Consider the following 54,704-nt stretch of genomic DNA (forward strand, 5'->3'; position numbering starts at 1 on the left):
TGATCCCGCAAAAATCCACTCAACAACTCACGACCCTCAACCGTACCTACAACAGCACGACCGTTCACAGTCATCGAGACCTGTGGCATGAGACCCTCCCTTTTTGATTGTCTTCCCTGCGCCGAGTTAAACACGGCAAATTCCGTTTGAGAACAAAAATATCGCGATGACCGGCCTTGCAGCAGTGCCACCCTGCGGCACGAAATCAGGCATTCCGCCCGGCACGCGGCTGCGGCCGGGTCGGGATTTCCTTGAGCAGTCCGCCGACCCCCATACAGGCGATATCGCGGCCTGATACCGGTATGCCACAGGCCACCCGGGACAGCACCCAATCCGCCCCGTTCAAGGCCGGAGACCGGGCGCAACCGGGCAGGCCGATGACCGGCCGATCCCCGAGTGTGCCCAGAAACAGGAGGTTGCCCGGGTCAACGGGCATGCCGAACCGTTCGACCTGTCCGCCCGCAAGGCGGAGTGCGGACGGCGCCACGTCCTCGGGATCCGAAGTGGCCGATCCAGTGAGGATCATCACAAGGTCTCCGCCTATGCCTGGCAGCACGGCGGCAAGTTCCGCCTGGTGATGCGCAACCGTGCGCACCTCGACCAGCGTCATGCCCAGCGCCTCGACCCGCCCCCGGATCGACGCGATACCCTTGTCATTGCTGGGCCCCCCGGGGATATCGGTGACGACAAGGCTTGCAGTCCTGTATACCGGCGCTGCAACGCGGATCGCCGCATGAGCGGCTGCGGCGGCCCGGTCGACATCCACCTGCGGAACTGCATAGGAAATGACCTTGATCGTCGCCACCATGCCGCCCGGCCCAACCTGCTGATATTGCGGCACCGTCGCCACGGTGATCATCGGATGCACCATGTTGAACCGTTCGATCGCATCGACATCCAGCATCACAACGCCCGGCCCGTCAGCCAGCAGGTTGACACGGCCAGTAAACGCATCGGTCACGCGCAGACCCATCGCTGCCGGGTCAGGCGCCAAGGCCGCCGCCAGTTGGCGCGCCGCCGCGTCTTCGTGGCAATCGTCCTGATCGAGGCGGGCGGCGATCACATCCGTAATGCCAGCCGCATTCAACTGCGCCAGATGCGCCGTTTCCAGCCTGAGCCCCTTGCGCAGTTTTTTGTCCCCGGCCTTGACGGAATGTGCCAGGATCGCCCCTTCGGCATCAGCTATGGCCAAGGGACCAAACTTCATGCCCTGCCCCGCAACACGGCCGTCATCTGGGCCAGGATGGCAACCGCGATCTCTGCCGGGCCAGCGGCGCCGATATCCAGCCCGATGGGGCCGTGAATCCGCGCGATCTGCGCCTCGGTAAAGCCCGCCTGCCGCATACGCTCCACGCGTTTTGAATGCGTGCGTGTCGAGCCAAGCGCGCCGATATAGAACACATCTGCGGCCAAGGCCGCTTCCAGCGCCGGATCGTCCAGCTTGGGGTCATGGGTCAACAGCACCAGCGCCGTGCGCGGATCAAGCCCCAGTTGGGCCACCGCCTCGTCCGGCCAGTCATGCAGGATGGTCTCGCCCGGAAACCTGTTCTCGCTGGCAAAAGCTTCGCGCGGGTCGATGATCACCGGGTCATATCCCGCGATCCGGGCCATCGGCACCAGCGCCTGCGCGATATGCACCGCCCCCACAACGATCAGCCGCAGCGGCGGGTTGTGGACCAGCACGAATGTTTGGCCATCTTCCTCGAAACCCGAACGGTCCATCCGCATCCGGTCGGGATAGGCGCCGCGCTTCAACGCGCGGTGGCCGGTTGTCAGGTTCACCTCATAGGCCAGCGCCTCGCGGCGGCCGCGGGCGGTAACCAGTTCTGCCAGCATCTCTTCCGAAAGGATCTTGCCGACCGGTTCAACCAGTACCCTGATCGTGCCGCCACAGGCCAGGCCGACAGCAAACGCGTCTTCGTCGCTGACCCCGAATTCCAGCAACCGGGCCTCGCCCTCGTCCAACGCTTCCAGGGCCTCGACGATCACCGCGCCTTCGACACAGCCGCCGGAAACCGATCCCTGAATGCGACCATCGCCCCCGATCACCAATTGCGAACCGGTTCGGCGCGGGGCGCTTCCCCAGGTCTCGACCACGGTGGCCAAGGCCGCACCCAGCCCTTGCCGGTGCCATTCCAGAGCTATCTCCGGACTGTTGTCAAATCGTTCCATGCCTGCCTCCCCCCTGTAAGTATGGTGAGGAAGGCGACCAATTCAATGGTGCGAAAGTCGGCCTTGCCGTCTGTCGCAAGACCGGCCCGGCGAAAGTGATCTTCGCCAGGCCGGAATCTGCGGTGATCGGGCTATGGCCCGCGCGGGAGCGCCAGACATAACCAACCCCCTTGGCAGATCATTCAGCCGGGGCGGGCTGTGTCGCCTCCCGGCGCACAAGCCGTTCCGGCAGCGCAAAGGCGAGCGCCACGAAACCGAGGCCCAGCACCAGCCCCAGGATATCGCCCGGAAGCGCTGTCAGACCTTCGTACTTGGAGCCGGGCACGGTTCCCAGCGTCACCGCCCCGCCTGCGATCTTGTCCAGCAAACCCGAAGCCTTCCACGCCGGATAGGTCACCATATAGGCGGCCGCGCCGAGCAATCCGCCAGCGACAAAGAACAGCGCGTCCTTGCGCCCCGCGGCCACCGCCACGACACCGGTACCCGGGCAATAGCCCGAGGCGGCCCAACCGGCCCCCAGCATCAGCCCACCTAGGAACACGCCTACATAAGCTGTCTTGACCGACATATGGCCGACCTCGACCAGGCCCAGCATCTGACCCCCGAACATCAGCGCCGACCCGGTGCCGATGGCCAACAGAATCGACTTGGCCAAGCGCAGATCGGTCAGGTTCAGCATACGGTTGATCGCGTTGGGGTTAGAGGCGCCAACCCGGTCCAACACGGCACCAAAGGCAGCCCCAATAACAACAGCGAGTAGAATCGAGGACATGGCTCAAGCCTCCTTGCGAAACATCAGGATGGAAACGGGAATCGCGGCGGCAAAGGCTCCGGCGGCAAAGATGTAGCCGCTCAGCGCGGTCTGCATCATTCCCGACATCATATGCCCCGAGGTACAGCCCCCCGCCAGCCGTGCGCCATAGAGCACGACGAACCCGCCCAGAAACGAAACCGCATATCGCTTGAACGTACTGTCCCCGAAATTGGCGCGCCACACCTCGGGAATGCTCCGTTCGCTTTGGCCAACCCCGCCGCGCGCCATCGCCGACAGGAACCCGCCCAGCATCATCGCCAGCACGAAGATGAAGGAATAGTTGAGCGGATCGGCTACCGACTTTGCATATTTGCCACCCGATTTCGCAAGATACGCGTTGGTCGAAGTAATGCCGTCATCGGTCTGGCTCACCAGATCCGGGTTCACCAGATCGCCAATGATCCCATCGACGATGACAAACTGTGTCGATACCCCGATCGGCTTGACCAGCAGGACGGCGGCAAAGAACACCAGCCCCAGCAGCAAGCCCCCCGCCTTCCAGTTCAAAGACATGTCTCTCTCCTCAAATCGCTTACATTCCAAATTTCGTATATCTTAATTATTCAAATATTTGCATGACATAGATCAAATAGACGGATCGCTGGCGCTATGACATAAATCAAATACACTGTTTCAATCCGTCCCTATTGAGGGTCTTCACATTTACGTGAGAGAACCTGTTCGATCGCCAGAAAGGACCGAACAAATGAGGCCAGAATCCAGCCCAGCCACACCTCATACGCCGGCGAAACGCGACGAGCGTCGCGCCTTCATTGCCCTCGCGGTCTTTCTGGCGCCCGCCCTTGCGGTTGCCATTGTCGGAGGATTGGGCTTCATCATCTGGATGTCGCAATTGATCTACGGACCGCCTGCGGGCTGAACCCATGTCTGCTGCGCGTTTTGCAACATCCAGCCGCCGTTCCGTTCTGACCGGTCGCGGCGCCGTCATTCGCCCCCCCTGGAGCACCGAAGCCTCGGTCATGGAAAAGTGCACCAGTTGCGGGGACTGTGTCGCCGCCTGCCCCGAAGCAATCCTGGTGCCCGGCCCCGGACGGACACCTGTGGTCGATTTCAGACAGGGCGAGTGTACGTTCTGTGGTCGATGCGCCGAAACCTGCGCCGAGGCGGTCTTTACCGACGTCAGTGAACGGCCCTGGACATTGGTCGCGTCCATTGATCCCGGCTGCATGATGACCTCGGGCATCAGTTGCCAATTGTGCCGGGACAGCTGCGAGGAACAGGCCCTGCGACTTGACTTTACTCAACGCCCCGTGGGCCGCATCGTCATAAAGGCAGAAGCATGCACAGGCTGCGGCGCCTGTCTGGCCACCTGCCCGGTGGACGCCATCACCCTGAGCCCGAACGAGACCGCCAATGTCTGACGTCACCCACATTTCCAGCCTCTTGCTGACCGCCGAACCGTCGCGCATCGCGTCTGTCGTTGCCGAGATCGAAACCTGCGCCGCGGTCGAAGTGGCGCTGACCGATCCGTCAGGCAAGATCATCGTCACGCTTGAGACACCCAGCGAAGCCGAGATTGTTGGCGAGCTCAACAGGCTCAGCCTGATCGACGGCGTTGTCAGCGCCGCCCTTGTCTATCACCAGTCCGAAAGCGGACTGTCCCCAATCGGTCAATAGCCGGACCCCGAGGAGGTATCCATGCCAAACCTGACCCGAAGAGATGTCATCAAGGCCCAGGCGGTTGCTGCCGCGGCCGCAGCCGCTGGCCTGCCGATACCGGCAGCCGCCCAGAACCTGGTGACCGATGCCCAGTTGACCGATCTGAAATGGTCCAAGGCGCCTTGCCGCTTCTGCGGCACAGGCTGCTCGATCATGGTCGCGACCAAGGCCGGCCGTGTGGTCGCCACTCATGGCGACGCCGAGGCCGAGGTGAACCGCGGCCTGAACTGCGTCAAAGGCTATTTCCTGTCCAAGATTATGTATGGACAGGACCGTCTGACGCAGCCGCTGCTACGCAAGTCGAACGGCGTCTACGACAAGAACGGCGACTTCGAACCGGTTTCGTGGGACGAAGCTTTCGACATTATGGCCGAGAAGTGGAAAGCCACGCTCAAGGCCAAGGGACCGCAAGGGATCGGCATGTTCGGCTCGGGCCAGTGGACGGTCTGGGAAGGTTACGCCGCCTCGAAACTGATGAAGGCGGGCTTCCGCTCGAACAACATCGACCCCAACGCGCGCCATTGCATGGCCTCGGCCGTGGTCGGTTTCATCCGCACCTTCGGCATCGACGAGCCAATGGGCTGCTATGACGACTTCGAACACGCCGACGCCTTTGTGCTCTGGGGTTCGAACATGGCCGAGATGCACCCGATCCTGTGGACCCGCATCGCCGACCGCCGGTTCAGCCACCCGCATGTCAAGGTCGCGGTCCTGTCCACGTTCCAGCATCGCAGCTTTGACCTGGCGGATATCCCCGCCGTGTTCACCCCGCACACCGATCTGGTGATCCTGAACTACATCGCAAATTACATCATCCAGAACGGCGCGGTGAACCAGGATTTCGTGGCCAAGCACGTGAACTTTGCCCGTGGCGCCACCGATATCGGCTATGGCCTGCGCGACAACCATCCGTTGCAACAGGCCGCTGCGAACCCGAACTCGGGCAAATCCGAACCGATGAGCTTTGACGAGTTCGCGGAGTTCGTCTCGGAATACACCCTGGAAAAAGCTGCCGAGATGTCGGGCGTTCCTGCCGAGACGCTGGAGAAGATCGCCGCTCTCTACGCCGATCCCGACACCAAGGTCATGTCGCTCTGGACCATGGGCGTGAACCAGCACACCCGGGGTGTGTGGGTCAACAACATGATCTACAACATCCACCTGCTGACCGGAAAGATCTCGCAACCCGGAAACTCGCCCTTCTCGCTGACCGGCCAACCCTCGGCCTGCGGCACCGCGCGCGAGGTCGGCACCTTTGCCCACCGTCTGCCCGCCGATCTGCTGGTCGCCAAGCCCGAGCACCGGGCGTATGCGGAAAAGATCTGGAAACTGCCCGCCGGTACCGTGCCGGAATGGGTGGGGGCACACGCCGTCTTGCAGAACCGCAAGCTCAAGGATGGCGAAATCAACTGCTACTGGGTGCAGGTCAACAACAACATGCAGGCAGCCCCGAACATGATGGAGGAAGGGCTGCCGGGCTACCGCAACCCCGACAACTTCATCGTGGTCTCGGACGCCTATCCCACCGTCACGGCCGAAGCCGCCGACCTGATCCTGCCCACCGCGATGTGGGTCGAAAAGGAAGGCGCCTATGGCAACGCCGAACGCCGCACCCAGTTCTGGTACCAGTTGGTCAATGCCCCGGGCGAGTCCAAGTCGGACATGTGGCAACTCGTCGAATTCTCCAAGCGCTTCACCACAGACGAGGTATGGCCAGCAGAAATTCTGGACGCAAACCCCGACTACAAGGGCAAGACCCTGTTCGAGGTGCTGTTTGCCAACGGCCAGGTCGACAAGTTCGAAATGACCGAGAAAGCCAAGGAATACGGCAACCACGAAAGCGAGGATTTTGGCTTCTACATCCAGAAGGGGCTGTTCGAGGAATATGCCGAATTCGGACGCGGACATGCGCATGACCTGGCCCCGTTCGACACCTATCACGAGGTGCGCGGCCTGCGTTGGCCGGTGGTCGATGGCAAGGAAACCAAGTGGCGGTTCAAGGAAGGGTCCGATCCCTATGTAAAACCCGGCTCGGATTTCGATTTCTACGGCAAGCCCGACGGCAAGGCGGTGATCTTTGCTCTGCCCTATGAACCGCCCGCAGAAAGCCCCGATGCGGACTATCCGCTCTGGCTCAGCACCGGCCGGGTTCTGGAGCATTGGCACTCGGGCTCGATGACACAGCGCGTGCCCGAACTGCACAAGGCCGTGCCCGACGCGCTGGTCTATATGCACCCCGACGACGCCGAGGCGATGGGCGTGCGGCGCGGCTCCGCCGTCAAGGTGGAATCCCGGCGCGGACACATCATCAGCCGGGTCGAGACCCGGGGCCGTAACAAGCCGCCCAAGGGGCTGGTCTTTGTGCCCTGGTTCGATGCGCGGCAGTTGATCAACAAGGTGACGCTCGACGCCACCGATCCGCTGTCGAAACAGACAGATTTCAAGAAATGCGCCGTGCGCGTCGTGCCGGTGGGAGTGTGACCATGAAACGCAAACTGTCCCTCGTTGCCGCTCTTGTTCTGGCCGTTGCCGGTTCAGCCATGGCACAAACCTCGATCGCGACCCTGCGCGGCGGCACACCGCTAAACACCGAAAGCGAACCGCCGGCAATGGCAAAGGAGATCAACTCGGATCTGCGCCAGGTGCGCAACTATCCCGAGCAGCCGCCGCTGATCCCACACAAGATCGACGGCTACCAGATAGACCTTAACGCCAACAAATGCCTGTCCTGCCACAGCCGCGCGGCGGTTGAGATCAGCCAGGCGCCGATGATCTCGATCACCCATTTCATGAACCGGGACAACCAGTTCCTCGCCTCGGTCACACCACGCCGGTACTTCTGCAACCAGTGCCACGTGGTGCAGACAGACGCCCGGCCGCTGGTCGAGAACGGGTTTGTCGATATCGACCAGGTGCTGGACTATGTGAAGAACAACCAGGGGAGCTCTGACTGATGCTGGGGTTCCTGAAACGGCTCTGGGCCACGATACGGCGGCCAAGTGTCCATTATTCCTTGGGTTTTCTGACCATGGGCGGGTTCGTGATGGGCATCGTGTTCTGGGGCGGGTTCAACACCGCGCTGGAACTGACCAACACCGAGACCTTCTGCACCTCGTGTCACGAGATGCGCGACAACGTCTATGCCGAGCTGAAGACGACGATCCACTATACCAACCGCTCGGGCGTGCGGGCGACCTGCCCGGACTGCCATGTGCCGCATGACTGGACCAACAAGATCGCGCGCAAGATGCAGGCCAGCAAGGAGGTCTGGGGCAAGATCTTTGGCACCATCAGCACGCGGGAGAAGTTCCTCGACAAGCGGTTGGAGCTGGCGCAGCACGAATGGGCGCGGCTGGAGGCCAATGACTCGCTGGAATGCCGCAACTGCCATTCCGACGAGTCGATGGACATCACCCGCCAGAGCGCGCGGGCGGCGGACTTCCACCAGCGGCTGCTGTTCACCGGCGAGAAGACCTGTATCGACTGTCACAAGGGGATCGCCCACCAGCTGCCCGACATGGGCCAGGCGAGCCTGCTGATCGGCGCCGGATCGGCCCAGGAGGTAAGCAGCTATCTGGACCGTTGAGGTCGCTTGCCGGGCCAGCACCGGCGGGTTAGCATGAAACCGACACGGGCGGCCTCTGTGCCGCCCGTTTCCTTGTAATGCTTTGTTTTATAGGAGAAATAAAATGTACAAAAAGAGGTTCGCAGCTCTTGCGATGGTCGGAACGAGTTTTGCCGCCACAATCGCCCTGGCGCAAGAATTCCAACCCTACGGCAGCGTCGAAGGCTGGAATGTCTTTGTCGACACGGCCAAGAAATCCTGCCTGATCGAGAGCGTGGATGCGGCCGAGAACGTGGTGCAGATGGGGCTGACCAAGGACCGGGGCGTCGCCTATATCGGTGTCTTCACCAAGGCCGAAACCGGCATCAAGAAGGGCGAAGCCGAACCCATCGCGATCCTGCTGGGCGAAAAGCTTTTCATTGGCGAGGCCACGGGGATGCGCGGCAATATTACCAAAGGATATTCAGGGGGTTACGTGTTGACCGACGATCCGTCGGTGGTCGAGGCGGTGGCCAAGGAATACGAGATGATCGTATTTCCGGAAAAGGCCTATACCTTTGCTGTGAACCTCACGGGCACCTACAAGGCCATCGAGATGGCGCGCGAGTGCAACGCCAAGCAACTGGAGTGAATGACCCCGTTTTGACCGTTTTGTACCGGCTCCAGACGGGCGATTGACCGTTTTGTACAGCGCGGAACACACCCGTATTTACCCGCCCTGGATACTCGGCTCTGAAACCCGGAGCCGAGAACAGGGGTCTCGTCAAATGGCGGGGGCCAACCGGACCCGCCACTTGCACCGACCAAAACGGCGACCGGTTTGCAGGTATGTCGAACTCGCCTCGCGCCTATTCGGGTTTGCGACAAATGATCTGAACCGGTTGTGTCCTTCGCTCCTCGATATTCCGTGCGGCGTTCTTCACGATCTGCGGCGCGAGTTCACCCAAAAGAATATGTGTGCCGAAAACCGGCGCTTCACCCTTGGCCGCGAGCGCCATGGCGGCCTTGTATCCTTGCAGGTATTTCTCCCCGGTATCCGTAACCTCGACATTCCTGAAACCGGTTTCCTTGAGGATATCCACCGTGTCCGACGGGCGCATCAGATAGGCCCCGCAGCCGTCTTCGGACCAAGGCACCGGATGGTGCGGTTCGCCCACCGGGCCCAGCCCGTGTTCGGTGAGCGCAAAAAAGGCGCCGGGCTTCAGGACCCGAAAGGCCTCGGCGAAAAAGGTGGTCCGGTCCGGCACATTCATCAGGACGTGCTGGCTGTATCCGCCGTCGAAGGTCTCGTCCTTGTAAGGGAGGTTCTGACCATCGCCATGTTGGCATCTCACGGCGTCCTGCATCGCGACCAATGCGCTTAGCTTGTTAGCGGCGTCGATGAAGGGCGCGGTGATGTCTATCCCCTCGACGCGACAGTTGAAACGCTTGGCCAGGTACCGGGCGGGGCCGCCAATGCCGCAGCCGATATCGACAAGGGTGTCGCCCTCTCGGATGGGTAAGGCATCTGCAAGCTCGACGGTGGCCGGGAACCCCCGCGCATGGAAATGGTCCACCGGTGCGAGTTGTTCGATGGTCAGAGTATTGGGATCAATCCCGGCCAGTTCCATCGTTTCCAGGATACGGGAATAGACATCTCCCTTGCCCCAATGATCGGAAATCTCTTGTGCTTTGGTCATTTGCCCCCCTCTTTGCAAAGTCACGATACCACAGTTTCGGAGGTCTTTGCAGGTCCGCACCTGAGCCGTTGCCCGGCGGCCAAACGGCATCAACCCGGCGGTATGGTGACTTTGGCGTTAACCCTCGCGGATTGCCGCCATCAGCCGCGCCTTTTCGCCCACGTCGTCGGGGCGCGAGATGACTTCGGCCAGTTCTTCGAGCGAGGCGATGGAATGGCCCGCGCGGAAGCTGTCGACATGGGGCAGCATGGCGCGGATGCCGCGCGCCTTGGGGGCAAACTCGGACCAGCGCAGGAGCGGGTTCAGCCAGATCAGGCGCCGCGAGGACAGGTGCAGGCGCTCCATCTCGGCGGCAAGCGCGCCCGGGTCGTCGCGGTCGAGCCCGTCGGTGATCAGCAGCACCACTGCGCCCTGCCCCATCACCCGGCGCGACCAGTCGCGGTTGAAGGCGTGCAGGCAGGCGCCGATGCGGGTTCCGCCCTCCCAATCCTGGGCCTCGGCCCCGGCGGATTTCAGCGCGGCGTCGACATCTCGGGTCTTCAGATGCCGGGTGACATTGGTCAATCGCGTGCCAAAGGTGAAGGCATGCACCTTGGCCCAGCCCTGCCCCTTGGCGTTGGATACGGCGTGGAGAAAATGCAGGATGATCCGGCTATATTGACTCATCGAGCCGGAAATATCGCAAAGCACCACGAGGTTTGGCCAGCGCGGGCGCGGTTCGGCCCGGGCGATGCTGTGCATCTCGCCACCCTGGCGCATGGCGGCGCGCAGGGTGCGGGCGCGGTCGATGCGGGGACCGAGAACTGCCGCCTGTTTGCGGCGCGAAGGGATCGGTTTTACCGGCAGGCTCAGGCGGGCCAGCATGCGTTTGGCGCGGGCGACCTCCTCGGTGCTCATCTGCTCGAAATCGAGTGTCTTGAGCTTTTCCTCGTCGGACATGGTGAGCGAGGCATCAACCTCGATCAGGGTTTCCTCGCCCTCCTTCTCGGGTTCGGGTTCGGGCAATTCGGGCTGGATGCCGTCAAGCAGCGCTTCGGCGGCGCGTTTCTCGGCCGCCTGGGCGCTACGTTCCTCCTGCACGCCGCGAATGGCGGGCAGCATCATCGACATCATGTGTTCGAGATAGCGCGGGTCGCGCCAGTAGAGGCGGAAGACCTGGGCAAAGACGGTGCGGTGTTCGGGGCGGTTCACGAAACAGGCGTGCAGCGTCCAGTAGAAATCGCGTTTCTCGGTAAACCCCGCCGCCTCGACCGCGCGTACCGCGTCGATGACGCGGCCCGGCCCGATGGGCAGGCCCGCCTTGCGCAAGGCCCGGGCGAAATGGATGATGTTCTGCGCCAGACGCGGATTTTCCGGCAGGGCAAGCGGGGCGTATTCAGGCATGCGGCCTTCGCGGGGGCTCTGCCCCCGCACCCCCGGAGTATTTCGGACCAGAAAGAAGCATCAGGCGGGTTCCAAGGAGGCCTTGGCCTGGTCGAGGATGCGCTTGGCTTCGGAGCCTTGCAGTTTCTGGATATCGTCCTGGTATTTCAGGATCGCGCCCAGTGTGTCGGCAATGACCTCGGGCGAGAGGTCGATCACATCGAGTGCGAGGAGGCACTTGGCCCAGTCGATGGTCTCGGCCACGCCGGGTTTCTTGAACAGGTCCTCGGTGCGCAGGGTCTGGACGAAAGCCACCACCTGGCGGGAGAGGGTTTCGGCGGCCTCGGGCGCGCGGGCGTGCAGGATTTCGACCTCGCGGTCGAAATCGGGGTAGTCGACCCAGTGATAGAGGCAGCGGCGTTTCAGGGCATCGTGCACCTCGCGCGTGCGGTTCGAAGTGAGGATGACGATGGGCGGCTCGGGCGCCTTGATGGTGCCAAGCTCGGGGATGGTGACCTGGAAATCCGACAGCGCCTCCAACAGGAAGGCCTCGAAGGGTTCGTCTGTGCGATCAAGCTCGTCGATGAGCAGCACCGGCGCGCCCGCCGGGTCGGGGCGCATGGCTTGCAGAAGCGGGCGTTCGATCAGGAACTCGTCCGAGAACAGCTCGGTCTGGAGCGCCGCGCGGTCGGCGCCGCCTGCGGCCTCGGCGGTTCGGATGGCGACCATCTGGGCGGGGAAGTTCCAGTCGTAGACGGCCGAGGCGGCATCGAGCCCCTCGTAGCATTGCAGACGGATCAGGCGGCGGCCCAGAGCGGCGGCGATGGCCTTGGCGATCTCGGTCTTGCCGACGCCCGCCTCGCCCTCGAGAAACAGCGGCCGGCCGAGGCGCAGCGACAGAAACACGACCGTGGCCAGCGCCCGGCCGCAGACATAGCCCTGTTCGTCCAGCATCTGCTGGACGTCGTCGATGGATTGGCCTTTGGTCATCTGCTGCCTCCGCTCGGGTTTCCCGCTCTGGCCCAATGGGGCATCACCCCGGCGCCGCCGTCAAGCGGCAGTGTCCCGGTTTTGCCCCTGTCGGGATGCGACATAAGTCGAATGCTTAGGCGAATGTTGACGGTTGGCCGCTCAAATGGCATCACTTTGGAAACAACGAGGGGGCGGAAAAACCGTCCGCGACAGGCGATGACAGTGAGACTTGTATCAGTGACCCGCGGGTACGGGGCCGGTCCATGCGGATAACGGCCGTCACCTGTGTCAAGAACGAGGGGCCGTTCCTGCTGGAATGGATCGCCTTCAACCGGCTCTTGGGCGTGACCGATTTCCTGTTCTATTCCAACGATTGCAGCGATGGTACCGACCGGCTGCTGGACGCGCTGGCGGCGCGCGAGGATCTGGAGGCGCTGGCGGGACGGGTGGTGCATCTGCCGAACCCCGCCGAGGGGCGCAATTACCAGATGGAGGCGCTGAAGGATGCCGCCCATCAGCAGGTGGTGAAGCGCGCCGACTGGGTCTGGATCGCGGACGTGGACGAGTTCCTGAACATCCATGTGGGCGATCACACCATTCCGGCGCTGATCGAGGCCTGTGGCGATCCGGCGGCGATCTCGGTGCATTTCCAGTTCTTCGCCAATGACGGCATCGACGCGTTCGAGGACCGGCCGGTGATTGCGCAATTCACCCGCAGCCATAACCCCGACATCTGGTGTGGCGAGACCGCGATCGAGGTCAAGTCACTGACGCGCAAGGATTTCCCCTTGCAGTATTTTGGCGCCCACCGGCCGTTTTTCAGCGAGCGCAAGGGCGACAAGAAGACCCTGGCCTGGACCGACGGATCGGGGCGCAAGGTGCCGCACCGGTTTCTGGTGGCTGCCAATCCGCGCCGCATCCGCAAGTTTCCCGCCAAGGGCGCACGCGATTTTGCAACGCTGAACCATTACGCGCTGCGCTCGCTGGACAGCTACCTGGTCAAGAACGACCGGGGCGACGTGAACCGCGAGAACCGGGCGTTTGACGATACATACTGGCGCGAGCGCAACGATCCGGCCTGGCAGGATACCAGCATCGCGCGCTATCTGCCCGCGCTGGAGGCGGCGCTGGAGGCGCTGAAGGCCGATACCGAGATCGGCGCGCTGCATGCCGAGGCAGTGCGGCTCCATCGCGAGAAGCGCGATGCGCTGCTGGCGCGGCCCGCCTATATGCAGATGCAGGAGCAGCTGCGCCGGGCGCGCGCCCTGCCACCCGACGAAGAGGCGATGCTGCTAGAGATGGGGATGCTCTGACATGGTGCGCCTGAGGGTCATCAACCTGGGCCTGCCCAAGTCCGGCACCACGACGCTGGGCGTGGCCCTGCGCGCCTCGGGGCTGAAGGTGGCGGACTGGAAGGTGCGCAAGTTTCAGTCGGCCAACCCGCAGGTGGCGCGGCATTTCCTGGGTGACCTGATGTATCGCGGCTATTTCGAGACCGGCGATCCGCTGCACCTGCTGGATGAGTTCGACGCGCTGAGCGAGATCAACGTGGTGGGCGGCGATCTGAACCGCTGGCCGCAAACCGACTGGGGCCTGTTGTCGGCGATCATCGAACGGCATCCGGGGGCGAAGTTCATCCTGTCCTATCGCGATGCCGAGGCGCAGGCCGACAGCATGATCCGCTGGACCAACCTGGGCCGCAAGCGGTTGAAGATGTTCGATGTTCCGGGGCTGCCGGGAACATATGGGCGCGAACCGGGGGATCTGGTGCGCTGGATCGACGGGCACAACCGGTTCTGCCGTCAGGTGTTTGCGGGCAATCCGAATTTTCTGGAATACGACATTCTGGACGAGGAAGCGCCGCAGAAGATCGGCGCATTTCTGGGCCTGCCGATCCGGTGGTGGGGCAAGGTCAACGACAATCCGGCGGACGAGGCGGCGGAACCCGCCCCGGCCGCGGGCGACAGTCAGGACGAGTGATGCGGATCATCCTTCATATCGGGCCCGAGGTGGCAGGTGCGGCGCGGATACAGGGCATTCTGGATGCCAAACGCGATGTGCTGCGCGCACAGGGCGCGCTGTTTGCGCGCAGCCCCGGCACCCGCAATCACATGCGGCTGGCGATGGCGGTCAGCGATCCGGGCCATGTGGACCTGTTCCGCTATAACCGGGGCTTCACCGCGCCTGAGGCGCAGGAGAAGCTGCGTGAGGGCGTGATTGAGGCGCTGACGCGCGAGATGGAGGAGGCAAAGCCCGAGACGCTGATCCTGTCAGCGGCGCAGATGGCGACCTCGCTGCACCGCCCATCGGAGATCGCACGGCTGCGCGACCTGCTGGCGCCCTTGTCCGAGGATGTTCAGGTGGTGGCGGTGGTGGGCGATCCCGCCCGGCTGTTGCTGGCGCATTACGCCGCCCAGGTGTCCGAGGGGCGGGCCACACCGCTGGACCAGGAGCTGGCGCTGGCGGCATCGCCCGACTGGTGGAACACGGCGCTGGCGGGCATGCCCGCGATCGACCCGCTGAAAGGCCAGTTCGAGGAGACGCAAGGCCCGGCCTTCTGGCTGGATTTCACCGCGTTGCAAGCGCTCTGGGAAGAGGGGTTCGGACCGGGTTCGGTCCGGTTCTTGCCCTTTGACCCGAAGGTTCTGGCCGGGCATGGGGCCACGGATTTCGTGCGCGCCATGTTCGGGATCGAGCGCAACATAGGGCGTGCGGCTGTGGCCGAGATGCCCGCCGTGCCGCCGGCGGCGACGCTGACGCGGCAGCGGCAGTTCAACGAGATCCTGCTGCGCTATATCGCCAGTGGCGACAAGGTGGTGACCCGGCAATTGTGGCGCGCGCTGCTGGATGAGGTTGCGACCGACGGCCCACCGCCCGACGCCGGCGGGCTGGCGGCCCTGTCGGCGCGGTTCCGGGCGGCCAACGCGGCGCTGACGGCGCGGCATCCGGCCCTGACCGAGGCCTGTTTCGCACCGCCCTCCGCGCCCGTGGCCTGGGTCGAGGCGGACCCCGAACGCGGCTATCGCGCCTCGCAATACCTGCTGGCGGCGCGCTGGCGGATCGACAAGACGACCGAGGAGCATCTGAGCGCGCGGGCCGAACAGATTACCGCCGCCCCCCTGCCCGAGCCGCTGGTGCGGGCCGAGGAGGTGGTTGCGGAAGACGCGCCCGGGGACAATGCGCTGAGCCCGGCGGCGCGGCGGCTGATGCCGCCGGCGGCGGTGGAGAATTTCGAGAAGCTGCGCACATCCTCTTATGCACCGCATAACCGGATCGGCGCGGTGGACGAGGAACAGCTGGCCGCCGCGTTCAAGCCCGCCAAGCCGCGCAAGCTGGCCAAGGGCAAGACCGGCAACCTGATCGTGGGCTGCATGAAGAACGAGGCGCCCTATATCATCGAATGGGTGGCCTATCACCGGGCCATCGGGGTGGATAATTTCCTGATCTACACCAACGACTGTTCCGACGGCACCGACGAGATCCTGCAAAGGTTGCAGGAATTGGGCGTTTTACAGCATCGCAACAACGACAAGTGGAAGGGCAACTCGCCCCAGCAATACGCGCTGAACCAGGCGTTGAAGGAACCGGTGCTGAAGAACAGCGACTGGATTATTCATATCGACGTGGACGAGTTCATCAATATCCGCTGCGGTAATGGCACGCTGGATGATTTCTTTGCCGCCGCGCCGGATGCCACCAACGTGGCGATGACCTGGCGGCTGTTTGGCCATAATGGCGTGACCGGGCTGAAGGACGAGTTCGTCATCGACCAGTTCGACGCCTGCGCGCCGAAATACTGCCCCAAGCCGCACACGGTCTGGGGGTTCAAGACCATGTTCCGCAATATCGGCGCCTATGAGAAGATCAGCTGCCACCGGCCCAACAAGCTGGACGAGGAGTTCAGCGACAAGGTGAAATGGGTCAATGGCTCGGGTCAGGACATGACCGGAGAGGTGCTGAAATCGGGTTGGCGGAACTCGAAGAAATCCATTGGGTATGATCTGCTCCAGCTCAATCATTACGCGCTGCGCAGCGCCGAGAGTTTCCTGGTCAAGCGCCAGCGCGGGCGGGCACTGCATGTGGATCGCTCGATCGGGCTGAACTACTGGATCCGGATGGACTGGAACGACCACCGCGATGTCACGATAAAGCGCAACCTGCCGCGACTGCGCGAGGAATACGACCGGCTGATGGCCGACGACACGCTGCGCGCGTTGCATCAGGCCGGGCTGGACTGGCACCGCGCCAAGGCAGAGGAGTTGCACGCGATGCCCGAGTTCGAGGAGCTTTACGAACAGGCGCTGGAGGTGCGGTTGAGCGGAACGGAACGTGTCGCCTATGCGCTGGCGCTGGATGTGGAGAGCTGAGAAATGGCGGACGGCACCCGAACCGACGACGGCAAATTCATCATCTCGCGCGGGATGCGGTTTCCGCTGGAGGGCGACATCCTGCCGAAACGGGTGCGGGTGCTGCTGCGCACCGATGGCTATGAGGCCAAGGAGGCGCGCGCGGCCTATCGGCTGGTGCAGGAGGGCGACGTGGTGATGGAGCTGGGCGCCGGCATCGGGTTCATGTCGACGCTGGTGGGAACCAAGACAAAGGCCGCCGAGGTGCATTGTTTCGAGGCCAACCCGCGCCTGATCCCCTATATCGAGGCGGTGCATGCCGCCAATGGCGTCACCAACGCGCATATCCATCATGCCCTGCTGGGGCCGAAGCCGGGGCGGCGGGCGTTTTACCAGCGTGCTTCGATCCTCGACAGCTCGCTGGAGGTGCTGCCCGAGGATGACGACACGGTGGAAAAGGTGCAGGTGCCGGTGATGGACGGCGCCAAGGCGCTGGCGCGGATCAAGCCCAGCGTGCTGATCTGCGATATCGAGGGGGCCGAGGCCGATTTGTTGCCCGAGCTCGACCTGAGCTGCCTGCGCGCGGTGCTGATCGAGCTGCACCCGCAATGGATCGGCAAGGCGGGGATCGCCCGGGTGTTCGAGGCGATGAGCCGCGCCGGTCTGGTCTTTTTCCCGCGATGGTCGCAGGGTAAGGTTGCGGTATTCCGCAGCGATTGGTGAGGGCGCATGCGTATTCTGGCCGTTCTGACCGTGCGTAACGAGGCGGCGTTTCTACTGGAATGGCTGGCCCATCACAGGGCGGTTGGCTTTACCGATTTCCTGGTGTTTTCGAACGACTGCCAGGATGGCACCGACGCGATGTTGGACCGGCTGGCGGAAATGGGCCAGCTGACGCACCTGCGCAACGATGGCCCTTATGACAAGGGCGGTATCCAGTTCACCGCGCTGAAATCCGCCTCCAGGCACAAGCTGGTGAAACAGGCCGACTGGATCCTGCCGCTGGACGTGGACGAGTTCGTCAATATCCACGCAGGCGATGGTACGGTGCCCGACCTGCTGGCCGCCCTGCCCGAAGCCAGCGCGATCACCCTGACCTGGCGACTGTTCGGCAATGGGGATGTGACGCGCTTTGCCGATGAACCGGTGACGGGTCAGTTCACCCGCTGCGCGCCGGAAATCCTGTTCTGGCCCTGGCGGGCATCTATGTTCAAGACGCTTTACCGCAACGATGGCATCTATCGGAAGCTGGGCGTACACCGGCCGCGCAATCCGGTGCCCGAGCGGCTGGACGAAGCGCGCTGGTTCGACAGCCACGGGCGCGAGCTGGATGCGCAATTTCGCGAAAGCCGCATCTTTTCCAGCTATGGCCGACCGAATTACGGGCTGGCGCAACTGAACCATTACCCGCTGGGTGCGATGGAAAGCTATGTGCTGAAGGCCGACCGGGGCCGCGCGGTGCATTCCGACCACATGCTGGATGTCGATTACTGGGTCGAGCGGAATTTCAACACCGATACGGATACCTCGATTACCCGGATGGCGGCGCGGTCCGAGCCGATCCGGCGGGAGTTGATGGCTGATGCCAAACTGGCGCGGCTGCACAAGCGCGCCGTGGCCTGGCGCCAGAAACGCTTTACCGAGCTGATGAAACAGGAGCCATACCGGGCGCTTTTCGCGCGGTTGCTGATGACGCCGCCATCGCGGCTGATCAACGCGGCATCCGCGCGGACGCTGGTGGGGTTTGCCAATCTGGGCCGGATGGAGGCCGCCGAGAGCGGCCCGGAAAACGGCCCGAAACCGGCCTGAGATTTGCCCATTTTGGCCTCAATTCGCCGATAATTATTGATCCCGTAACCGGTCCGTCGCGAGGCCGGAGGTTTGAGGATCAGTTATGCAGGACGCACAGACAAGCATCGACGACTCCATCGCCGGGTTTCGCCGCGAAGTCTGGAAGCAGAAGCTTCTGGAACAGGCCGAGGCCGAGGGCATGGCCCAGGATCTGGGCGATCGCCATTTCGCGACTTTCATCGACCGGGACGCCACGCTGATCGTGACCTTCGAGACCGCCGAAGGCATCCGCGCCATGTCGGAGACGCACCAGCCGTTTGGGTTCGAGCTGGTCAAGTCCAAGGGCTGGTCGCATCTGTGCATCATTTCCGAGGGGGACACATGGTTTCGCGACCCCAAGGTCTATGGCTTTTTCGACCGGCTGATCGACGACGGGTTCTTTGAGGATTTCAGCCGGGTTGTGTTCTATGGCGCCGGTCCCTGCGGCTATGCGGCGGCGGCCTTTTCCGTGGCCTCGCCGGGCGCCACCGTGGTGGCGGTGCAGCCGCAGGCGACGCTGGATGCGCGCATGACCGAATGGGACGACCGGTTCACCGAGATGCGCCGGGTGTCGTTCACCGACCGCTATGGCTATGCCCCTGATATGCTGGATGCGGCAGAGCACGCCTTTATCCTCTATGACCCGGTCGAAACGCTGGATGCGATGCATGCCACGCTGTTCCAGCGTTCGAACGTGACCCGGTTGCGGATGCGATACATGGGCGGCGAGTTGCAGGCGCGGCTTTTGGATATGAGCCTGCTCTATCGCATCCTGACCCTGGCGGGATCCGGCAAGCTGAATGCGCGCAGCTTCTTTCAGCTCTATCGCGCGCGCCGCTCTTATCCGCGATACCTCAAGGGTTTGGTGGCCGTTCTTGACCGGCAGAACCGGCCCTATCTGAACATGGTCGTCTGCCGCAACGTGATTGCGCGGATGCCGGCACGCCGATTCCGCCGACGTCTGGAAGAGTTGGAAGAGGACGCGCGCGCCGGAAAGTTCACGCCGCCCCCCGGTCAGGTCTGAGATTTCAGCAGACGCTTGCGGATGTGATGCCGCCAGCGATGCGTGATCCGCAACCAGAACAGAATCAGCGGCGCCATCGGGCCTGCGGCCTCGATCTCGATCCGGTCGATCAGGCGGGCGCGGCCGCCCTGCGGCTGCACCTCCAACTCGTGTACCATGCGGCGCATGCCATGGCCGATCTCCTCGGATGTCATCCGCCGCGCCACCGGGTCGAACAGGGTCACCTCCATCCGGTAGGGTTGCGACGGGAACAGGCCGAGCAGCGACAGGTCGACATCGATGATCTGCCCCTGACGGACCTGGCCCGAGGGCAGATGATCCAGCCGCATCCACGGCTGGATCACCGCATCCAGCGTGTCGAGATCCGTCACCAGCCGGAACAGCCGGTCTGGATCGGTGTCATAGGTATGTTCCAGTGTCAGCCTGCGGCGCATCACGTCCCCCTGCCGGGCCAGACTGCCGCGCCCGCGGGCACCTGAGAACCGCGCAAATTGCCTCGCCCCCTTTCCCGGATGCCGCACCTGTGCTAGCGGGGCGGCATGACCCAGAGCCTCACGATCCGCCGCCCCGACGACTGGCACCTGCATCTGCGCGACGGCGCCATGCTGGCCGCCGTTCTGCCCGAAACCGCGCGCCATTTCGCCCGCGCCATCATCATGCCGAACCTGGTGCCGCCGGTGGTGACCGGGGCGCAGGCGGCCGCGTATCGCGGCCGGATCCTGGCGGCGTTGCCCGAGGGCATGACCTTCGAACCGCTGATGACGCTCTACCTGACCGAGCAGACCGATCCCGACGATCTGGCGGCGGCGCACGCCAGAGGGCTGATCACCTCGGTCAAGCTCTACCCGGCGGGTGCCACCACCAATTCCGCGAGCGGCGTCAAGGATTTTGACAAGGTGCGCCCGGTGCTCGAACGTATGGCCGAAATCGGCTGCCCGCTCTGCGTGCATGGCGAGGTCACGGATCGCGAGATCGACATTTTCGATCGCGAGGCGGTGTTCATCGACCGGGTGCTTGACCCGATCCGCCGCGCGACACCGGGGCTGCGCGTGATCATGGAGCACATCACCACAAAGGACGGGGTCGACTATGTGGCATCGCACTCCGAGGGTCTGGGGGCGACGATCACTGTCCAGCACCTGATGTTCGACCGCAATGACATGCTGGTGGGCGGCATGCGCCCGCATTACTACTGCCTGCCGATCCTCAAGCGCCGCCAACACCGCGAGGCGCTGGTCGCTGCCGCCACGTCGGGCGATGCGCGCTATTTCCTTGGCACCGACAGCGCACCCCATCCGACCCACGCCAAGGAGGCCGAATGCTGCGCCGCGGGCTGTTTCACCGCGCCCATCGCGCTCTCCTGCCTGGCACATGTGTTCGAGGAAGCGGGCGCATTGGACAAGCTGGAAGGCTTTACCTCGCTGCACGGTCCCGCCTTTTATGGCCTGCCTGTCAATGCCGACACGATCACACTCAGCAAACTTGACCCGCTCGACATCCCCAAGACCCTGCCCGTCGGGGAGCACACCGTCACCGTCTTCGATCCCGGCTTCCCGCTGCATTGGAGGGTGACCGGGTAACAAATTCTTCGACGAAGAATTTGTCCCAGAATTTTCCTTAAAATTCTGGTCCCGCCCTTGAAAAACGGAACCTGACCATGATCCCTGCTTCTTACCCCACCCGCGAAGAGATCGCCCGCCTGACCGCCCGCATGCTGCTGGAGATCGGCGCGGTGAATTTCAACACCGAAGAACCTTATATCCTGGCCTCGGGCCTGCCCTCGCCCAGCTATATCGACTGCCGCAAGCTGATCTCCTTTCCGCGCATCCGTTCGACGCTGATGGATTTCCTGACCGTCACCGTGATGCGCAACGCAGGGTTCGAGGCCTTCGACAATATCGCTGGCGGCGAGACGGCCGGCATCCCCTTTGCCGCGCTGGTGGCCGAACGGATGGCGCTGCCGATGACCTATGTGCGCAAGAAGCCAAAGGGCTATGGCCGCAACGCCCGCATCGAGGGCGCGATGAGCGAGGGGCAGCGGGTGCTGCTGGTCGAGGATCTGACCACCGATGGCGGCTCGAAACTGTCTTTCGTCGATGCGATCCGCGAGACCGGCGCAAGCTGTGGGCATACGGCGGTGATCTTTTACTACGACATCTTCCCCGAGACGGAAAAGACGCTGGGCGATCACGGGGTTGCGCTGCATTACCTGTGCACCTGGTGGGATGTGCTGGCCGAGGCGCGCATCCAGGGCGCGTTTGACGCAACGACGCTGAACGGGGTCGAAGCGTTTCTCAAGGATCCGCGCGCCTGGCAGGCGGCCCACAAGAGCTGAGCCCGGACGTAAGGGAAACCGGGCGCCGCCTTGCCGGTTGGCGCCCGCATTCTACCATATGTTGACGCGCACCCACCTTTTCCGCCAAGATAAGGGGGTTCGGAGATATACACAGCATATCCCCAGAAAACATACATCTTGGCCGACTCGCGACGCTCGGCTATGACCTCTGACCCAAGAGGCGGTAGAGCAGCAATGAACGAAATCACCACAATCGGACAGACGTCCGCCGAGGTTCAGAACCCCGATACCATGCCGCATTCGGTCGAGGCCGAACAGCAGCTGTTGGGCGCGATCCTGACCAACAACGACCTTTACGACCGGGTCGCCAACATCATCGGGTCCGAGCATTTCTATGACCCGGTGCATGCCCGCATCTGGGAGGTGGCCGCGGCGCGGATCGCCAAGAACGCGCTGGCCTCGCCGGTAACGCTGAAATCCTTCATGGCCGAGGATGCGGGACTGGCGGAACTGGGTGGCGCGGCCTATCTGGTCAACCTTGCCGGCGCCTCGATCAGCGCCTTTGCCGTGCGCGACTATGCGCAGATGATCTATGACCTGGCGATCCGGCGCGAACTGATCCGGCTGGGCCGCGACATCTCGGACAAGGCCGCGCGCGTCGATGTGGCAAGCGAGCCCAAGGAGCAGATCGTCGAGGCCGAACAGAAGCTTTACAAGCTTTCCGAGCAGGGCCAGACCGACAGCGGTTTCAAGAGCTTTCTCAAGGCGGTGACCGAAGCGGTCAATGTTACCAACCAGGCCTATCAGCGCGGCGGCGGCATGGCCGGAATCTCGACCGGGCTGGTCGATCTGGACAAGCAGCTGGGCGGGTTGCACCCGTCCGACCTGATCATCCTGGCCGGGCGTCCGTCGATGGGCAAAACCTCGCTGGCAACCAATATCGCGTTCAACGTGGCCAAGGCCTATAAGCGCGGATTGCGCCATGACGGCACCGAGGGCGCGGTGGATGGCGGCGTGGTGGGCTTCTTCAGCCTGGAAATGAGCGCCGAGCAGCTGGCGGGCCGGGTTCTGGCCGAGGCTTCGGAAATCTCCAGCCACAAGATCCGTCAGGGCGACATGACCGAGGGCGAGTTCCGCCGCTTCGTCAACGCCGCCAAGGATCTGGAGGCCTGTCCGCTGTTCATCGACGACACGCCCGCTCTGCCGATCAGCCAGCTTGCCGCCCGGGCGCGGCGGCTGAAGCGGACGCATGGGCTGGACCTGTTGGTGATCGATTATCTCCAGCTGTGCCGGGGCATGGCCGAGAACCGGGTGAACGAGATCGCCGAAATCTCGATGGGGATGAAGGCCATCGCCAAGGAGCTGAACATCCCGGTCATCGCCCTGTCGCAGCTCTCGCGTCAGGTAGAAAACCGCGACGACAAGCGGCCGCAGCTCAGCGACCTGCGGGAATCGGGCTCGATCGAACAGGACGCCGACGTGGTGATGTTCGTGTTCCGCGAGGAATACTATAAGGAACGCGAGAAGCCCGGCGATCACGAGCTGGACAAGATGGAAGAGTGGAAGACCGCGATGGAGCGGCTGCATGGCAAGGCCGAGGTGATCGTGGGCAAGCAGCGTCACGGCCCGATTGGCACGGTCGAACTGTCGTTCGAGGCGCAGTTCACCCGCTTTGGCAACCTGGTAAAGCCCTGGCAGCAGGGCGGCGAGATCGAAGGGTACTGATCTGTCGCGCGTCGGCCGCTGTAGGGTGGGCAGTTCTGCCCACCGCACGCGCGGAGATTTCCCGGGAACTGGCAATGGTGGGCAAGACTGCCCACCCTACGGGTCTGCTACTCAACTCCGGCGCAGAACTGACCAGGCGACCGCCCCGCCAAGCGCTATAAATACCATTCCAAAACAGGCAGTTATGGCGCGTTTTGCACGCGAAAATACGCGCATTGCCTGACCGGTGGAGAACACCGTGGCGGTAATCGAATGCAGGCAGATCGCCAGCGCACCACAGAAGGCGACGATCAGAACCAGGAACCAGCCGGGCGCACCTGCCGGGACCGCCGTGGTCATCACCGAGCCCCAGAACAGCGCCGCCTTGGGGTTGGTCAGACTGACGATCAGACCCTGGCGCAGACCGCGACCGGGGGCGGGTTCTGCCGCCACCACCACCTCTTGCCGCCGGGCGGCGGCGGCAAGGGATTTGCAGCCCAGCCAGATCAGATAACCGGCACCGACAAGTTTCAGCATCAGCATCGCGCGCGGGAACAGGTCGAACATGGTTGCCGCCCCGGCCACGGCCAGCCCGGCCCAGAGCGTTGCCCCGATCGACAGACCCAGCGCCAGTTTCAGCCCTTGCGCGCGCCCGTGGGAGAGCGACGCACTCATCACCGCCAGCATGTTCGGCCCCGGCGTGATCCAGCCCAGGAGGTTGACGATCAGGATGACACCGATGGTGTTGAGATATTCCATGCGCGGGCTCCGATCCGTGCGTCAGGTCAGGATCGCAGGAAATAGAACAGGGTCAACAGGATACCAAAGCCAATGACCGCGCCCCGCAACAGGCTCTGCGGGATGTGCCGGGCCAGAGTGCCGCCACCATACCCGCCCAGCGTGGCGCCCGCCATCATCACCAGCGCCTCGGGCCAGGCGACGGCGGCGCTGAGGCCGTAGATTGCCACCGCCAGCACGCTGATCCAGCCGATGACGGCGTTCTTGACCGCGTTGGCCAGGTGGAAATCCTCGTATCCGGCAAGGATCAGCGCGGCGAGCATGATCTGCCCCAGTCCGGCGCCGAAATAACCGCCATAGACCGAGAACAGAAACAGCATCGCCCAGACGGCCCCCTGTCCCAGCGACCGGGCGGCGAGCCAGCGGCGCAGGCGCGGGGCAAAAGCAAAGAGCGCGGTGGCGCTGGCCATCAGCCAAGGCACAAGACGCTCGAAGAGGCCCCCGCCCAACCCCACCAGCAACAGCGCGCCCAGCACCCCGCCCGCGCCGCAGACCGCCAGAAGCGGCCCGAGCGCGCGGCCGATGGCGCGCAGTTCGGCCCGATAGGCGGGCAGCGCGGCAAGGTTTCCGGGGACCAGCGCCACGAAATTGGTGGCATTGGCGACCATCGGCGGCAGGCCCACCGCCATCAGCGCCGGAAAGGTGAAAAAGGTGGCGCCCCCCGCCACGGCATTCAGCGCCCCGGCCAGCAGGGCCACGGCAAACAGCGCACCGGCAATGATCGGGTCAGGCAGGGCCATCCACCGCATCTGAGCGCTAAGCCCGCGCGCTGGCAAGGGGCTTGACGCGAACCCGACCGCTTGTCACTGATCGACATATGATGTTGCGTCTTTCCCCCTTGCCGCGCCGGGTGATCCTGGCCCGGCATTTCGGCCACCGCCGCAAGCGCTTTGCCGGTTAGCGACGGGTCTCGCACGCCCGTCCCCCCTGACCAGCAAAGAGAGAAAGACATGACCGAATTCACCGAAATCCCTGTCATCCGGCTGGGCCAGCGCCCTGACGCCGAGATCGCCGCCGATTTCCGCACCGCCTATGGCACCACCGGCTTTGGCTATATCACCGAGCATGGCATCGACCCTGACCTGATCGCGGCGCTGTTCGACGCCTCGCGCCGGTTTCACGCGCTGCCGATGGAGCGGAAAATGGCGGTGGCCGTGGACCGCAGCCATCGCGGCTATATCCCGATCAACACCTCGACCGATGTGAACTCGACCCTCGCCACGGTGACCAAGCCGAACCAGTCGGCCAGCTTCATGATGATGCGCGAAGACAAGGTCGCCCAGCCAGAGGAATACCTGTCCGGCCCGAACCGCTGGCCCGAGCTGGAGGGGTTCCGCGAGGTGCTGGAAGCCTATGCCGGGGCGATGACAGCCCTTGGCTATCGGTTGATGAAGATCGCCCTGCAAGCTGCTGAAGTCACGGATATAAGCGTGATGCGCGCCTTTGACACCCCGACCATCTGGTTGCGCCTGCTGCACTATCCGCCCCAGCCTGCGGCCAGCCCCGAGGACCTTTACGGTTCGGCGCCGCATACCGATTTCGGCTGCCTGACCCTGTTGGTGCAGGACGATGTCGGCGGCTTGCAGGTCAAGACACCTGCTGGCAACTGGGTGGATGTGCCACGCCTGCCGGGGAGCATCGTGGTCAATGTCGGCGACATGTTGCACCGGATGTCGAACGGGCGGCTCTTGTCGACGCCGCACCGGGTGATCAACCGATCGGGCCGCGAAAGGTACAGTTGCCCGTTTTTCTACGATCCGCATGTGAACACGGTGATTGAACCGCTGCCCGGAACCGGAGCGCCAAAGTTTCCGCCGCTGAAATTCGCCGATTTCCTGCGATCGGAACTGGAAGCGGCCTATGATGCGCATAAACCCGCCAGCGGTCAGGGCGTTTCCCCTTGACCTCTGGCCTTGCCATGGCATGAACGGAACATGAGCACCGCACATCTGACCATTGACCTCGACGCGCTTGCCGACAATTGGCGGGCGCTGGACGCACGCACCAAGTCCGAGACCGCCGCAGTGGTCAAGGCAAACGGCTATGGGCTGGGGGCGGGACGCGTCGCGGCCCATCTGGCCAAGGCGGGCGCGCGCAGCTTCTTTGTCGCCGCCGCCGAGGAAGGCGTGGCCGTACGCAAGGCGGTTGGCCCCGGCCCGATGATCGGCGTCTTTTCCGGCCATATGGAAGGCGATGCCGCCACCCTGCGTGCCAATGCGCTGACCCCGATGATCAACTCGGTCGACCAGATGCTGCGCCATGTCGAGCGTCTGCCCGGGCACAGGTTCGGCATCCAGCTTGATACCGGGATGAACCGGCTGGGGCTGGAACCGGACGACTGGGCACAGCTGCGCGAGATCGCATTGGGCCAGAACCCGGTTCTGATCATGTCGCATCTGGCCTGCGCCGATGAGCCGGGACATGAGATGAACCAGAAACAGCTTCGTCTTTTCAAGGAGATGACGAACGGAATTGATGTTCGTCGCTCGCTGGCGGCCACCGGTGGCATCCTGCTGGGGTCTGAGTATCACTTTGACATGTGTCGCCCGGGCGTGGGACTTTATGGCGGTGAGCCGTTTGACGAGGCCAAGGCGGTGGTGACGCTGGATCTGCCGGTGATCCAGGTACGCGACGTGGCCAAGGGCGAAACCGTGGGCTATTCCAACACCTGGACCGCCTCCCGGCCCAGCCGTATCGCGACCGTTGCCGCAGGCTATGCCGACGGGCTGCACCGGGCGCTCGGGCGCGGGATCGAGCTTTATGCCGGCAAGACCGCCTGCCCGGTCGTCGGGCGCGTCTCGATGGACCTGATCACCGTCGACATTACCGATCTGGATCACGAACCCGACGCGCTGCAAATGCTCAACCGGCTGCAAACCGTCGATGACCTGGCCGAGGCGGCCGGCACCATCGGATATGAGATTCTGACCTCGATGGGACAGCGGTACCGGCGGACCTATGTGTCACGGTCCGAGGTGGTCGAGCGCGCGGTCGAATCGATCCGTGACAAGCTGCGGCGCGTCAAACCGGGCCTGATCTCGGAAAGCGCCGCGGAATGAACCCACTAGACCTGTTGGCACGGCTGGGGCGGCTGGTGATGTCCGTCATGGCCAGTTTCGGGCGCGTGACGCTCTTTACCCTGGATGCGGCCAGCCACATCCTGCGCCCGCCCTATTATCCGCGCGAACTGGGCATTGCGCTGCTCAACATCGGCTGGCTGTCGCTGCCGGTGGTGGGTTTGACCGCGATCTTTACCGGTGGCGCGCTGGCCTTGCAGATCTATGCCGGTGGTGCCCGTTTCAACGCCGAGGCCGTGGTGCCGCAGATCGTTGCCATCGGCATGGTGCGGGAACTGGGGCCGGTGCTGGTCGGGCTGATGATCGCGGCGCGCGTGACCTCGTCAATCGCGGCCGAGATCGCCACCATGAAGGTGACCGAGCAGATCGACGCGCTGGTGACATTGTCGACCCATCCGATGAAATACCTGACCGCGCCCCGGGTGCTGGCGGCGCTGATCACAGTGCCGATGCTGGTCGGCATCGGCGATATCATCGGCATCATGGGCGGTTACACGGTGGCGGTGCAGAATCTGGGCTTTAACGCCGCTGCCTATCTGCAAAACACCGTCGATTTCCTGGAAACCCGCGACGTGGTCTCGTCACTGGTCAAGGGCGCGGTTTTCGGCGTCATCGCGGCGGTCATGGGCTGTTACTATGGCATGAACTCGGGCCGTGGCGCCCAGGGCGTGGGCCGCGCCACCAAGGGTTCGGTCGAGGCGGCGGCGGTACTGATCCTGGCCGCCAACTTTGTACTCACGGGGGTGTTCTTCTCGATATGATCCGGATGGAGAATGTCCACAAGGCGTTTGGCGACAACCGCGTTTTGCAGGGAATGACCTTGGAGGTGCCGCGCGGCACCTCGACGGTGATCATCGGCGGGTCGGGCACCGGCAAGTCGGTGGCGCTGAAATGTGTGCTAGGGCTGATCAAGCCCGACAGCGGCAAGATCTATGTCGATGGCAAGGACGCCGCAGACACCGGTGACCGCGACGCCTTTCTCGCCCGTTTCGGCATGCTGTTTCAGGGCGGCGCGCTGTTCGATTCGCTGCCCGTGTGGCAGAACGTGGCCTTTCGCCTGCTGCGCGGTTCGCTGAAACGCCCGGTGGACGAGGCCCGCGCCATCGCCATCGAGAAATTGCGCCGCGTCGGGCTGAAACCGGACGTGGCCGACCGGCTGCCCGCCGAGCTCTCGGGCGGCATGCAGAAACGCGTGGGCCTGGCCCGCGCCATCGCCGCCGAACCCGAGATCATCTTCTTTGACGAACCGACAACGGGCCTCGACCCGATCATGGCCGGCGTGATCAACGAGCTGATCCGAGAGATCGTGACCGAGATGGGCGCCACCGCGATGACCATCACCCATGACATGACCAGCGTGCGCGCGATTGCCGACAACGTGGCGATGCTGCATGGCGGCGTGATTCAATGGACCGGTCCGGTGGCGCAGATGGACGACAGCGGCGACCCTTACCTGGACCAGTTCATCCATGGCCGTGCAGAAGGGCCGATCGAGGCGGTGCGCTGACGCTGCAAGACGCGCTAAACCCCCGGCATGCCGGTAAACCCCTCCTCCACCCATTCCAACGCCTTGCCGCGCACCTCCTCGGGCAGGGTTTCGGCGCGCCGGGTTTCGAGGTTGAGCAGCACGCATTTGAACAGCGTGTGAAACGCCTCTTTTCCATCGGCCGCCCGGAACAGCCGATGCCGGAAGGTCAGGGACTTGCCGCCGAAATCGACCACGCTGGTGCGCATGAATATCGCGTCTCCGGCGGCCAGTTCGGCCAGGAAGTTGCTGTCGGCATGGACCACCGCAAAGGACAGGCGCCGGCCGCTACGCATGTCATCGGCGGTCAGCCCCATTTCCGACTGGGCCGCAAAAACCGCATCCGAACAGGCCGCGAAATAGCGCGAGACATTCATATGTCCCAGAAAATCGCAGTCCGACGGATCGACCACCGACCGAAACGACACAAAATCTGACATGTCCGCCTCCCATTTTCCCCGTTCATCATAGCAGGTTTCAACCCGCCCGAGGCTTGTGACGATGTGCACGGCTGATTAGGTCGGTCATCGCAAACAACGAGACATCCAGATGATCCTCCGCCTCGCCACCCTCTCGCTGCTGATCCTCTATCCCATCGCCTGGTTCGCGCCGCTGATGCGCGCGGGTCTGCTGCCGATCTTCGGCCTTTCCGAGATCAGCGTGATCACCGGGCTGCAAAGCCTCTGGGCCTCGGACGTGGCGCTGGCGCTGATCGTCACCGCATTCGCGCTCTTCGCCCCCTATCTCAAGACCATCGGCACGGCGCTGATCCAGTGGGATCTGCTCGATCCGCGTGCCCAACCCGCCCTGCACGTGCTGGGCAAGCTCGCCATGGCCGATATCTTCCTCATCGCGCTCTACATCACCCTGGCCAAGGGCATTTCCTATGCCACCATCGAACCCGCCTGGGGCCTCTACCTGTTCACCGGCTGTATCCTCGCATCTATCACGCTGGGCCTTCTCACCGAACGCCAGCGGCGCAAGGCGCCCTGACCCCTTCCTCTTGCCCCAAATATCCCGGAGCGCGAGGCAGAGCCTCGCAAGAAACCGCCGCGACAGCGGCGCCCGGCCCAACGCCCGCAGGCGGCCCGCCAGGGGCGCCCGAGGGGGGCGGGAGCGCTTGCGCCCTTGAGGTGGGACACAAGACAGGGCACTAAGCGCATATGGCAAAACCCTCTTTCTCCTGCTCCGCCTGCGGGGCGTCCTTCACCAAATGGTCGGGCCGTTGCGAAGGCTGCGGTGAATGGAACACCATCAGTCAGGATGCGGGCCTGTCGGTCGGTCCGGCCAAGACATCGCTGGGCGCAAGGCGGGGCCGGGCCGTCGTGCTGAGCGATCTTGCCTCGGATGAGACCCCGCCGCCGCGCGCGTGTTCGGGGATAGACGAGCTTGACCGGGTGCTGGGCGGCGGGCTGGTGCCCGCCTCGGCGATCCTGGTGGGCGGCGATCCGGGCATTGGCAAATCGACGCTGTTGTTGCAGGCCGCCGCCGCCTTTGCCCGTGCGGGGCTTAAAACCCTCTATGTCTCGGGCGAAGAGGCCAGCGCCCAGGTGCGTATGCGCGCCCGCCGGCTGGGGTTGGCGGATGCGCCGGTGCAACTGGCAGCCGAAACCAACCTGCGCGACATCCTCACCACGCTCGAGGCCGAGAAACCCGGACTGGTGATCATCGATTCGATCCAGACCATGTGGGCCGACAATGTGGACAGCGCGCCGGGCAGCGTGTCCCAGGTGCGCGCCTCGGCGCATGAGCTGACCACGTTTGCCAAGCGCACCGGCGTCTCGGTCATCATGGTGGGCCATGTCACCAAGGACGGCCAGATCGCCGGCCCCCGCGTGGTCGAACACATGGTCGATACCGTGCTTTATTTCGAAGGCGAGCGTGGCCATCAGTTCCGCATTCTGCGCAGCGTCAAGAACCGCTTTGGCGCCGCCGACGAGATCGGCGTCTTCGAGATGACCGGCGCGGGGCTCTCTGAGGTCACAAACCCCTCTGCCCTGTTCCTCAGCGAGCGCGGCACGCCCAGCCCCGGATCGGTGGTCTTTGCCGGGATCGAAGGCACCAGGCCCGTGCTGGTCGAGTTGCAGGCCCTTGTCGCCCCCTCGCCCCACAGCCAGCCGCGCCGCACCGTGGTGGGCTGGGATGGCGGGCGGCTGGCGATGATCCTCGCCGTGCTCGAGGCGCGCTGCGGCATCCCCTTTGCCGGGCTCGACGTCTATCTGAACGTGGCGGGCGGGCTGAAGATCTCGGAACCCGCCGCCGATCTGGCGGTGGCGGCAGCACTTCTCAGTGCGCGCGAGGATCAGGCGCTGCCCGCCGATACGGTGGTTTTCGGCGAAATTTCCCTCTCTGGCGCCCTGCGTCCGGCCAGCCAGACCGAAAACAGGTTGAAAGAAGCGCAAAAACTTGGTTTCACCTCTGCCATCGCCCCGGCGGGTGGCAAGACCGCCGTCGGGACGGATATCGCGCTGAAACGGCTGTCGGATCTGGTGGGATTCGTTGGCGAGTTTTTCGGGGCGGGATAGAATCGCCCGCAGCGGGCACCAAGGAGCAAACAGGCGAGGGCCATGGAAGGTTTCACCATCATCGACGGGGTCGTGGCCCTGATCATCGTGCTGTCGGCTCTGCTGGCCTATGCGCGTGGGTTCATGCGCGAGGCGATGGCCATTGCGGGCTGGGTCGCGGCGGCGATTCTGGCATTTCTGTTCGCGCCCAAGGCAATGCCGCTGATCCGGGAACTGCCGGTGGTGGGCGAATTCCTGACCGACAGTTGCGAATTGTCGGTCATTGCCGCCTTTGCCGCGGTTTTTGCGGTGGCGCTTGTGGTGGTGAGTTTCTTCACCCCGCTGTTCTCGTCGCTTGTGCAACGCTCGGCGCTTGGCGGGCTGGACCAGGCGCTGGGGTTCATCTTTGGCGTGGCACGCGGCATCCTGTTGGTTGCGATCGCCTTCTTCGTCTATGACACCGTCATGACCGGGCAGAGCTTCACCATCGTCGACGAGAGCCGCTCGGCTCAGGTCTTTGCCCGGATGACCGGCAAGATCGAGGAACAGAACCCCGAGCAGGCCCTGGGCTGGATCACCCAGCAGTACGAGAACCTGGTGGGCACCTGCGCCAAGTAATCCGCGCCTCGGACCAATCGATTCGACCCGCGCAATGGCTTGCGCGGGTTTTTTCTTGGTTAACAGAACCTTGCCCCGTGTTCGCTGATGTCCGGGAATACCCGTTCGGGCGCGGGCTCTGTCCGCAAAGGGGAAACGGTACTTTGATTTGGCCGCAATCATGTCGAAAATTCGGCGGAATTGCGCAGCCATCCTTGGGGCAGTCCAGAACAGACGTCAGCGACAGGAGGACCCCCAGATGCTGCTTTCCCACCAAACCGCTTTCGCCGAATTCACCCGGGTTGACGCACCGCTTGCCGGGATGACCAGCGGCACCCTGATTGAAACCACCCAAGGCTGGGTGCCGGTTGAACAACTGCGGTCCGGAGACCGCGTTGCCACGGGTGATGGCGGTTTTCGCGCCGTGCTGGCCGTGGAAAGCCGCGATCACGAGGACGCGCCGCTGTGGCGGGTTCCGGGCGGCACATTTGGTGCCTGTTCCGACCTGACCCTGACCGAAGGCCAGTATCTGGCGCTGAACGGGCGGGACTGCCGGCGGCTGTTCGGATTGCCAACGGTGCTGGTTCCGGCGGGCGCATTGGCCGGTTTTCAGGGCGCGCACCGCCTCGCGCCCTTCCCCGCCCGCACCTATGTGCCGCGCTTTGCGACCGAGGAACTGGTCTGGGCGCAGACCGGCGTGCGTGTCCTGTGCCCCGGTACGGATGGCGAGTCCCACTACAAGCGGCTGAACTACGGGCAGGCCCGGGCGCTGCTGCTGATGATGAGCGGCGGCACGCTGGGGGCCGACCTGGCGGCGTGAAAGATGCAGGTGCGGCAAAAGAATTCATGATCCTTTCGTGACAGTCGGGGTTTGAGGCATTATGTGGTGGCCTGACCTGAAACGGAATCGGAGCTGCCCCCGTGCAAAGCCCGCAGACGCCCGCCCCGCGCTTTCCCATTGCCCATCCCTTTGACGACGACAAGCTGCGCGAGGAATGCGGGATATTCGGGGTGATCGGTGTCCAGGACGCCGCCAGTTTTGTGGCCCTGGGCCTGCACGCCCTGCAACACCGGGGACAAGAGGCGGGCGGTATCGTCACCCATGACCCGGTGCAGGGGTTCAACTCGACCCGCCGCTTTGGCTATGTGCGCGACAACTTCACCTCGGCCACGGTGATGGAGACCCTGCCCGGCCCGCTGGGCATCGGCCATGTGCGCTATTCCACCGCCGGGTCCAAGGGGCAGACCCAGATTCGTGACGTGCAGCCGTTCTTTGGCGAGTTCGCCATGGGCGGCGCGGCGATTGCCCATAACGGCAACATCACCAATGCCAATGCCTTGCGGCGCGAACTGATCGAGCGTGGCTCGATCTTTCAATCCTCGTCGGACAGCGAATGCATCATCCACCTGATGGCCCGCTCGTTACAGCGCAACATCCCCGAGCGGATGGAGGATGCGCTGCGCCGGGTCGAAGGCGCCTTTTCGGTGGTGGCGATGACGCGCACCAAGCTCATTGGCGTGCGCGACCCGCTGGGCGTGCGGCCGCTGGTGCTGGGCCGGATCGGCGACGGCTGGGTGCTGTCCTCGGAGACCTGCGCGCTGGATATCATCGGGGCCGAGTTCATCCGCGAGATCGAACCGGGCGAGATGGTGGTGATCACCGCCGAGGACGGGGTACAGAGCCATTTCCCCTTCCGCCCGCAGCCGTCCAAGTTCTGCATCTTCGAACATGTCTATTTCTCGCGCCCCGATTCGATCCTGGGCGGTCGCAGCGTTTATGAGACGCGCGAGGCGATTGGTCGTGAACTGGCCAAGGAAAGCCCGGTCGAGGCCGATCTGGTCTGCCCGGTGCCCGACAGCGGCACCCCGGCGGCGATCGGCTTCTCGCTGGAAAGCGGCATTCCCTATGCGATGGGGATCATCCGCAACCAGTATATGGGACGCACCTTTATCGAACCGACCGAGCAGATCCGCAACATGGGCGTGCGGCTGAAGCTGAACGTGAACCGGGCGCTGATCCGGGGCAAGCGGGTGATCCTGGTTGACGATTCGGTGGTGCGCGGTACCACCAGCCGCAAGATCAAGGACATGATCCTGGACGCTGGCGCCAAGGAGGTACATTTCCGCATCGCCAGCCCGCCCACCGCCTGGCCCTGTTTCTATGGCGTCGACACGCCCGAACGCGAAAAACTGCTGGCCGCCACCATGACCGAGGACGAGATGCGCGTGCATCTGGGGGTCGACAGCCTGAAATTCATCTCGCTCGACGGGCTTTACCGCGCCGTGGGTGAGAGCAAGGGCCGCGACAAGGCTTGCCCGCAATATTGCGACGCCTGCTTCTCGGGCGAATACCCGGTCACGCCGTCCGACATGATCGACAAGGGTTTCGAACTCAAAGCCGCCGAGTAGCCCTCAGGGCGCGGCGGCTTCCTGCTCATAAGAGGGTTGCCTCTGGCCCCTGCCCGCCCTGCCTGTTAGGCGCCGGGGCAAAGCAGACAAACAGGCGAATCGATGGCGAACAGCAAGGTCAGTTCGGCGGCAACACAGGCCGCCGATATTCAGAAGAACGCGTTGACGGTCCTGGGCATCTTTGGCCCCACCGACGACATGCGCGCCCTGGTGCGCCTGCCAGGCGGCAAGGTCGAGCAGGTGGCGCCCGGCGACAAGCTGCGCGCGGGCGAGATCCTCGCCATTGATGACGAGGGTCTGATGCTGCGGCATGGTGGCCAGACCCGTCGGCTTGCCATCCCCGGCAGCTGAACGCTCTTGACGGGCGGGCGCGGCGCGGTCAAACCGCGCGCATGACACAAGATACCAAACTGGCCCTGATCACCGGCGCCTCGCGCGGTCTGGGCGCCGCGCTGGCCGAAGCGCTGGCACCCACCCATCATATCGTGGCGGTGGCCCGCACCACCGGCGCGCTGGAAGAACTGGACGACCGTATTCGCGCGCGGGGCGGCAGTGCAACGCTGGCGCCGATGGACGTCACTGACCCGGCCGCGATGGCGACGCTGTGCCGGGGCATCCACGACCGTTGGGGGCGGCTGGATCTGTGGCTGCACACGGCCATCCATGCCGCGCCATTGAGCCCTGCGAATTTTGTCGATGCCAAGGACTGGACCAAATCGATCGCAGTGAATGCGACCGCCGCGTCGGTTCTGATCCCCTATGTCGCGCCCCTGTTGGGAGAGACCGGCCAGGCGGTGTTTTTCGACGATCCGCGCGCGGGCCAGAAGTTCTTTGGCGCTTATGGCGCCACCAAGGCGGCGCAGATGGCGCTGGCCCGCAGCTGGGCCGCCGAGACCGAGCGGACCGGGCCAAGAGTTCGGATCGTCGAGCCCGCGCCAATGCCAACCGCGCTGCGCGCCCGTTTCTTTCCCGGTGAGAACCGCGAGTCCCTGACTCCCTGCGCGGACGAGGCCGGACGGATCGTTTCAGTGTTGTAATTGACCCTGCTGTCCGGCGCGGTATCGCAACCCTAGCGGCAGATTGGCAGGCCGACCGACAACGACCCGTCCGACCCGTAGAGGGTCCCGTATTTCGGACGGCAGGTCGGTGCACCGGATTTGACCGCGGGTTTTGGCGGCGTTGGGTCGGGCGCCGCTTGTTGGACCGTCGCCGTTGACGTGGTCGACGGTTTGCGCGCCGTTGTCGTTTTCCGCGCCGGTTTTGGCGTCGGCTGGGCCGCGGCACAGATCACCTCTTCGCTCTGCTCGACTTCTTCCAGTACCGCAGCGAACACTTCGGCGTCGGCGTTGCTGTCAAGGTGCAGGTCGGTTCCGGCCGCCTCGTTGAACCGGACCAGCGCGGCCAGCGAGCCACGCCCCCAGATGCCGTCCACCGAACTGCGATAACAGCCGCGATCCTTCAGCGCCGCTTGCACGGCGCGCTTCAGCTCGTCCCGGCTCAGCGCCGGAGCCTGCGGCTGGGGCGCGGGTTGCGGTTCGGGCACAGGAATGGCCGGGATCTGGACTGCGGCTTGTTGCTGTTCGCCCGCAGGCGGGGCAACGGAAGTAGTCACCGGTGCGGGGTCTGTGGCACGCTCGGCGGTTCCGGTCTGTGGTGGCAGTGCCGCAATTTTCTGGCCCGCCAATTGGGCGCGCGTGCGCTGCGCCAGCAGATACAGCAGTTGCGAAGACTGCGCGGCATGGGTTTCAAGGAACGCGTCCCAGGTCTCGACCGAGCCCGAAAATTCCGCCATGGCGTAGTCGCGCAGCATCTGCTCCTCGTCATGAACCACGGGTTTTTCCGTGGTCACCGGCACAGGTGGTTCAGGTTTTGTCGAGTTGGGATTGATCACCACCTGTTCGGCGCCAAGCGAGGAATAGACAAACGGCACCGCGCCGGGGACGGTACGGTTCAGCTCGTCCCGCACTGCACCAAGCAGGATGCGCACATCTGCCGGTGGCAGATCCAGCGCCTTGAGAAAGGCCGAGGTAAAAGGCGAATTATGGCCCGCGGGACCATCGGGGGTCACCTCGCCTGCGGCGGCGGCATAGGCGATGAGGGTGGCGGCCTCGGCGTTGGAGACGATGGCCAGTCCCTGGCCTATGTTGCGGCCGCGGTTTTCGCGCTGCATCTTTTGTACAAACGGATTGTCGCGGCAGGCGTCCAGCACCACCATCTTGAGCTTCTTCGCCCCCGAGAGCTGCCGCAGGACCACGTCCATGCCGATCATTTCAAGGTCGGCATCGCGCTCGTCCGAGAGGCGTGCATCGACCGGGATCAGGAAGTTCTGGCCGCCCACCTCGATACCGTGACCGGCATAATAGACCATGGCGACATCGGCGCGGTCGGCCCTGTCGCGGAACTCGCGCAGGGTGTTGTAGAGCGCGCTGCGGGTCAGGTCGGTGGCCTTGACCACGTCGAACCCCTGCTTGCTCAGCGCCGCCGAGACAGCCTCGGCATCGCGGCCGGGATTGGCCAGCGGAGTCACATTCTGGTAGCGCTCGTTGCCGATGACCAGGGCCACCTTCTCTGCCCAAAGAACGGCGGGCAACAGGCTGAAAAACAGGGCAAAGACAAGTCTGAGCATCAATTCCCTCCCCCCCTCAAGAGAGGTTCGGTTCAGTCTGCCACAGTGTCCGTTACCGATCAACCGGAGCCGGTCAGATCGCCACGCCCTGCCGTCCGGCCAGATCGACGAAGAACTGCCAGGCAACGCGACCGGACCGGGCGCCGCGCGTCGCCTGCCATTCGATGGCTTCGGCGCGCAGGGTCTCGGGCGCGACGGATACACCATATGCAGCGCAATAGCGGTCTATCATCGCAAGATATTCGTCCTGATCGCAGGGATGGAAGCCAAGCCAGAGACCGAAGCGGTCGGAGAGCGAAACCTTTTCCTCGACCGCCTCAGAGGGGTTGATGGCGCTGGAGCGTTCATTTTCGATCATGTCGCGGGGCATCAGATGGCGGCGGTTGGAGGTGGCATAGAACACCACATTCTCGGGCCTCCCCTCGATCCCGCCGTCCAGAACCGCCTTGAGCGACTTGTAATGCTGGTCGTCATGGCTGAACGAAAGATCGTCGCAGAACAGGATGAAACGTTGCGATGCGCTGCGCAGGTGGTTCAGCAGGCGCGCGACCGAGGGCAGGTCCTCGCGCTGAAGCTCGACCAGTTTCAGATCCGGGAATTCAGGCTGAAGTGTGCCGTGCACCGCCTTGACCAGGCTCGATTTTCCCATGCCACGCGCGCCCCACAAAAGGGCATTGTTGGCCTTGAACCCGGCAGCGAAACGGCGGGTGTTGTCCAAGAGCGTATCGCGCGAGCGGTTGATGCCCACCAGCAGGTCAAGATCGACCCGGCTGACATCGCGCACCGGTTCCAGCCGTTCCGGCCCGACATGCCAGACAAAGGCCGGCGCGCTGGCGAAATCGGGGGCGCGCAGGGGGGCGGGCGCCATGCGTTCGAGGGCTTCGGCAATGCGGTTGAGCGCGTCGTTGTCCATGTCTCTCCTCCCTGCGGTCGGGCACAGAAACCATGTTCGCGGCGGCGCGGCAAGGGCCGGATTGACCGTTTTGTACCTGTTCTAGAGGGGGAATTGACCGTTTTGTACAGCCTCAGACAAGGCGCGTGACGGCTTGATCCGCGCGGACCCCACTGACACTCTGCAAGTCCGGGGCAAGCGGAGGGCATGATGCTGGGGTTCCTGACATTGATACTGGTGTGCCAACTGGCCGGGGAACTGGCGGTGGGCGCGCTGCACTTGCCGGTGCCTGGGCCGGTTCTGGGCATGCTGGTGCTGTTCGCGCTCCTGATGATCCGAGGCGAGGTGCCCGAGGCGCTGGAGCAGACGGCGGGCGGATTGCTGCGGGCGATGTCGCTGCTGTTCGTGCCGGCGGGGACCGGGGTGATGCTGCATTTTCGCCTCCTGGGCGAGGCGCTGGTGCCGCTGGGCGTGGCGGTTGTCGTCAGCACGCTGGCCACCATCGCGGTGACCGGCCTGTTGATGCGCTGGCTGGGCCGGAGAGCGCCGAGCGATGGATAGTCTGGCCGAAACCTGGGTCTATCTCAGCGCCTCGCCGCTGTTTCACCTGACGCTGACGCTGGTCGCCTTTCAGGCGGCAAGCTGGCTGTTCGAGCGGGGGGGCCGCAGCCCGTTCCTGAACCCGGTGCTGGGCGCAGTGCTGATCGTGGTGGCGGTGCTGGTTCTGACGGGGACGGATTACGGCACCTATTTCCAGGGCGCGCAATTCGTGCATTTCCTGCTGGGTCCCGCGACCGTGGCGCTTGCCGTGCCGCTCTATCGTCAATGGCACCGGGTCCGGCGCTCGGCGCTCGCGATCACGGTCAGCCTCTTGTGCGGGTCTCTGACCGCGATCCTGACGGCAGTCGCGGTGACCCGTCTGATGGGAGGATCGGGGGCGCTGCTGGCCTCGGTCGCGCCCAAATCGGTGACGGCGCCGGTGGCGATGGCCATTGCCGAGGAACTGGGCGGGCTGCCCTCGCTGACGGCGGTGCTGGTGATCGTGACCGGGATCTTCGGGGCCATGTTCGGGCCAATGCTGCTGAACCTGCTGGGCATCCGCGACTGGCAGGCGCGCGGCTTGGCGATGGGCACGGCCAGCCACGGAATCGGCACCGCGCGGGCCTTGCAGGTGAACGAGACGGCGGGCGCGTTTTCGGGGCTGGCCATGGGGCTGAACGCGGTCGCCACCGCGCTGCTGCTGCCGCTGCTCTGGGCGCTCTTTGTGCGGTTCGGTCTGGTCTGACGCGGCCCGTGCGCCTCTTGGGACTTGTGGTTTGGACGTTGCAGGCGGGCAAGATCGGGAAAGCCATTTGGCCTTGCGTGTTTGCCCCAGACGTTTGTCTCAGCTCTGCCGGTGTGATTAGTTGAAGTGGCAGGGCTTTGGGGAGGCGGACGTTGCCGCAATCACCAGATCACCACGCGGACGAGACGACACCCCGGCCGAACATCCTGGTTCGTTCGATTGCCGGTCTGTCGGTTTCGATCCGGCTGAAGCTGCTGTCGGCCTTTCTGGGTGTCACTTTGTTGATGGCCGGGCTGGCCTGGATCGGGTTGGAGACACTGCGGCAGGCGAACGACAGAACCGAGAGATTGTTGCGCGATCAGGCGCGCATCGCGTTTTTCAACGATCAATACCTGTATCTGAGCGATCTGGTGACCCTGGCCACGGCGATAGCCATCGACCCAAACGATGTGCAGCGGCAGAACGCCAGCGGGTTCTTTATCAACACCTCTTTTCTCCTCATCGAAGGCACCAACAACCTCGTCCTACACACTGGTCAGGGACTCAGGACGATCGGGCGCGCCGGGCTGCCGGACAATGCGGAAATCTCGGCGCAGCGGGCAAGTGCAAAGCGGTTGCAGGAGATTGCCCGGCGCGCAGGCTCCTTGCGCGAGAGCAAGGATTACAAGTCCGCAGGCGCGATCGCACGCCAAACCTTTTTGCCCATCGCGCTGCGGATGCAGCGGGGCGCCTATTCCAAGGTTCAGGACATCGAAGCGGAAATGGCCGAAACGGCGAAATCGACGGCACTGGCCTATGAGGCCTCGCGCGAGATGGTCATCGCCTCGGCCCTGGTCGCGATTGGTTTGGCGTTTCTGCTTGGCTATGCGATTTCCGGGTCGCTGATCTGGCCGGTCCGGCGGATTGGCCGGACCCTGAACGCCATCGCGGGCGGCCGGTTCGATGTGCGGGTCACGGTTCCCAACCGGGACGAGTTGGGGGATCTGGCCCGCAATGTGAACGCGACCAGCCAGCGGCTGGGGGAGCTTTATGCAAAGGTCGAGGCACAACGGGCGGAGCTGGCCACCGAACACGCGCGGTCCGAGAGGTTGCTGCGCAACCTCCTGCCCGAGCAGATCGCCGCCCGGCTCAAGGACGATCCGACAAGGACAATCGCGGACAGCCTGCCGCTGGTGGCGATCCTGTTTGCCGATATCGCGGGCTTTACCCCGCGGGCCGCAAAGATGACGCCGGAGGAGATCGTCAATTTTCTCAACGGCATCTTTTCGGCATTCGACGAACTGGCCGAACGGCACGGGCTGGAAAAGATCAAGACGATCGGCGATTCCTATATGGTTGCGGCGGGCGCGCCGGTGGCGTGTGACGATCCGGTGCACAGGGTTGCGGAAATGGCGCTGGACATGCTGGATGTCGCCCAGACCTTTGCCGGAGGCGTGGACATCCGGATCGGCCTGCATGCCGGGCCGGCGGTGGCCGGTGTGATAGGCCACCAGAAGCTCTTCTATGACGTCTGGGGCGAAACGGTGAACATCGCAAGCCGCATGGAAAGCCATGGTGAACCGGGGCGGATACAGGCGACAAAGCCAGTGCGGGACCAACTGGCAGGACGCTATGGGTTCGTGCCACGGGGGCAAGTCCAAGTCGATGGGGTCGGACCGATGCAGACCTGGTGGCTGACGGGGCGCTTGGGGGACACCGGACCGCAGGCAGAGGCGCCCTCCAGACCCCGGACGTAAAAGGGCGCGCCGATATCGGCGCGCCCTTTGGTCATCTCCAGACGCCTGGCGCCTACTTGCTCTCTTCCTCGTCGAACTCGGCCATCAGCGGATCGTCGAATTCCTGTTCGTCGTCATAATAGCCGTCGGCGCGCAACTGAGCCTCGCGTTTCTTTTCGACCCGGGCCACCAGAAAGATCGAGATCTCGTAAAGCCCGTAGACCACCACGAAGAGGATGAGCTGGGTCACCACGTCCGGCGGGGTCACCAGGGCCGCCAGCACCAGGATCGCCACGACGGCGTATTTGCGCACGCTGCCCAGCCCCTCGGCGCTGACCAGACCGGCCTTGCCCATCAGGGTCAGAAGAACCGGAAGCTGGAAGCAGAGACCAAAGGCCATGATGAACTTGAGCGTGATGTCGAGCGATTCGTTGACCTTGCCGAAGAAGGTGATCCTGACCCCATCGGAGGTTTCGGGAACCACCGCCACATCCGCGGGCACATCCCCCGCCGCCCCCGACAACAGGTTGGCGAAGATCGAGCTGACATCGGCAAAGCCCAGGAAGAACTGCATCGCCAGCGGCGTGACCACGAATTGCGCGAAGGCCGCACCCAGAAGGAACATGAAGGGCGAGGCGATCAGGAAGGGCAGGAACGCGCCCTTTTCCGAGCGGTAGAGCCCGGGCGCGACAAAGCGCCAGAGCTGGTAGCCGATCACCGGGAAGGAGAGCGCAAACCCGAACACCATCGAGATGCGGAACAAGGTGAACAGGTATTCCTGCGGCGAGGTGTATTGCAGCGTCGGCGACGGGTCGCCCAACTCGCGCAGCGTCGCCTCGATCGGCGCCAGCAGGAACTGGAGGATCGGCTCGGCCACGACAAAGGCCAGCACGATCCCCACGATAAAGGCCATCACCGCGCGGATCAGGCGGGTGCGCAGTTCGGCCAGGTGTTCGATCAGCGGGGCGGACGTGTCGTCGATCTCGTCTGTCTTGCTCATGTCTCGGTTCCGGGTTTCAGCGCGGCCTCGGCTTCCTGAGCCTTTTCAAGCTCGGCCGTGGCCTCGCGCAGGCGCCGTTCCGCGGCGGCGCGGGCGGTGGCGGCCTGGATCTTCTTGGCCTGCGCGGCCCGCTCGGTCGCCAGTTTGCCGGTCTCGGTGCCGGGGTCGTATTTGGTCGGGTCCACGCCCTTGCGCAGGTCGCTGGCGGCCTTGCGCACCCCGTCCAGGGCCGAATCCACCGGGTTGGTGGCGGCCTTGAGCCCCTTGGAGATCTCCTTGACCCCGGCCTCGTCGGCGGCATCGTTCATCGCCCGGCTGAATTCACGCGCCAGCCCGCGGGCCTTGCCGACCCAGCGACCGACGTTGCGAAACAGCACGGGCAGGTCCTTGGGCCCCACGACGATCAGCGCCACGACGCCAATCACCAGAAGCTCGCTCCAGCCCAGATCGAACATATGCGGTTACGCCTTGTCCTTGTCGGTCTCGGGCGAGACGTCCTTGGCGGTCTGGGCCACGTCTTCCTCAAGCTCCTTGGTGCCGTCGCTGACACCCTTCTTGAAGGCGGTGATGCCCTTGCCGACCTCGCCCATGAGCGAGCTGATCTTGCCGCGGCCAAACAGCACGAGGACCACGACGGCGATGAGCAGAAGGCCGGGAAGGCCGATATTGTTGAGCATGGATCGTCTCCTTTGTCGTCATCGGACGCGCGGGCGCGCCTCCGGGCATGTCTCTGATCCCGGGTCTAGCGCGGGCGCGGGTGACGGCAAAGAGGGCGCGGAGCCGCGCGTGCCGCGATCAGGGCGAAATTTGCGATTTTGCCGGGGGGGCTTGATCCTCCTGACAGGTTTATGTCAGTTGAGGGTGGATATCACGGGAGCATCGCAACATGGACAGAAGGATATCCCATGACCGAGACCGTCGAGATCGTCACCTTCGCGCTGAACCCCGATGTCAGCGCCGCGCGTTTTGTGGAGCTGAGCCGGCAGACCGAAGACTTTGTGCGCGCCCTGCCCGGCTTTCTTCACCGCAGGCTGAGCCAGGGCGCCGACGGTCGCTGGACCGATTGCGTGGTCTGGACCGATGCGGCGGCGGCCGAGGCGGCCGCGCGCGCCTTCGAGAGCGCGGACTGCGCGGCGGCGCTGATGGCCGCCATTGCCCCCGACAGCCTGCGCATGCGGCACGAGGCGGTGCACTGGCAGATGTAACGCAGAGCTGCGGAGGGGCGGGTCATGCGTCGTAGTGACCGCCTGTTCGACATCATCGGCATCCTGCGCGACGGCAAGCTGCACCGCGCGCAGGATATCGCGGACCGGCTGGAAGTGTCGGTCCGCACCATCTATCGCGACATGGACACGCTGGCCGCCTCGGGCATCCCGGTCGAGGGCGAGCGCGGCGTCGGTTACATGGTGCGCGAGCAGATCACCCTGCCGCCGCTGAACCTGACCCCGACCGAGCTGGAGGCGCTGAACCTCGGCATGGCGATCGTGGCCGAGGCGGCGGACCCGGAGCTGAAGGCGGCGGCGCTGACGCTCGCCGACAAGATCGACGCGGTGCTGCCCATCCGCACCATTGCCGAGGCCGATGCCTGGAAATTCGCCGTCTACCCCTTTGCCGATGCCGCGCGCGGCCTGGCGCATATGCCGCCGATCCGGGCCGCGATCAAGGCACGGCAGAAGCTGCGGCTCAGCTATCGGCGCATCGACGGGGAACTGACCGAGCGCGTGGTGCGGCCGCTGCATATGGAATACTGGGGACGAGTCTGGACCCTGACCGCCTGGTGCGAGCTGCGCGAGGGGTTCCGGGTGTTCCGCATCGACCTGATCGAGGCGGTGGCCCCATTGCCGGAACTCTTCCGCGACGAGCCCGGCAAGACCCTGGCCGATTACCAGCCCTGAGCGGGGTGTGGGGGCGCTGCCCCCGTCCTGCGGACTCCCCCGGAGTATTTCCGGCGAGATGAAGACGCGGGCGCGCTTGCGCTTCTTTCTGGTCGAAAATACTCCCGCCGGAGGCACGGGCCGCAAGGCCCGTACACTCACTTGAGATAAGGTTCGGGGTCGAAACTGTCGAAACCCTTGCGCACCTCGAAATGCACATAGGCGTTGTCGCCGTCGCGCAGGCGGGCGATTTTCTGACCGCGTTTCACGGTGTCGCCCTTGTTCACCTCGATGCCGTCGACATTGGCATAGACGGTCAGCAGGTTGTCGGCATGGCGGATCACCACGATCGGCACCTGATCGGCATCCGCCGTGATCGCGGCCACGGTGCCGCCTTCGGCGGCGCTTACCGCGCTGCCCGGAGCGCCAGCGATATCGATCCCTTCGTTCTTGCCCTTTTCATAGGGCCGCACGATCTTGCCTTTGATCGGAAAGGCGAGCTGGGACTTGCTGCTGGCGGTGGGTTGCCCCACCGAGACATCTGGCGCGGCGGGCGCGGTGGCGGCGGCGACTTTCTCGTCCGGCAGCGGTTTTGTGGCCGAGGGCGGCGTGGGCGTGGGCGACCCCGTGCCGGGCGCGGTGGTGGTGGCGGCGGCGGCGGGAGTTGCCGCCTGTTTCTTTGGCGCTGGCTGATCCTTGACCGGGATCAGCAGGTACTGGCCCTCGCGGATGGCGAAATCGGAGCCGAGGCCGTTCCATTCGGCCAGCGCGTTGACCGGCACCTGGTAAAGGCGCGAGATGGTATAGGCGGTCTCGCCCCGCGCCACCTTGTGCCGCACCGGTTCCGGACCGCTGGGTTTGGCGGCCGAGGGCGCGGGCGCGGCGGGTTTGGCAGGTTCCAGTGTCGTGGTCTGGACCGGGGTGGTGTCCGGCGCCTGGTCGATGGCGCTGCCCGCCAGGGCCGCGATATCGACATTACCGCCCTGCCCGGCCGGTTCGGCAACGCGGCGCGGCAGCGCCAGCACCTCGCCCTCGCGCAGGACGTCATCGGGTTGCAGCCCGTTGAAGCGCGCCAGTTCGCCCGACGGCAGGCCGACCCGTTCGGCCAGCGAGGTGACCGTATCGCCGCGCCGGGCCACCGCCACCTGGTAGTTGGGATAGGAAATCACTCCGCGCGTATCCGGTTTCGGGCGCGGCGCGGTCTTGGCCGCCTGTGCGGCCTCGGTGGTGTTGAAGGCGCCGATCTGGCCCCGCAGATCATAGTCGAGCGGCCCCTCGCAGGCGGCAAGCAGCGCCAGCGCGGCACAGGCCAGGGTCGGTCTGGTCAGGGTTCGGAACGAAACACGCATCTCATTATCCTCAATGCTGCCCCCCATGTGGTCCGGGGGTTCGCGTCAATCAACAGGGTCCGGGCAACAGGACCCGGGGGTCTCAGCCATCCTTGCCCAGCCCTTCGAGCAGCGGCACGAAACGGACCGGGCGCAATTCATCATAGTCGAATCCGGTCTCGTGGCGACGGACCCGGATCAGGGTCTGCACCGTGTCCGACTGGCCGACGGGCAGAACCATGATACCGCCGATCTTCAGTTGCGCCAAGAGCGGGCCGGGCGCATCTTCGGCGGCGGCGGTGACGATGATGCGGTCAAAGGGGGCCTGATCGGACAGGCCAAAGGAACCATCGGCGGTCATCGTGGTGATATTGACCAGTTGCAGACGCTGGAACAGGGTCTGCGCCTCGCGCACCAGGCGGGCGTGGCGGTCGACGGTATAGACCCGGCGCGCCAGCTTGGCCAGGATCGCGGCCTGATAGCCCGAACCGGTGCCGACTTCGAGCACCTTGTCGCGCGGATGCACCTCGAGCGCCTGGGTCATCAGCCCGACAACCGAGGGCTGGCTGATGGTCTGACCGCAGGCAATGGGCAGCGGCATGTCCTCGTAGGCGCGTTCGGCGAAGAGGCCACGCACGAATAGGCCGCGATCGACCTCTTCCATCGCCGCCAGCACCCGCCGGTCGGTCACGCCCTTTGAACGGAGCGCGAACAGGAACTGCATCTTGGTTTCGGCGTCGGGTCCGCTCATAGGGTGGCCTGCAATGCCTCCAACGTGTCTTCGGCGGTCAGGTCCGCGCGCATGGGCGTGACCGAGATATAGCCGTCGAGATTGACGGCGGCATCGGTACCTGGCGCGGTGCGCGCCTGCTGGTCGCCGCCCTTGATCCAGAGGAAGCGCTTGCCCGAGGGCGACAGATGCGGTTCGACCGCATAGCGCGAGCCCTGGCGAAAGCCCTGGCGGACGACCTTGGTTCCCTTGACCTCGGCGGCAGGTACCGGCGGAAAGTTCACGTTGAAGAACAGGCGGTAGTCGGGCCGTTCCTGGGGCCAGGCGGCGAGGATGCGACGGACCACCTCGGCGCCGTGGGTCTGGGCGATTTCGAAGGGATCTTCGCGGCCATAGTTGCGCGGGCCAAAGAACTGCGACAGCGCAATGGCGGGCAGGCCCTGAAGCGCCGCCTCCATCGCGCCGCCGAGCGTACCGGAATAGAGCGCGTTCTCGGCCGAGTTGTTGCCCCGGTTCACCCCCGACAGCACCAGGTCGGGGGGCGCGTCCTTCATTACGTCATGCAGGCCCGCCAGCACGCAGTCGGCCGGACTGCCTTCGGTCGCGAACCGCCGCTCGCCCAGTTTGGCGATCAGCATCGGATGGGTATAGCTGATGCAGTGACCCACGCCCGACTGTTCAAAGGCCGGGGCCACGGTCCAGACCTCTCCCTCCGGGCCGGCGAGGTCGCGGGCCAGTGCCTCGAGCGCGGCCAGGCCCGGCGCGTTGATGCCGTCGTCATTGGTGATGAGAATGCGCATGTCGTCCTGCCCCGTTTTGCCCTTGATAGACGCGGGTCACCCGCACGGCAAGCGCGGCAGGCCGCCGTTCTGCGGCATTCCTGTATCAGTCGGCGGCAAAACCGCACCGATCAGAGGGGGAGAGCCAGAATTTTGCAAAAATTCTGGGCACAAAAAATCTCAGATTTTTTGGCGCCCGGCCGGGGCCGGGAAGACGAAACAGCGGTCGCGGCGGATGGTCAGCCACATGACCCGGCCGGGTTCGGGGATGAACACATTGGGCACCGTGGCCTTGAGCATGGATCCGTTGAAATCCATCCGGAACTCGACCAGGCTCTCACCGCCCAGAAAACGCGCCCGCTCGACCACGCCGCGCGCCGCGACCCCGTCCGAGGGCGTGGGCAGCGGCCCCCTGCCACCCCGGTCAAAGTCGAGCTTCACATGCTGGGGGCGGAAAACGATGTCGACATCGGTGCCGTCGGGGATGCCGGGCGCCAGGAACTGGCCAAAGGGGGTGGCGGCCAATGCGCCGTTGACCTGCGCCTTGAGCGTGTTCACATCGCTGAAGAAGGCCACCGCCGCCTTGTCCACCGGGCGGGTATAGACGTTGTAGGGCGCGCCCTGCTGCACGATCCGCCCGTCGCGCATCAGCGCGATCTCGTCGGCCATGCGCATCGCCTCTTCGGGCTCGTGCGTGACCAGCAGCACGGCCGCATCCTCTTCCTTCAGCAGCGCCAGCGTGTCGTCGCGGATACCGTCGCGCAGCCGGTTGTCGAGACCCGAGAACGGCTCGTCCATCAGCATGATGCGCGGCCGTGGCGCTAGGGCGCGCGCCAGCGCCACCCGTTGCTGTTCACCGCCCGAGAGCTGGTGCGGATAGCTGTCGATATGGCGCGACAGCGACACGCGGGCCAGCAGCTCCTCGACCCGCGCGCGTTTCTCCTCGCGGCTGCCCTTGAGGCCAAAGGCCACGTTGCCCGCCACGCTGAGATGCGGAAACAGCGCGAAGTCCTGGAACATCAGGCCGATCTCGCGCCGCTCGGGCGGGACGCGGAACACCGTGTCGCAGATCAGCTTGCCATCGACATGGATCTGGCCGCTGTCCTGCATCTCGACCCCGGCGATCATCCTGAGCGTGGTCGACTTGCCGCAGCCCGACGGGCCCAAGAGGCAGGTCACCTGGCCGGCGCGGATCGACAGCGATACGTCATCGACCACCCGCTGCCCGTCGAATACGCGCACCAGATTGCGGATCTCGAGCCGCGGAGGGGTTCGTCCTGCCGTCACCTGTCGGGCCTCGCTGCCTATCCCTAGCCTTTTGGTCGGGAGTTCAGGCCGGGGATAGCAACCCCGTCCCGTCAGCGCAAGGCACCCCTGTCAGCAACAGCCGCCCGAGGCCGGTGCCGGTGCCGGTGCCAGCCCGTTGAACGGCGAGTTGCCGCCGCATCCGGCAAAAATGCCGTAATGGGTGGAGAAATCGCCGATGAACTCGAAATGCGGCGCAAAGCGCGTCTCGGCCAGCATGCGCCAGGTATTGCCGCAGACCGGGAACACCTTGCCGGTCTCGATCACATGATGGTCGTCCAGCACGAAGGTATGCGGCGCGTTGGGCACGGTGCCCTTGTAGATCACCGCCTGGCCGTAGTCCTCGCAGGCCGGTTCCAGACCATCCAGGCTGAACAGGCGGTAAGTGGCCGACAGGAAGCGGATCGGCCCGAGCTTGTCTTGCAGCGCCGGGTTGCCGACATTCAGCGCCCGGCTTTCCACCATGCGCGGGTCGCCGAACCCGGCCTGCCGCGCCAGGGTCAGGAAATCGTTCCAGTAAAGCGCGCCGGACAGACATTCGCCATAGAGCACCTCGTCCTCGGCCAGCTCTGCCGGAATGCGGCGGTCGGCGTAGACATCCGAGAAATACATCTCGCCGCCCGGTTTCAAGAGCCGCTGCGCGCCGCGCAGCACCGCCGCCTTGTCGGTGGCCAGGTTCAGCACGCAGTTCGACACGATGATGTCGAAGGAGCCGGGTTCCAGCGGTAGGTCCTCCAGCTTCTCGATGAAGCCTTGGTGAAATTCGGTGTTGGGCGCGTCATAGCCGAATGCTTCGGCATGATAGGCGCGATGGGCGCGCGCTACGTCCAGCTGCGCCTGGGTCATGTCGACGCCCACCACCGCGCCCTGCGGCCCCACCAAGGCCGACAGCGCATAGACATCGCGCCCCGCGCCGCAGCCCAGATCGAGGATGCGCGCGCCCTCCAGCGCCAGGGGCGCGATCAGGCCGCAGCCGTAATAGCGCGCCATCACCTCGTCATGCACTTTGGCCAGCACCGGTTTCAGATGCGCGGGCATCTCTGCGGCGGTACAGCAGGCGTCGGTCTGCAAATCCGAGGTGCCCTTCAGCACCTCGCCGTAATAGGTCTGCACCGCCTCGTGTTTCATCGCTGGCCCCTCATTCCATTTGCGCAACAGCTAGCGCACCCCGCCCCTCCACGCAATCGAACCTACGAAAGCGTGACCATGTCTTCATTTCGCCGGAAATACTCCGGGGGAGTCGCCCGGAACGGGCGGCGGGGGCAGCGCCCCCTTACGCTTCCAGCTCGAAAACACCCATCGCCCGGACCCGGCCGTTGACCTGCACCTCGACCCGGTGCGGCCCGGGCACAAGGGTGAAGGTGCTGGCGTCGCCTTTCAGCTTGTGCCGCTTGTCCAACCGTAGGCCGCCGCCCGTCAGACGCGCCTGTTTCCACTTGTGGACCTTGGCCGAGACCTTGCCGCCGGGACGTTGGAAATACACGATGTAATCGACCAGCACCGGCAGCTCCGCTGCCCCTTTCAGTTCCAGCCCCAAGACAAGATCCGTGCCGATGCGGGCGCGCGCCGGAAGCTCCAGCTTCGCCGTGACCGGCGCGCCCGGGTCGTAACCCAGCATCGCCATTGCGCCGGGGTGGCCCGCCTTGACCAGCCCGCGCAGGGCATGGGCGGTGATCCACTGGCGCTCGCTGGTGCTCTGCCGCGCGGCCGCGCGCCAGTCGGAGAGCCGGTCCAGCACCAGGTCGGGGTCCTTTTTTGCAATATCGTTCAGGTGGTTGGCCACCGAGCGGGTGACATAGCGGGTGGGATCGGCGTGCAAGCGGTCCAGCAGCGGCAGGGCGGCATCAAGCGGCAGGGCAATGCCCGCGCCCCAGGGCAGGCGCGGGCGGGTGCCCTCGCTGACCAGCCGCCGCACATGATAGCTGTCGTGATCACACCAGTCCCGCATCCGGTTCAGAACCAGGTCGGGCCAGCGGTTCAGGAACGGGCGGATCGCCCATTCCATCGAAAACCGCTGGGTGAGTTCGGCCAGGACATCGAGCGCCATGTCCGGGTGTTCGATACCGGCCGAGGCCACCCATTCGCCCAGCGGCGCAAAGATGAAATCGCCAAAATCGTCGTCCGACAGGTTCGGGTCGAGCGGCGGCGGCAGGGCGTGCAGGATCGCTGCCGCCACTTGCGGCAGCTCCCCCGGCAGGCTGTCCATCAGGCAGGCCGCGATCCAGTCGATGCGCTGTTTCAGCTCCAGCTCGGGCAGGCGCGCCATCACCCGCGCCTCGAACTCGGCACCGTCGAACCCCGGCCCGTCGAAAAGGCCGGCGAGATAGCCGACCTTTTCCGCGTTAAAGAGCTGGTCCTTGAGCGAAAACCCCTGCGCCATGCCCTACATCGTCAGGTTGGTGCCGCCGCCGTCGTGCAGCAGGTTCTGGCCGACGATGAAGCCCGCATGCTTCGAGCAGAGAAAGGCGCAGGTGGCGCCGAATTCCTCGGGCGAACCGTAGCGGCGGGCGGGAATCGTGGCGGCGCGCTCGGCACGCGCCTCGTCGAGCGAGATGCCTTTTTGCTGCGCCACCGGGCCATCCAGCGCATTGGCGCGGTCGGTGGCATGGATGCCGGGCAGCAGGTTGTTGATCGTCACGCCAAAGGGCGCGACCTGGCGCGAGGTGCCTGCGACATAGCCCGTCAGCCCGGTGCGGGCCGCGTTCGACAGGCCCAGCGCCGGGATCGGCGCGCGCACCGATTGCGAGGTGATGTTGACCACCCGGCCCCAGCACTTGTCGATCATGCCGGGCAAGAGCGCCTTCATGAAGGCGATGGGTGTCAGCATGTTGGCGTCGAGCGCGCGGATGAAATCGTCGCGGTCCCAATCCGACCAGAGGCCCGGCGGCGGGCCGCCGGCATTGGTGACAAGGATGTCCACGCCCTGCGCGGCCTCGATCACCTGCGCCTGCCCTGCCTGGGTGGTGACGTCACAGGCGATGGTCGTCACCTTGACTCCATGCGCCGCGCGGATCGCCTCTGCCGCAGCCTCCAGCGCCTCGGCGCCGCGCGCGTTCATCACCAGATCGACGCCCGCCGCCGCCAGCGCCTGGGCGCAGCCCAGCCCCAATCCCTTGGACGAGGCGCAGACCAGCGCCTTCTTGCCCGCAATACCCAGATCCATCATCCGCTCTCCCTGCTTGATGTTCTTGATCGCGAGTTAGCACCAATTGCCCGGGGATCACCACCCGGTTGACCGAGAACCGCCATATTTTGGCGGCAGACTGGATTGCATTTGCGCCACCCGACTTACAGATTGAAAATGAAAGACCTTAGCCCGCAGCATTTGTTGGACACCGTGACCAGACACGCCCCCGCCCAATCCGTACCCGTGTACCCCGCCCGCGCCTTCAAGGTAACGAATGGCGCCAACCTGGGGGACGGGATCGCGCCGATGGACGAGCTGATGCTGGACGATATCTATGGCCTGAGCCCCGATGCGCAGCCCTGCCGCCTGGGGCTGGAGGTGCTGGCGGACGGCACGTTCAATGTCGCCGGAGACACGGATTGCGGGCGACCGGGGCACGCACTGCACCTGGATTGCGCGCTGAGCCTGATGAGCCCGGACGGCATGACCACCGATGCCATCGTACTGGTCGAGGTCGATACCGACGGCAATATCGCCGATATCTACCTGCTGCCGCTGGCGCCGCTGGCGGCCAAGACCGATTATACGCTGGTGGGGATGGATGGCGACAACGCGCGGCAGAAATTCGCTCAGGTGACCTGTGTCTCGTTCACGCGCGGCACCCATATCACGTTGGCCTCTGGCGCGCAGATGCCCATCGAAGAATTGAAGGTGGGTGACCGGGTACTGACCCGAGACGACGGGGTGCAGCAGGTGCGCTGGATCGGTCAGAGCACGGTGCGCGCGGTGGGTGATTTCGCCCCTATCGTGATCCGGGCCGGGACGCTCAACAACGAGAACGACCTGGTGGTCAGCCCCGATCACCGGCTGTTTGTCTATCAGCGCCGTGACGAGATCGGCGCGGGCCAGCCGGAACTGCTGGTCAAGGCGCGGCATCTGGTCAACGGCGATACGGTGTTCGTGCAGGAAGGCGGATTCGTCGATTATTTCCAGCTGCTGTTCGACCGCCATCACATCATCTATGCCGAGGGGATCGCCGCCGAGTCCATGCTGCTCGACCCGCGGACCCGGCCCGCCCTGCCCGAGGAGCTTCTGGAAGAGGTGCTACCGCTCCTTGACCAGCACGGGCGCGGCGACGGGCACGGGGTGGACGTGTCCAAGCGGCTGTTGGACCGGCCCGACGCCATTGCGCTGCTGAAGAAAGCCTCGACCAACCGCTAGAGCGCCCAACCCAAAACCTAAGCGCCTCAGGGTTTGAGCTGGATGCTCCAAGCCGGTGGCAGTGGCTCAGTTGCACTGCTCGTAGGTGTAGTCGCCGAATTCCAGCCAGTTGCGGCCGTTCTGCTCGAACACCAGGAATTCGGAACGATCCTCGCCCAGGAGCGCGACGACAAAGCCAGCCGGGGGCTGGGCGTTGCCGAAATAGCTGTAGGCGGTCATCGCGCGTAGGGTATCGCCGTTGACGGTGACGATCGCGTCCCACTGGCCATCGGGTTGCGACAGCAGCCCGTATTCGATGACCCGCTGGACCGCGCCGCCACCGCAATAGACCACGCCTTCGGGCGCTTCGGGCGTGCTGGCGGCGGCGCTCTGCGCAGAGCCGCCGCAGCTGGCGCGCAGCGACTTGACCGCACGCCCCGAGCCCTTGAGATCAAAGATGCCATAGGTCACATCCTGGTCGATCATCGACATGTTCAGCGCGGCGTTCTGTGCGACCTGGTCGAGGATGAAGTTGTAATCGGACATGTCGTTCAGGCGGATCTCGACCGGGTAATTGTCCACCAACTCGATCATCGCATTGGCGTCGCCCAGTTGGAACGCCGCCGCCTCTGTCTGGCCATCGGACATGAACCGCAGCGACAGGCCGCGTTTGGACAGGATGTCCTGGCTGTCCTCGTAACCGGCAGGCGCAAAGCGGATACGGTCGCATTGCAGTTCCAGCGTGGCATTGTTGGTCTGGATAAAGGCGTTCGGAACCGGTCCGGAACTGAAGGACCACTCGGCCGAGGCCGGAGCGGCATTGAACAGGGCCGCAGAGCCGAGGGCGGCCAGAACAAGCAGATGGCGCATATGTTTTCTCCCGTTTGACGATTCCGATGGTAGGACAGCGCGCGGCATCGGACAGCCTGCCCTTTCGTATAGCGACCCGTTCGGATTTTCGCGCCAATCGTTCATTTCCAGCGAGCAATGCAACGGCAAAGGTTGAGAGACCGGTCCCCGGGCGCTAGGTCTCTGCTGGTCGACAGATTTGGCAGAGGAGATGAGATGCGCCCGATTTTCGTGACAGCGATCACCGCGACCCTACTGGCCGCAGGCGCCGCGCTGGCCCATAGCGGCGTGAGTAACCCGGCGGTCAAGGCGCGGATGCATGCGATGATGCAGATCGCGGACAATACCAAGATCCTGGGCGCCATGGCAAAGGGCGAGGCCGTTTTCGATGCCGACGAGGCCCGGGCCGCCGCCGCCGCCATTGCCGCCCATGCAGCCAGCGTGCCGACCCTGTTCATGGCCGAAGAGCACGACCCGAAATCCGAGGCATTGCCGGTGATCTGGCAGGAGTTCGATACCTTCGGACAGAGGTCCGAGGCGTTGACGCTGGCCGCCGCCGAGGCGGCCGCGTCGATCGAGACCGAGGCCGATCTGAAACCGGCCCTGGCCCGGATCGGCAGCACCTGCAAATCCTGTCATCAGGATTTCCGCAAACCGCAGTAAACGCGCATTCTTGCAAGGGCGGCGCAACCTGATATACGCGCCTGCATGTTGGATATCGCCGTAAACCGCCCCGCATTGCCGCCCGAGATCGCGCGGCGCCGCACCTTTGCCATCATCTCGCATCCCGATGCGGGAAAGACCACGCTGACCGAAAAGTTCCTGCTGTTCGGCGGCGCGATCCAGATGGCCGGACAAGTGCGCGCCAAGGGCGAGGCGCGGCGCACACGGTCGGACTTCATGCAGATGGAAAAGGATCGGGGCATCTCGGTCTCGGCCTCGGCAATGTCGTTCGATTACAAGAACTTCCGGTTCAATCTTGTCGATACGCCCGGCCACTCGGACTTCTCCGAGGACACCTATCGCACCCTGACAGCTGTTGATGCGGCGGTGATGGTGATCGACGGCGCCAAGGGCGTTGAAAGCCAGACGCAGAAACTGTTCGAGGTCTGCCGGTTGCGCGACCTGCCGATCCTGACCTTCTGCAACAAGATGGACCGCGAGAGCCGCGACACGTTCGAGATCATCGACGAGATCCAGGAGATGCTGGCCATCGACGTGACACCCGCCAGCTGGCCCATCGGCCAGGGCCGCGATTTCATCGGCTGTTACGATATCCTGCGCGACCGGCTGGAGCTGATGGACCGCGCCGACCGCAACAAGGTCGCCGAAAGCATTGAAATCAATGGGCTTGACGACCCCAAGCTGGCCCAGCACGTGCCCGCGCATCTGCTGGAGCAGTTGCATGAAGAGCTGGAGATGGCGCGCGAGCTCTTGCCCAAGCTCGACCCGCAAGCCGTGCTCGAAGGGCATATGACGCCGATCTGGTTTGGCTCGGCCATCAACTCCTTCGGGGTCAAGGAACTGATGGAGGGGATCGGGAAATACGGCCCCGAGCCGCAGGTGCAGAGCGCGGAACCGAGGAAGATTTCCCCTGACGAAACAAAGGTTTCCGGCTTTGTCTTCAAGGTTCAGGCCAA

General features: G+C 64.4%; 58 protein-coding genes and 2 pseudogenes (1 of these 60 running past the window's edge). 35 read left to right on the plus strand and 25 right to left on the minus strand.

Annotated elements, in window-relative coordinates; all coding sequences use genetic code 11:
• The 5 genes and pseudogenes from G0P99_RS24695 to G0P99_RS05065 form a co-directional block, all read right to left on the minus strand.
• Positions 1–89, minus strand: a pseudogene (locus G0P99_RS24695) ((2Fe-2S)-binding protein); the annotation flags it as partial.
• A 116-nt stretch (positions 90–205) separates the two neighbouring features.
• Positions 206–1,207, minus strand: coding sequence for a molybdopterin-binding protein (locus G0P99_RS05050; protein WP_164128305.1), 1,002 nt, complete (start codon positions 1,205–1,207; stop codon positions 206–208).
• On the minus strand, positions 1,204–2,172 hold the full coding sequence (locus G0P99_RS05055; protein ID WP_164128306.1) for an XdhC family protein: 969 nt from the start codon (positions 2,170–2,172) through the stop codon (positions 1,204–1,206). The genes G0P99_RS05050 and G0P99_RS05055 overlap by 4 nt, the downstream gene beginning before the upstream one ends.
• 178 nt (positions 2,173–2,350) lie before the next feature.
• The gene (locus tag G0P99_RS05060) at positions 2,351–2,944 is read right to left on the minus strand and encodes a YeeE/YedE thiosulfate transporter family protein (RefSeq protein WP_164128307.1); all 594 of its coding nucleotides are present in this window, start codon (positions 2,942–2,944) and stop codon (positions 2,351–2,353) included.
• Positions 2,945–2,947: 3 nt separating this feature from the next.
• Entirely contained in the window at positions 2,948–3,499 is a 552-nt protein-coding gene (locus G0P99_RS05065) for a YeeE/YedE thiosulfate transporter family protein (protein ID WP_164128308.1), read from the minus strand.
• 193 nt (positions 3,500–3,692) lie between these two features.
• On the opposite strand from G0P99_RS05065, the gene G0P99_RS05070 reads away from it, so the two are divergent.
• From G0P99_RS05070 to G0P99_RS05100, 7 genes are all read left to right on the plus strand, one after another.
• Positions 3,693–3,866 (plus strand): periplasmic nitrate reductase, NapE protein, encoded by a 174-nt coding sequence (locus G0P99_RS05070; protein WP_164128309.1) that lies wholly within the window; start codon positions 3,693–3,695, stop codon positions 3,864–3,866.
• Between the two features lie 4 nt (positions 3,867–3,870).
• Positions 3,871–4,368 (plus strand): ferredoxin-type protein NapF, encoded by a 498-nt coding sequence (napF, locus tag G0P99_RS05075; protein ID WP_164128310.1) that lies wholly within the window; start codon positions 3,871–3,873, stop codon positions 4,366–4,368.
• On the plus strand, positions 4,361–4,624 hold the full coding sequence (locus G0P99_RS05080) for a chaperone NapD (RefSeq protein ID WP_164128311.1): 264 nt from the start codon (positions 4,361–4,363) through the stop codon (positions 4,622–4,624). Before napF ends, G0P99_RS05080 begins: the two co-directional genes overlap by 8 nt.
• A gap of 21 nt (positions 4,625–4,645) precedes the next feature.
• Positions 4,646–7,147 (plus strand): periplasmic nitrate reductase subunit alpha, encoded by a 2,502-nt coding sequence (napA, locus tag G0P99_RS05085; protein WP_164128312.1) that lies wholly within the window; start codon positions 4,646–4,648, stop codon positions 7,145–7,147.
• 2 nt (positions 7,148–7,149) lie between these two features.
• On the plus strand, positions 7,150–7,620 hold the full coding sequence (locus tag G0P99_RS05090; protein ID WP_164128313.1) for a nitrate reductase cytochrome c-type subunit: 471 nt from the start codon (positions 7,150–7,152) through the stop codon (positions 7,618–7,620).
• Positions 7,620–8,252: a cytochrome c3 family protein gene (locus tag G0P99_RS05095; protein ID WP_164128314.1), complete on the plus strand. Its 633-nt coding sequence runs from the start codon at positions 7,620–7,622 to the stop codon at positions 8,250–8,252. Before G0P99_RS05090 ends, G0P99_RS05095 begins: the two co-directional genes overlap by 1 nt.
• A gap of 103 nt (positions 8,253–8,355) precedes the next feature.
• Positions 8,356–8,862 (plus strand): hypothetical protein, encoded by a 507-nt coding sequence (locus G0P99_RS05100; protein WP_164128315.1) that lies wholly within the window; start codon positions 8,356–8,358, stop codon positions 8,860–8,862.
• Positions 8,863–9,079: 217 nt separating this feature from the next.
• Here G0P99_RS05100 and G0P99_RS05105 read toward each other — a convergent pair whose 3' ends face one another.
• The 3 genes from G0P99_RS05105 to G0P99_RS05115 form a co-directional block, all read right to left on the minus strand.
• The gene (locus G0P99_RS05105) at positions 9,080–9,910 is read right to left on the minus strand and encodes a class I SAM-dependent methyltransferase (RefSeq protein ID WP_164128316.1); all 831 of its coding nucleotides are present in this window, start codon (positions 9,908–9,910) and stop codon (positions 9,080–9,082) included.
• A 117-nt stretch (positions 9,911–10,027) separates the two neighbouring features.
• Entirely contained in the window at positions 10,028–11,293 is a 1,266-nt protein-coding gene (locus G0P99_RS05110) for a VWA domain-containing protein (protein ID WP_164128317.1), read from the minus strand.
• Between the two features lie 60 nt (positions 11,294–11,353).
• Positions 11,354–12,262: a MoxR family ATPase gene (locus G0P99_RS05115; protein WP_164128318.1), complete on the minus strand. Its 909-nt coding sequence runs from the start codon at positions 12,260–12,262 to the stop codon at positions 11,354–11,356.
• 245 nt (positions 12,263–12,507) lie between these two features.
• On the opposite strand from G0P99_RS05115, the gene G0P99_RS05120 reads away from it, so the two are divergent.
• From G0P99_RS05120 to G0P99_RS05145, 6 genes are all read left to right on the plus strand, one after another.
• Positions 12,508–13,557 carry a glycosyltransferase family 2 protein gene (locus G0P99_RS05120; protein ID WP_164128319.1) on the plus strand — a complete coding sequence of 350 codons (1,050 nt, stop codon included), beginning with the start codon at positions 12,508–12,510 and terminating at the stop codon, positions 13,555–13,557.
• A 1-nt stretch (position 13,558) separates the two neighbouring features.
• Positions 13,559–14,224, plus strand: a complete 666-nt coding sequence (locus G0P99_RS05125; protein WP_164128320.1) for a sulfotransferase — start codon at positions 13,559–13,561, stop codon at positions 14,222–14,224.
• Entirely contained in the window at positions 14,224–16,611 is a 2,388-nt protein-coding gene (locus tag G0P99_RS05130; protein WP_164128321.1) for a glycosyltransferase family 2 protein, read from the plus strand. The genes G0P99_RS05125 and G0P99_RS05130 overlap by 1 nt, the downstream gene beginning before the upstream one ends.
• Before the next feature lie 3 nt (positions 16,612–16,614).
• Positions 16,615–17,313, plus strand: a complete 699-nt coding sequence (locus tag G0P99_RS05135) for an FkbM family methyltransferase (protein ID WP_164128322.1) — start codon at positions 16,615–16,617, stop codon at positions 17,311–17,313.
• Between the two features lie 6 nt (positions 17,314–17,319).
• Complete coding sequence (locus tag G0P99_RS05140; RefSeq protein ID WP_164128323.1) at positions 17,320–18,399, plus strand: glycosyltransferase family 2 protein; 1,080 nt, start codon at positions 17,320–17,322, stop codon at positions 18,397–18,399.
• A gap of 85 nt (positions 18,400–18,484) precedes the next feature.
• Entirely contained in the window at positions 18,485–19,444 is a 960-nt protein-coding gene (locus G0P99_RS05145) for a phosphoadenosine phosphosulfate reductase (protein ID WP_164128324.1), read from the plus strand.
• On the opposite strand, the gene G0P99_RS05150 is transcribed toward G0P99_RS05145, so the two are convergent.
• Complete coding sequence (locus G0P99_RS05150; RefSeq protein ID WP_164128325.1) at positions 19,435–19,878, minus strand: SRPBCC family protein; 444 nt, start codon at positions 19,876–19,878, stop codon at positions 19,435–19,437. The two genes, G0P99_RS05145 and G0P99_RS05150, sit on opposite strands and share 10 nt — an antisense overlap.
• 105 nt (positions 19,879–19,983) lie before the next feature.
• Between G0P99_RS05150 and pyrC the strand changes: the two genes are divergently transcribed.
• The 3 genes from pyrC (at position 19,984) to G0P99_RS05165 (ending at position 23,465) form a co-directional block, all read left to right on the plus strand.
• Positions 19,984–21,024, plus strand: a complete 1,041-nt coding sequence (gene pyrC / locus G0P99_RS05155) for a dihydroorotase (RefSeq protein ID WP_164128326.1) — start codon at positions 19,984–19,986, stop codon at positions 21,022–21,024.
• Between the two features lie 77 nt (positions 21,025–21,101).
• On the plus strand, positions 21,102–21,779 hold the full coding sequence (locus G0P99_RS05160; RefSeq protein WP_164128327.1) for an orotate phosphoribosyltransferase: 678 nt from the start codon (positions 21,102–21,104) through the stop codon (positions 21,777–21,779).
• Positions 21,780–21,974: 195 nt separating this feature from the next.
• On the plus strand, positions 21,975–23,465 hold the full coding sequence (locus G0P99_RS05165) for a replicative DNA helicase (protein WP_164128328.1): 1,491 nt from the start codon (positions 21,975–21,977) through the stop codon (positions 23,463–23,465).
• A gap of 111 nt (positions 23,466–23,576) precedes the next feature.
• On the opposite strand, the gene G0P99_RS05170 is transcribed toward G0P99_RS05165, so the two are convergent.
• Positions 23,577–24,203, minus strand: coding sequence for a LysE family translocator (locus G0P99_RS05170; protein WP_164128329.1), 627 nt, complete (start codon positions 24,201–24,203; stop codon positions 23,577–23,579).
• Positions 24,204–24,229: 26 nt separating this feature from the next.
• Positions 24,230–24,982, minus strand: coding sequence for a sulfite exporter TauE/SafE family protein (locus G0P99_RS05175; protein WP_164128330.1), 753 nt, complete (start codon positions 24,980–24,982; stop codon positions 24,230–24,232).
• A 210-nt stretch (positions 24,983–25,192) separates the two neighbouring features.
• Between G0P99_RS05175 and G0P99_RS05180 the strand changes: the two genes are divergently transcribed.
• From G0P99_RS05180 to G0P99_RS05195, 4 genes and pseudogenes are all read left to right on the plus strand, one after another.
• Entirely contained in the window at positions 25,193–26,146 is a 954-nt protein-coding gene (locus G0P99_RS05180) for an isopenicillin N synthase family oxygenase (protein ID WP_164128331.1), read from the plus strand.
• Between the two features lie 30 nt (positions 26,147–26,176).
• A pseudogene (gene alr, locus G0P99_RS05185) lies at positions 26,177–27,202 on the plus strand (alanine racemase); the annotation flags it as partial.
• 95 nt (positions 27,203–27,297) lie between these two features.
• A complete protein-coding gene (locus G0P99_RS05190; protein ID WP_164128333.1) occupies positions 27,298–28,080 on the plus strand; it encodes an ABC transporter permease in 783 nt (260 codons plus the stop codon).
• Positions 28,077–28,826 (plus strand): ABC transporter ATP-binding protein, encoded by a 750-nt coding sequence (locus tag G0P99_RS05195; RefSeq protein ID WP_164128334.1) that lies wholly within the window; start codon positions 28,077–28,079, stop codon positions 28,824–28,826. The genes G0P99_RS05190 and G0P99_RS05195 overlap by 4 nt, the downstream gene beginning before the upstream one ends.
• 14 nt (positions 28,827–28,840) lie before the next feature.
• Here G0P99_RS05195 and G0P99_RS05200 read toward each other — a convergent pair whose 3' ends face one another.
• Entirely contained in the window at positions 28,841–29,284 is a 444-nt protein-coding gene (locus G0P99_RS05200) for a thioesterase family protein (RefSeq protein ID WP_164128335.1), read from the minus strand.
• A gap of 109 nt (positions 29,285–29,393) precedes the next feature.
• Between G0P99_RS05200 and G0P99_RS05205 the strand changes: the two genes are divergently transcribed.
• The 7 genes from G0P99_RS05205 (at position 29,394) to G0P99_RS05235 (ending at position 35,391) form a co-directional block, all read left to right on the plus strand.
• Positions 29,394–29,837, plus strand: coding sequence for a paraquat-inducible protein A (locus G0P99_RS05205; RefSeq protein WP_164128336.1), 444 nt, complete (start codon positions 29,394–29,396; stop codon positions 29,835–29,837).
• 170 nt (positions 29,838–30,007) lie between these two features.
• The gene (gene radA, locus G0P99_RS05210) at positions 30,008–31,369 is read left to right on the plus strand and encodes a DNA repair protein RadA (protein ID WP_164128337.1); all 1,362 of its coding nucleotides are present in this window, start codon (positions 30,008–30,010) and stop codon (positions 31,367–31,369) included.
• A gap of 42 nt (positions 31,370–31,411) precedes the next feature.
• Positions 31,412–31,966: a CvpA family protein gene (locus G0P99_RS05215; RefSeq protein ID WP_164128338.1), complete on the plus strand. Its 555-nt coding sequence runs from the start codon at positions 31,412–31,414 to the stop codon at positions 31,964–31,966.
• A gap of 238 nt (positions 31,967–32,204) precedes the next feature.
• Positions 32,205–32,765, plus strand: coding sequence for a Hint domain-containing protein (locus tag G0P99_RS05220; protein ID WP_164128339.1), 561 nt, complete (start codon positions 32,205–32,207; stop codon positions 32,763–32,765).
• Between the two features lie 101 nt (positions 32,766–32,866).
• On the plus strand, positions 32,867–34,354 hold the full coding sequence (gene purF, locus G0P99_RS05225) for an amidophosphoribosyltransferase (RefSeq protein WP_164128340.1): 1,488 nt from the start codon (positions 32,867–32,869) through the stop codon (positions 34,352–34,354).
• A gap of 102 nt (positions 34,355–34,456) precedes the next feature.
• Positions 34,457–34,705 (plus strand): hypothetical protein, encoded by a 249-nt coding sequence (locus G0P99_RS05230; protein WP_164128341.1) that lies wholly within the window; start codon positions 34,457–34,459, stop codon positions 34,703–34,705.
• A 41-nt stretch (positions 34,706–34,746) separates the two neighbouring features.
• Positions 34,747–35,391, plus strand: a complete 645-nt coding sequence (locus tag G0P99_RS05235; RefSeq protein ID WP_164128342.1) for an SDR family oxidoreductase — start codon at positions 34,747–34,749, stop codon at positions 35,389–35,391.
• Between the two features lie 32 nt (positions 35,392–35,423).
• Here G0P99_RS05235 and G0P99_RS05240 read toward each other — a convergent pair whose 3' ends face one another.
• Positions 35,424–36,980, minus strand: coding sequence for a caspase family protein (locus tag G0P99_RS05240; protein ID WP_164128343.1), 1,557 nt, complete (start codon positions 36,978–36,980; stop codon positions 35,424–35,426).
• Positions 36,981–37,053: 73 nt separating this feature from the next.
• The gene (locus G0P99_RS05245) at positions 37,054–37,893 is read right to left on the minus strand and encodes an ATP-binding protein (RefSeq protein ID WP_164128344.1); all 840 of its coding nucleotides are present in this window, start codon (positions 37,891–37,893) and stop codon (positions 37,054–37,056) included.
• A 189-nt stretch (positions 37,894–38,082) separates the two neighbouring features.
• Between G0P99_RS05245 and G0P99_RS05250 the strand changes: the two genes are divergently transcribed.
• From G0P99_RS05250 to G0P99_RS05260, 3 genes are all read left to right on the plus strand, one after another.
• Complete coding sequence (locus G0P99_RS05250; RefSeq protein ID WP_164128345.1) at positions 38,083–38,433, plus strand: CidA/LrgA family protein; 351 nt, start codon at positions 38,083–38,085, stop codon at positions 38,431–38,433.
• Positions 38,426–39,157, plus strand: coding sequence for an LrgB family protein (locus G0P99_RS05255; protein ID WP_164128346.1), 732 nt, complete (start codon positions 38,426–38,428; stop codon positions 39,155–39,157). Before G0P99_RS05250 ends, G0P99_RS05255 begins: the two co-directional genes overlap by 8 nt.
• 152 nt (positions 39,158–39,309) lie before the next feature.
• Positions 39,310–40,893 carry an adenylate/guanylate cyclase domain-containing protein gene (locus G0P99_RS05260; protein WP_164128347.1) on the plus strand — a complete coding sequence of 528 codons (1,584 nt, stop codon included), beginning with the start codon at positions 39,310–39,312 and terminating at the stop codon, positions 40,891–40,893.
• A 52-nt stretch (positions 40,894–40,945) separates the two neighbouring features.
• Here G0P99_RS05260 and G0P99_RS05265 read toward each other — a convergent pair whose 3' ends face one another.
• Genes G0P99_RS05265 through G0P99_RS05275 form a run of 3 tightly spaced genes read right to left on the minus strand, consistent with a single transcriptional unit; the run spans position 40,946 to position 42,549 of the window.
• Positions 40,946–41,872, minus strand: a complete 927-nt coding sequence (locus G0P99_RS05265) for a twin-arginine translocase subunit TatC (protein ID WP_164128348.1) — start codon at positions 41,870–41,872, stop codon at positions 40,946–40,948.
• Entirely contained in the window at positions 41,869–42,327 is a 459-nt protein-coding gene (tatB, locus tag G0P99_RS05270) for a Sec-independent protein translocase protein TatB (protein WP_164128349.1), read from the minus strand. Before tatB ends, G0P99_RS05265 begins: the two co-directional genes overlap by 4 nt.
• Positions 42,328–42,333: 6 nt before the next feature.
• A complete protein-coding gene (locus G0P99_RS05275; RefSeq protein ID WP_164128350.1) occupies positions 42,334–42,549 on the minus strand; it encodes a twin-arginine translocase TatA/TatE family subunit in 216 nt (71 codons plus the stop codon).
• Positions 42,550–42,777: 228 nt separating this feature from the next.
• On the opposite strand from G0P99_RS05275, the gene G0P99_RS05280 reads away from it, so the two are divergent.
• Positions 42,778–43,077: a hypothetical protein gene (locus tag G0P99_RS05280; protein ID WP_164128351.1), complete on the plus strand. Its 300-nt coding sequence runs from the start codon at positions 42,778–42,780 to the stop codon at positions 43,075–43,077.
• A 24-nt stretch (positions 43,078–43,101) separates the two neighbouring features.
• A complete protein-coding gene (locus G0P99_RS05285) occupies positions 43,102–43,767 on the plus strand; it encodes a YafY family protein (RefSeq protein ID WP_164128352.1) in 666 nt (221 codons plus the stop codon).
• A 137-nt stretch (positions 43,768–43,904) separates the two neighbouring features.
• Here G0P99_RS05285 and G0P99_RS05290 read toward each other — a convergent pair whose 3' ends face one another.
• From G0P99_RS05290 to G0P99_RS05320, 7 genes are all read right to left on the minus strand, one after another.
• Positions 43,905–45,095 (minus strand): LysM peptidoglycan-binding domain-containing protein, encoded by a 1,191-nt coding sequence (locus tag G0P99_RS05290; RefSeq protein WP_164128353.1) that lies wholly within the window; start codon positions 45,093–45,095, stop codon positions 43,905–43,907.
• A gap of 82 nt (positions 45,096–45,177) precedes the next feature.
• The gene (locus G0P99_RS05295; RefSeq protein WP_164128354.1) at positions 45,178–45,825 is read right to left on the minus strand and encodes a protein-L-isoaspartate(D-aspartate) O-methyltransferase; all 648 of its coding nucleotides are present in this window, start codon (positions 45,823–45,825) and stop codon (positions 45,178–45,180) included.
• Entirely contained in the window at positions 45,822–46,604 is a 783-nt protein-coding gene (surE, locus tag G0P99_RS05300; RefSeq protein WP_164128355.1) for a 5'/3'-nucleotidase SurE, read from the minus strand. The genes G0P99_RS05295 and surE overlap by 4 nt, the downstream gene beginning before the upstream one ends.
• Positions 46,605–46,763: 159 nt before the next feature.
• Positions 46,764–47,870 (minus strand): ABC transporter ATP-binding protein, encoded by a 1,107-nt coding sequence (locus tag G0P99_RS05305; RefSeq protein ID WP_370462713.1) that lies wholly within the window; start codon positions 47,868–47,870, stop codon positions 46,764–46,766.
• A 90-nt stretch (positions 47,871–47,960) separates the two neighbouring features.
• Entirely contained in the window at positions 47,961–49,016 is a 1,056-nt protein-coding gene (locus G0P99_RS05310) for a methyltransferase domain-containing protein (RefSeq protein ID WP_164128356.1), read from the minus strand.
• A gap of 145 nt (positions 49,017–49,161) precedes the next feature.
• Positions 49,162–50,268 carry a hypothetical protein gene (locus G0P99_RS05315; RefSeq protein ID WP_164128357.1) on the minus strand — a complete coding sequence of 369 codons (1,107 nt, stop codon included), beginning with the start codon at positions 50,266–50,268 and terminating at the stop codon, positions 49,162–49,164.
• Positions 50,269–50,271: 3 nt separating this feature from the next.
• Positions 50,272–51,051 carry an SDR family oxidoreductase gene (locus tag G0P99_RS05320; protein ID WP_164128405.1) on the minus strand — a complete coding sequence of 260 codons (780 nt, stop codon included), beginning with the start codon at positions 51,049–51,051 and terminating at the stop codon, positions 50,272–50,274.
• A 138-nt stretch (positions 51,052–51,189) separates the two neighbouring features.
• On the opposite strand from G0P99_RS05320, the gene G0P99_RS05325 reads away from it, so the two are divergent.
• Positions 51,190–52,236, plus strand: coding sequence for a Hint domain-containing protein (locus tag G0P99_RS05325; protein WP_164128358.1), 1,047 nt, complete (start codon positions 51,190–51,192; stop codon positions 52,234–52,236).
• 66 nt (positions 52,237–52,302) lie between these two features.
• Here G0P99_RS05325 and G0P99_RS05330 read toward each other — a convergent pair whose 3' ends face one another.
• Entirely contained in the window at positions 52,303–53,085 is a 783-nt protein-coding gene (locus G0P99_RS05330; RefSeq protein WP_164128359.1) for a hypothetical protein, read from the minus strand.
• 195 nt (positions 53,086–53,280) lie between these two features.
• Between G0P99_RS05330 and G0P99_RS05335 the strand changes: the two genes are divergently transcribed.
• Positions 53,281–53,727 carry a cytochrome c gene (locus G0P99_RS05335; RefSeq protein ID WP_164128360.1) on the plus strand — a complete coding sequence of 149 codons (447 nt, stop codon included), beginning with the start codon at positions 53,281–53,283 and terminating at the stop codon, positions 53,725–53,727.
• A 45-nt stretch (positions 53,728–53,772) separates the two neighbouring features.
• Positions 53,773–54,704 carry the 5' portion of a peptide chain release factor 3 gene (locus G0P99_RS05340; RefSeq protein WP_164128361.1) on the plus strand. Its footprint extends 676 nt past the window's final position, so the window shows 932 of its 1,608 coding nt (coding positions 1–932); its start codon is at positions 53,773–53,775; its stop codon lies beyond the right edge, outside the window.

The organism is Ruegeria sp. PrR005 (genome assembly GCF_010500245.1).
GTDB lineage: Bacteria > Pseudomonadota > Alphaproteobacteria > Rhodobacterales > Rhodobacteraceae > Ruegeria_B > Ruegeria_B marisflavi.

Excerpts from the sequence above, each read along its gene's own strand:
- G0P99_RS05110 (WP_164128317.1), bottom strand. The coding sequence starts at position 11,293 with ATGCCTGAATACGCCCCGCTTGCCCTGCCGGAAAATCCGCGTCTGGCG.
- G0P99_RS05095 (WP_164128314.1), top strand. The coding sequence starts at position 7,620 with ATGCTGGGGTTCCTGAAACGGCTCTGGGCCACGATACGGCGGCCAAGT.
- G0P99_RS05200 (WP_164128335.1), bottom strand. The coding sequence starts at position 29,284 with ATGTCAGATTTTGTGTCGTTTCGGTCGGTGGTCGATCCGTCGGACTGC.
- G0P99_RS05170 (WP_164128329.1), bottom strand. The coding sequence starts at position 24,203 with ATGGAATATCTCAACACCATCGGTGTCATCCTGATCGTCAACCTCCTG.
- G0P99_RS05190 (WP_164128333.1), top strand. The coding sequence starts at position 27,298 with ATGAACCCACTAGACCTGTTGGCACGGCTGGGGCGGCTGGTGATGTCC.
- napF (WP_164128310.1), top strand. The coding sequence starts at position 3,871 with ATGTCTGCTGCGCGTTTTGCAACATCCAGCCGCCGTTCCGTTCTGACC.
- G0P99_RS05205 (WP_164128336.1), top strand. The coding sequence starts at position 29,394 with ATGATCCTCCGCCTCGCCACCCTCTCGCTGCTGATCCTCTATCCCATC.
- tatB (WP_164128349.1), bottom strand. The coding sequence starts at position 42,327 with ATGTTCGATCTGGGCTGGAGCGAGCTTCTGGTGATTGGCGTCGTGGCG.
- G0P99_RS05055 (WP_164128306.1), bottom strand. The coding sequence starts at position 2,172 with ATGGAACGATTTGACAACAGTCCGGAGATAGCTCTGGAATGGCACCGG.
- G0P99_RS05265 (WP_164128348.1), bottom strand. The coding sequence starts at position 41,872 with ATGAGCAAGACAGACGAGATCGACGACACGTCCGCCCCGCTGATCGAA.
- G0P99_RS05080 (WP_164128311.1), top strand. The coding sequence starts at position 4,361 with ATGTCTGACGTCACCCACATTTCCAGCCTCTTGCTGACCGCCGAACCG.
- napA (WP_164128312.1), top strand. The coding sequence starts at position 4,646 with ATGCCAAACCTGACCCGAAGAGATGTCATCAAGGCCCAGGCGGTTGCT.
- G0P99_RS05245 (WP_164128344.1), bottom strand. The coding sequence starts at position 37,893 with ATGGACAACGACGCGCTCAACCGCATTGCCGAAGCCCTCGAACGCATG.
- G0P99_RS05325 (WP_164128358.1), top strand. The coding sequence starts at position 51,190 with ATGAAAGACCTTAGCCCGCAGCATTTGTTGGACACCGTGACCAGACAC.
- G0P99_RS05050 (WP_164128305.1), bottom strand. The coding sequence starts at position 1,207 with ATGAAGTTTGGTCCCTTGGCCATAGCTGATGCCGAAGGGGCGATCCTG.
- G0P99_RS05255 (WP_164128346.1), top strand. The coding sequence starts at position 38,426 with ATGGATAGTCTGGCCGAAACCTGGGTCTATCTCAGCGCCTCGCCGCTG.
- G0P99_RS05310 (WP_164128356.1), bottom strand. The coding sequence starts at position 49,016 with ATGAAACACGAGGCGGTGCAGACCTATTACGGCGAGGTGCTGAAGGGC.
- G0P99_RS05070 (WP_164128309.1), top strand. The coding sequence starts at position 3,693 with ATGAGGCCAGAATCCAGCCCAGCCACACCTCATACGCCGGCGAAACGC.
- G0P99_RS05330 (WP_164128359.1), bottom strand. The coding sequence starts at position 53,085 with ATGCGCCATCTGCTTGTTCTGGCCGCCCTCGGCTCTGCGGCCCTGTTC.
- G0P99_RS05335 (WP_164128360.1), top strand. The coding sequence starts at position 53,281 with ATGCGCCCGATTTTCGTGACAGCGATCACCGCGACCCTACTGGCCGCA.
- G0P99_RS05145 (WP_164128324.1), top strand. The coding sequence starts at position 18,485 with ATGCAGGACGCACAGACAAGCATCGACGACTCCATCGCCGGGTTTCGC.
- G0P99_RS05230 (WP_164128341.1), top strand. The coding sequence starts at position 34,457 with ATGGCGAACAGCAAGGTCAGTTCGGCGGCAACACAGGCCGCCGATATT.
- G0P99_RS05240 (WP_164128343.1), bottom strand. The coding sequence starts at position 36,980 with ATGCTCAGACTTGTCTTTGCCCTGTTTTTCAGCCTGTTGCCCGCCGTT.
- G0P99_RS05215 (WP_164128338.1), top strand. The coding sequence starts at position 31,412 with ATGGAAGGTTTCACCATCATCGACGGGGTCGTGGCCCTGATCATCGTG.
- G0P99_RS05120 (WP_164128319.1), top strand. The coding sequence starts at position 12,508 with ATGCGGATAACGGCCGTCACCTGTGTCAAGAACGAGGGGCCGTTCCTG.
- G0P99_RS05100 (WP_164128315.1), top strand. The coding sequence starts at position 8,356 with ATGTACAAAAAGAGGTTCGCAGCTCTTGCGATGGTCGGAACGAGTTTT.
- G0P99_RS05295 (WP_164128354.1), bottom strand. The coding sequence starts at position 45,825 with ATGAGCGGACCCGACGCCGAAACCAAGATGCAGTTCCTGTTCGCGCTC.
- G0P99_RS05090 (WP_164128313.1), top strand. The coding sequence starts at position 7,150 with ATGAAACGCAAACTGTCCCTCGTTGCCGCTCTTGTTCTGGCCGTTGCC.
- G0P99_RS05235 (WP_164128342.1), top strand. The coding sequence starts at position 34,747 with ATGACACAAGATACCAAACTGGCCCTGATCACCGGCGCCTCGCGCGGT.
- G0P99_RS05105 (WP_164128316.1), bottom strand. The coding sequence starts at position 9,910 with ATGACCAAAGCACAAGAGATTTCCGATCATTGGGGCAAGGGAGATGTC.
- G0P99_RS05160 (WP_164128327.1), top strand. The coding sequence starts at position 21,102 with ATGATCCCTGCTTCTTACCCCACCCGCGAAGAGATCGCCCGCCTGACC.
- G0P99_RS05165 (WP_164128328.1), top strand. The coding sequence starts at position 21,975 with ATGAACGAAATCACCACAATCGGACAGACGTCCGCCGAGGTTCAGAAC.
- G0P99_RS05250 (WP_164128345.1), top strand. The coding sequence starts at position 38,083 with ATGCTGGGGTTCCTGACATTGATACTGGTGTGCCAACTGGCCGGGGAA.
- G0P99_RS05140 (WP_164128323.1), top strand. The coding sequence starts at position 17,320 with ATGCGTATTCTGGCCGTTCTGACCGTGCGTAACGAGGCGGCGTTTCTA.
- G0P99_RS05125 (WP_164128320.1), top strand. The coding sequence starts at position 13,559 with ATGGTGCGCCTGAGGGTCATCAACCTGGGCCTGCCCAAGTCCGGCACC.
- G0P99_RS05065 (WP_164128308.1), bottom strand. The coding sequence starts at position 3,499 with ATGTCTTTGAACTGGAAGGCGGGGGGCTTGCTGCTGGGGCTGGTGTTC.
- G0P99_RS05150 (WP_164128325.1), bottom strand. The coding sequence starts at position 19,878 with ATGCGCCGCAGGCTGACACTGGAACATACCTATGACACCGATCCAGAC.
- G0P99_RS05315 (WP_164128357.1), bottom strand. The coding sequence starts at position 50,268 with ATGGCGCAGGGGTTTTCGCTCAAGGACCAGCTCTTTAACGCGGAAAAG.
- G0P99_RS05280 (WP_164128351.1), top strand. The coding sequence starts at position 42,778 with ATGACCGAGACCGTCGAGATCGTCACCTTCGCGCTGAACCCCGATGTC.
- pyrC (WP_164128326.1), top strand. The coding sequence starts at position 19,984 with ATGACCCAGAGCCTCACGATCCGCCGCCCCGACGACTGGCACCTGCAT.
- G0P99_RS05195 (WP_164128334.1), top strand. The coding sequence starts at position 28,077 with ATGATCCGGATGGAGAATGTCCACAAGGCGTTTGGCGACAACCGCGTT.
- G0P99_RS05175 (WP_164128330.1), bottom strand. The coding sequence starts at position 24,982 with ATGGCCCTGCCTGACCCGATCATTGCCGGTGCGCTGTTTGCCGTGGCC.
- G0P99_RS05060 (WP_164128307.1), bottom strand. The coding sequence starts at position 2,944 with ATGTCCTCGATTCTACTCGCTGTTGTTATTGGGGCTGCCTTTGGTGCC.
- G0P99_RS05275 (WP_164128350.1), bottom strand. The coding sequence starts at position 42,549 with ATGCTCAACAATATCGGCCTTCCCGGCCTTCTGCTCATCGCCGTCGTG.
- G0P99_RS05130 (WP_164128321.1), top strand. The coding sequence starts at position 14,224 with ATGCGGATCATCCTTCATATCGGGCCCGAGGTGGCAGGTGCGGCGCGG.
- G0P99_RS05285 (WP_164128352.1), top strand. The coding sequence starts at position 43,102 with ATGCGTCGTAGTGACCGCCTGTTCGACATCATCGGCATCCTGCGCGAC.
- G0P99_RS05320 (WP_164128405.1), bottom strand. The coding sequence starts at position 51,051 with ATGGATCTGGGTATTGCGGGCAAGAAGGCGCTGGTCTGCGCCTCGTCC.
- G0P99_RS05115 (WP_164128318.1), bottom strand. The coding sequence starts at position 12,262 with ATGACCAAAGGCCAATCCATCGACGACGTCCAGCAGATGCTGGACGAA.
- radA (WP_164128337.1), top strand. The coding sequence starts at position 30,008 with ATGGCAAAACCCTCTTTCTCCTGCTCCGCCTGCGGGGCGTCCTTCACC.
- G0P99_RS05180 (WP_164128331.1), top strand. The coding sequence starts at position 25,193 with ATGACCGAATTCACCGAAATCCCTGTCATCCGGCTGGGCCAGCGCCCT.
- surE (WP_164128355.1), bottom strand. The coding sequence starts at position 46,604 with ATGCGCATTCTCATCACCAATGACGACGGCATCAACGCGCCGGGCCTG.
- G0P99_RS05220 (WP_164128339.1), top strand. The coding sequence starts at position 32,205 with ATGCTGCTTTCCCACCAAACCGCTTTCGCCGAATTCACCCGGGTTGAC.
- G0P99_RS05135 (WP_164128322.1), top strand. The coding sequence starts at position 16,615 with ATGGCGGACGGCACCCGAACCGACGACGGCAAATTCATCATCTCGCGC.
- G0P99_RS05290 (WP_164128353.1), bottom strand. The coding sequence starts at position 45,095 with ATGCGTGTTTCGTTCCGAACCCTGACCAGACCGACCCTGGCCTGTGCC.